Source organism: Enterobacter sp. DSM 30060 (genome assembly GCF_013375955.1).
In the GTDB taxonomy this organism is placed as follows: Bacteria; Pseudomonadota; Gammaproteobacteria; order Enterobacterales; family Enterobacteriaceae; genus Enterobacter; species Enterobacter intestinihominis.
On sequence record NZ_CP056118.1, the window covers coordinates 402,115 to 456,718 of the forward strand.

General features: G+C 56.1%; 62 protein-coding genes (2 of these 62 running past the window's edge). 18 read left to right on the forward strand and 44 right to left on the reverse strand.

Annotated elements, in window-relative coordinates; all coding sequences use genetic code 11:
* The 4 genes from HWQ15_RS01830 to HWQ15_RS01845 all read right to left on the reverse strand — a co-directional run.
* Window positions 1-183 carry the start of a terminase gene (locus tag HWQ15_RS01830; protein WP_176587367.1) on the reverse strand. Its footprint begins 1,293 nt before the window's first position, so the window shows 183 of its 1,476 coding nt (coding positions 1-183); its start codon is at window positions 181-183; its stop codon lies beyond the left edge, outside the window.
* Window positions 180-776 carry a terminase small subunit gene (locus tag HWQ15_RS01835; RefSeq protein WP_176587368.1) on the reverse strand — a complete coding sequence of 199 codons (597 nt, stop codon included), beginning with the start codon at window positions 774-776 and terminating at the stop codon, window positions 180-182. Before HWQ15_RS01835 ends, HWQ15_RS01830 begins: the two co-directional genes overlap by 4 nt.
* 60 nt (window positions 777-836) lie before the next feature.
* Window positions 837-1,166, reverse strand: coding sequence for a hypothetical protein (locus HWQ15_RS01840; RefSeq protein ID WP_032671846.1), 330 nt, complete (start codon window positions 1,164-1,166; stop codon window positions 837-839).
* Between the two features lie 77 nt (window positions 1,167-1,243).
* The gene (locus HWQ15_RS01845) at window positions 1,244-1,582 is read right to left on the reverse strand and encodes a hypothetical protein (RefSeq protein WP_063850288.1); all 339 of its coding nucleotides are present in this window, start codon (window positions 1,580-1,582) and stop codon (window positions 1,244-1,246) included.
* Window positions 1,583-1,657: 75 nt separating this feature from the next.
* Between HWQ15_RS01845 and HWQ15_RS01850 the strand changes: the two genes are divergently transcribed.
* A complete protein-coding gene (locus HWQ15_RS01850; RefSeq protein ID WP_139154059.1) occupies window positions 1,658-1,879 on the forward strand; it encodes a hypothetical protein in 222 nt (73 codons plus the stop codon).
* 80 nt (window positions 1,880-1,959) lie between these two features.
* Here the strand turns inward: HWQ15_RS01850 and HWQ15_RS01855 are convergent, their stop codons facing one another.
* The 11 genes from HWQ15_RS01855 to HWQ15_RS01905 all read right to left on the reverse strand — a co-directional run bounded on the left by HWQ15_RS01855 (window position 1,960) and on the right by HWQ15_RS01905 (window position 6,526).
* Window positions 1,960-2,166, reverse strand: coding sequence for a hypothetical protein (locus HWQ15_RS01855; protein WP_063850290.1), 207 nt, complete (start codon window positions 2,164-2,166; stop codon window positions 1,960-1,962).
* 66 nt (window positions 2,167-2,232) lie between these two features.
* Window positions 2,233-2,370: a hypothetical protein gene (locus tag HWQ15_RS01860; protein WP_169809140.1), complete on the reverse strand. Its 138-nt coding sequence runs from the start codon at window positions 2,368-2,370 to the stop codon at window positions 2,233-2,235.
* Window positions 2,367-3,539: a DUF551 domain-containing protein gene (locus tag HWQ15_RS23150; RefSeq protein WP_255319051.1), complete on the reverse strand. Its 1,173-nt coding sequence runs from the start codon at window positions 3,537-3,539 to the stop codon at window positions 2,367-2,369. Before HWQ15_RS23150 ends, HWQ15_RS01860 begins: the two co-directional genes overlap by 4 nt.
* Window positions 3,536-3,796, reverse strand: a complete 261-nt coding sequence (locus HWQ15_RS01875) for a DUF4752 family protein (RefSeq protein ID WP_045340902.1) — start codon at window positions 3,794-3,796, stop codon at window positions 3,536-3,538. The genes HWQ15_RS23150 and HWQ15_RS01875 overlap by 4 nt, the downstream gene beginning before the upstream one ends.
* Entirely contained in the window at window positions 3,793-4,221 is a 429-nt protein-coding gene (locus tag HWQ15_RS01880) for a hypothetical protein (protein ID WP_063850294.1), read from the reverse strand. Before HWQ15_RS01880 ends, HWQ15_RS01875 begins: the two co-directional genes overlap by 4 nt.
* 56 nt (window positions 4,222-4,277) lie before the next feature.
* On the reverse strand, window positions 4,278-4,742 hold the full coding sequence (locus HWQ15_RS01885) for a crossover junction endodeoxyribonuclease RuvC (RefSeq protein WP_063929179.1): 465 nt from the start codon (window positions 4,740-4,742) through the stop codon (window positions 4,278-4,280).
* 120 nt (window positions 4,743-4,862) lie between these two features.
* Window positions 4,863-5,252, reverse strand: a complete 390-nt coding sequence (locus tag HWQ15_RS23155) for a DnaT-like ssDNA-binding domain-containing protein (RefSeq protein ID WP_237765757.1) — start codon at window positions 5,250-5,252, stop codon at window positions 4,863-4,865.
* A gap of 56 nt (window positions 5,253-5,308) precedes the next feature.
* Window positions 5,309-5,449, reverse strand: coding sequence for a hypothetical protein (locus HWQ15_RS23160; protein WP_233173455.1), 141 nt, complete (start codon window positions 5,447-5,449; stop codon window positions 5,309-5,311).
* A gap of 310 nt (window positions 5,450-5,759) precedes the next feature.
* On the reverse strand, window positions 5,760-5,948 hold the full coding sequence (locus HWQ15_RS01895; protein WP_063132197.1) for a hypothetical protein: 189 nt from the start codon (window positions 5,946-5,948) through the stop codon (window positions 5,760-5,762).
* Window positions 5,945-6,148 (reverse strand): hypothetical protein, encoded by a 204-nt coding sequence (locus HWQ15_RS01900; RefSeq protein ID WP_047050345.1) that lies wholly within the window; start codon window positions 6,146-6,148, stop codon window positions 5,945-5,947. Before HWQ15_RS01900 ends, HWQ15_RS01895 begins: the two co-directional genes overlap by 4 nt.
* A 147-nt stretch (window positions 6,149-6,295) precedes the next feature.
* Window positions 6,296-6,526 carry a hypothetical protein gene (locus tag HWQ15_RS01905; RefSeq protein WP_045898034.1) on the reverse strand — a complete coding sequence of 77 codons (231 nt, stop codon included), beginning with the start codon at window positions 6,524-6,526 and terminating at the stop codon, window positions 6,296-6,298.
* A 154-nt stretch (window positions 6,527-6,680) separates the two neighbouring features.
* Between HWQ15_RS01905 and HWQ15_RS01910 the strand changes: the two genes are divergently transcribed.
* The 10 genes from HWQ15_RS01910 to HWQ15_RS01955 all read left to right on the forward strand — a co-directional run bounded on the left by HWQ15_RS01910 (window position 6,681) and on the right by HWQ15_RS01955 (window position 11,266).
* Complete coding sequence (locus HWQ15_RS01910; RefSeq protein ID WP_176587369.1) at window positions 6,681-7,271, forward strand: helix-turn-helix transcriptional regulator; 591 nt, start codon at window positions 6,681-6,683, stop codon at window positions 7,269-7,271.
* A 151-nt stretch (window positions 7,272-7,422) separates the two neighbouring features.
* Window positions 7,423-7,572 (forward strand): hypothetical protein, encoded by a 150-nt coding sequence (locus HWQ15_RS01915; protein WP_162843058.1) that lies wholly within the window; start codon window positions 7,423-7,425, stop codon window positions 7,570-7,572.
* Window positions 7,569-7,868, forward strand: a complete 300-nt coding sequence (locus HWQ15_RS01920; protein WP_063149225.1) for a hypothetical protein — start codon at window positions 7,569-7,571, stop codon at window positions 7,866-7,868. The genes HWQ15_RS01915 and HWQ15_RS01920 overlap by 4 nt, the downstream gene beginning before the upstream one ends.
* Window positions 7,865-8,686, forward strand: a complete 822-nt coding sequence (locus tag HWQ15_RS01925; RefSeq protein WP_063149224.1) for a PD-(D/E)XK nuclease-like domain-containing protein — start codon at window positions 7,865-7,867, stop codon at window positions 8,684-8,686. Before HWQ15_RS01920 ends, HWQ15_RS01925 begins: the two co-directional genes overlap by 4 nt.
* On the forward strand, window positions 8,683-9,591 hold the full coding sequence (locus tag HWQ15_RS01930) for a RecT family recombinase (RefSeq protein WP_176587370.1): 909 nt from the start codon (window positions 8,683-8,685) through the stop codon (window positions 9,589-9,591). Before HWQ15_RS01925 ends, HWQ15_RS01930 begins: the two co-directional genes overlap by 4 nt.
* Before the next feature lie 49 nt (window positions 9,592-9,640).
* A complete protein-coding gene (locus HWQ15_RS01935; RefSeq protein WP_032634922.1) occupies window positions 9,641-9,889 on the forward strand; it encodes an AlpA family transcriptional regulator in 249 nt (82 codons plus the stop codon).
* A 109-nt stretch (window positions 9,890-9,998) separates the two neighbouring features.
* Window positions 9,999-10,295 carry a PerC family transcriptional regulator gene (locus HWQ15_RS01940; protein ID WP_032634921.1) on the forward strand — a complete coding sequence of 99 codons (297 nt, stop codon included), beginning with the start codon at window positions 9,999-10,001 and terminating at the stop codon, window positions 10,293-10,295.
* The gene (locus HWQ15_RS01945; RefSeq protein WP_074144978.1) at window positions 10,288-10,446 is read left to right on the forward strand and encodes a DUF1317 family protein; all 159 of its coding nucleotides are present in this window, start codon (window positions 10,288-10,290) and stop codon (window positions 10,444-10,446) included. The genes HWQ15_RS01940 and HWQ15_RS01945 overlap by 8 nt, the downstream gene beginning before the upstream one ends.
* On the forward strand, window positions 10,443-11,090 hold the full coding sequence (locus tag HWQ15_RS01950) for an MT-A70 family methyltransferase (protein WP_176587371.1): 648 nt from the start codon (window positions 10,443-10,445) through the stop codon (window positions 11,088-11,090). Before HWQ15_RS01945 ends, HWQ15_RS01950 begins: the two co-directional genes overlap by 4 nt.
* On the forward strand, window positions 11,087-11,266 hold the full coding sequence (locus HWQ15_RS01955) for a hypothetical protein (RefSeq protein ID WP_063149221.1): 180 nt from the start codon (window positions 11,087-11,089) through the stop codon (window positions 11,264-11,266). The genes HWQ15_RS01950 and HWQ15_RS01955 overlap by 4 nt, the downstream gene beginning before the upstream one ends.
* On the opposite strand, the gene HWQ15_RS01960 is transcribed toward HWQ15_RS01955, so the two are convergent.
* The 3 genes from HWQ15_RS01960 to guaB all read right to left on the reverse strand — a co-directional run bounded on the left by HWQ15_RS01960 (window position 11,263) and on the right by guaB (window position 15,821).
* Window positions 11,263-12,516, reverse strand: coding sequence for a site-specific integrase (locus tag HWQ15_RS01960; RefSeq protein ID WP_063149220.1), 1,254 nt, complete (start codon window positions 12,514-12,516; stop codon window positions 11,263-11,265). The genes HWQ15_RS01955 and HWQ15_RS01960 overlap by 4 nt on opposite strands.
* 192 nt (window positions 12,517-12,708) lie before the next feature.
* Window positions 12,709-14,286 (reverse strand): glutamine-hydrolyzing GMP synthase, encoded by a 1,578-nt coding sequence (gene guaA, locus HWQ15_RS01965; RefSeq protein WP_006811514.1) that lies wholly within the window; start codon window positions 14,284-14,286, stop codon window positions 12,709-12,711.
* A 68-nt stretch (window positions 14,287-14,354) separates the two neighbouring features.
* Window positions 14,355-15,821 carry an IMP dehydrogenase gene (guaB, locus tag HWQ15_RS01970; RefSeq protein ID WP_003860601.1) on the reverse strand — a complete coding sequence of 489 codons (1,467 nt, stop codon included), beginning with the start codon at window positions 15,819-15,821 and terminating at the stop codon, window positions 14,355-14,357.
* Window positions 15,822-15,980: 159 nt separating this feature from the next.
* On the opposite strand from guaB, the gene xseA reads away from it, so the two are divergent.
* The 3 genes from xseA to HWQ15_RS01985 are packed head-to-tail and all read left to right on the forward strand — an operon-like array spanning window position 15,981 to window position 18,782.
* Complete coding sequence (gene xseA / locus HWQ15_RS01975) at window positions 15,981-17,354, forward strand: exodeoxyribonuclease VII large subunit (protein WP_063149219.1); 1,374 nt, start codon at window positions 15,981-15,983, stop codon at window positions 17,352-17,354.
* A 58-nt stretch (window positions 17,355-17,412) separates the two neighbouring features.
* Window positions 17,413-18,432: a M4 family metallopeptidase gene (locus tag HWQ15_RS01980; protein WP_023306696.1), complete on the forward strand. Its 1,020-nt coding sequence runs from the start codon at window positions 17,413-17,415 to the stop codon at window positions 18,430-18,432.
* Window positions 18,432-18,782, forward strand: coding sequence for a protealysin inhibitor emfourin (locus HWQ15_RS01985; RefSeq protein ID WP_063148293.1), 351 nt, complete (start codon window positions 18,432-18,434; stop codon window positions 18,780-18,782). Before HWQ15_RS01980 ends, HWQ15_RS01985 begins: the two co-directional genes overlap by 1 nt.
* On the opposite strand, the gene HWQ15_RS01990 is transcribed toward HWQ15_RS01985, so the two are convergent.
* The 16 genes from HWQ15_RS01990 to HWQ15_RS02065 form a co-directional block, all read right to left on the reverse strand.
* Window positions 18,779-19,000: a zinc ribbon domain-containing protein gene (locus HWQ15_RS01990; protein ID WP_023300707.1), complete on the reverse strand. Its 222-nt coding sequence runs from the start codon at window positions 18,998-19,000 to the stop codon at window positions 18,779-18,781. The genes HWQ15_RS01985 and HWQ15_RS01990 overlap by 4 nt on opposite strands.
* 58 nt (window positions 19,001-19,058) lie before the next feature.
* Window positions 19,059-20,600: a peptide MFS transporter gene (locus HWQ15_RS01995; RefSeq protein ID WP_023306697.1), complete on the reverse strand. Its 1,542-nt coding sequence runs from the start codon at window positions 20,598-20,600 to the stop codon at window positions 19,059-19,061.
* 298 nt (window positions 20,601-20,898) lie between these two features.
* On the reverse strand, window positions 20,899-22,371 hold the full coding sequence (gene der, locus HWQ15_RS02000; RefSeq protein ID WP_063149266.1) for a ribosome biogenesis GTPase Der: 1,473 nt from the start codon (window positions 22,369-22,371) through the stop codon (window positions 20,899-20,901).
* A gap of 112 nt (window positions 22,372-22,483) precedes the next feature.
* On the reverse strand, window positions 22,484-23,662 hold the full coding sequence (bamB, locus tag HWQ15_RS02005; protein WP_063149218.1) for an outer membrane protein assembly factor BamB: 1,179 nt from the start codon (window positions 23,660-23,662) through the stop codon (window positions 22,484-22,486).
* A 10-nt stretch (window positions 23,663-23,672) separates the two neighbouring features.
* Window positions 23,673-24,293: a YfgM family protein gene (locus HWQ15_RS02010; protein ID WP_032622338.1), complete on the reverse strand. Its 621-nt coding sequence runs from the start codon at window positions 24,291-24,293 to the stop codon at window positions 23,673-23,675.
* 13 nt (window positions 24,294-24,306) lie between these two features.
* Window positions 24,307-25,581, reverse strand: coding sequence for a histidine--tRNA ligase (gene hisS, locus HWQ15_RS02015; protein WP_022649001.1), 1,275 nt, complete (start codon window positions 25,579-25,581; stop codon window positions 24,307-24,309).
* Between the two features lie 81 nt (window positions 25,582-25,662).
* Entirely contained in the window at window positions 25,663-26,781 is a 1,119-nt protein-coding gene (ispG, locus tag HWQ15_RS02020) for a flavodoxin-dependent (E)-4-hydroxy-3-methylbut-2-enyl-diphosphate synthase (protein ID WP_003860619.1), read from the reverse strand.
* 26 nt (window positions 26,782-26,807) lie between these two features.
* Window positions 26,808-27,818, reverse strand: a complete 1,011-nt coding sequence (gene rodZ, locus HWQ15_RS02025; protein ID WP_058676985.1) for a cytoskeleton protein RodZ — start codon at window positions 27,816-27,818, stop codon at window positions 26,808-26,810.
* A gap of 291 nt (window positions 27,819-28,109) precedes the next feature.
* Window positions 28,110-29,276 carry a bifunctional tRNA (adenosine(37)-C2)-methyltransferase TrmG/ribosomal RNA large subunit methyltransferase RlmN gene (locus tag HWQ15_RS02030; RefSeq protein ID WP_003860623.1) on the reverse strand — a complete coding sequence of 389 codons (1,167 nt, stop codon included), beginning with the start codon at window positions 29,274-29,276 and terminating at the stop codon, window positions 28,110-28,112.
* A 147-nt stretch (window positions 29,277-29,423) separates the two neighbouring features.
* On the reverse strand, window positions 29,424-29,855 hold the full coding sequence (gene ndk, locus HWQ15_RS02035) for a nucleoside-diphosphate kinase (protein WP_003860625.1): 432 nt from the start codon (window positions 29,853-29,855) through the stop codon (window positions 29,424-29,426).
* A gap of 124 nt (window positions 29,856-29,979) precedes the next feature.
* Window positions 29,980-30,855, reverse strand: coding sequence for a 4Fe-4S binding protein (locus HWQ15_RS02040; protein ID WP_063216251.1), 876 nt, complete (start codon window positions 30,853-30,855; stop codon window positions 29,980-29,982).
* A complete protein-coding gene (locus HWQ15_RS02045) occupies window positions 30,855-31,634 on the reverse strand; it encodes a DmsC/YnfH family molybdoenzyme membrane anchor subunit (protein ID WP_032623777.1) in 780 nt (259 codons plus the stop codon). The genes HWQ15_RS02040 and HWQ15_RS02045 overlap by 1 nt, the downstream gene beginning before the upstream one ends.
* Window positions 31,627-32,256 carry a DMSO/selenate family reductase complex B subunit gene (locus HWQ15_RS02050; protein WP_022649006.1) on the reverse strand — a complete coding sequence of 210 codons (630 nt, stop codon included), beginning with the start codon at window positions 32,254-32,256 and terminating at the stop codon, window positions 31,627-31,629. The genes HWQ15_RS02045 and HWQ15_RS02050 overlap by 8 nt, the downstream gene beginning before the upstream one ends.
* Window positions 32,253-34,631: a DMSO/selenate family reductase complex A subunit gene (locus HWQ15_RS02055; RefSeq protein ID WP_063149216.1), complete on the reverse strand. Its 2,379-nt coding sequence runs from the start codon at window positions 34,629-34,631 to the stop codon at window positions 32,253-32,255. Before HWQ15_RS02055 ends, HWQ15_RS02050 begins: the two co-directional genes overlap by 4 nt.
* 88 nt (window positions 34,632-34,719) lie before the next feature.
* The gene (gene pbpC, locus HWQ15_RS02060; RefSeq protein ID WP_063216253.1) at window positions 34,720-37,047 is read right to left on the reverse strand and encodes a peptidoglycan glycosyltransferase PbpC; all 2,328 of its coding nucleotides are present in this window, start codon (window positions 37,045-37,047) and stop codon (window positions 34,720-34,722) included.
* A 1-nt stretch (window position 37,048) separates the two neighbouring features.
* On the reverse strand, window positions 37,049-42,001 hold the full coding sequence (locus HWQ15_RS02065) for an alpha-2-macroglobulin (RefSeq protein WP_063149214.1): 4,953 nt from the start codon (window positions 41,999-42,001) through the stop codon (window positions 37,049-37,051).
* Window positions 42,002-42,287: 286 nt separating this feature from the next.
* Here HWQ15_RS02065 and HWQ15_RS02070 point away from each other — a divergent pair, with 286 nt between their 5' ends.
* The 4 genes from HWQ15_RS02070 to HWQ15_RS02085 all read left to right on the forward strand — a co-directional run bounded on the left by HWQ15_RS02070 (window position 42,288) and on the right by HWQ15_RS02085 (window position 46,917).
* Window positions 42,288-43,832: a PTS transporter subunit EIIC gene (locus tag HWQ15_RS02070; protein ID WP_038416508.1), complete on the forward strand. Its 1,545-nt coding sequence runs from the start codon at window positions 42,288-42,290 to the stop codon at window positions 43,830-43,832.
* A 12-nt stretch (window positions 43,833-43,844) separates the two neighbouring features.
* Window positions 43,845-45,212, forward strand: coding sequence for a 6-phospho-alpha-glucosidase (locus HWQ15_RS02075; protein ID WP_058646166.1), 1,368 nt, complete (start codon window positions 43,845-43,847; stop codon window positions 45,210-45,212).
* Between the two features lie 89 nt (window positions 45,213-45,301).
* Window positions 45,302-46,147: a 3-mercaptopyruvate sulfurtransferase gene (sseA, locus tag HWQ15_RS02080; RefSeq protein WP_023300716.1), complete on the forward strand. Its 846-nt coding sequence runs from the start codon at window positions 45,302-45,304 to the stop codon at window positions 46,145-46,147.
* Entirely contained in the window at window positions 46,147-46,917 is a 771-nt protein-coding gene (locus HWQ15_RS02085; protein WP_023306706.1) for a MurR/RpiR family transcriptional regulator, read from the forward strand. The genes sseA and HWQ15_RS02085 overlap by 1 nt, the downstream gene beginning before the upstream one ends.
* A gap of 17 nt (window positions 46,918-46,934) precedes the next feature.
* On the opposite strand, the gene sseB is transcribed toward HWQ15_RS02085, so the two are convergent.
* From sseB to iscR, 10 genes are all read right to left on the reverse strand, one after another.
* Window positions 46,935-47,711, reverse strand: coding sequence for an enhanced serine sensitivity protein SseB (gene sseB, locus HWQ15_RS02090; RefSeq protein WP_176587372.1), 777 nt, complete (start codon window positions 47,709-47,711; stop codon window positions 46,935-46,937).
* 96 nt (window positions 47,712-47,807) lie between these two features.
* The gene (gene pepB / locus HWQ15_RS02095; protein WP_022649015.1) at window positions 47,808-49,094 is read right to left on the reverse strand and encodes an aminopeptidase PepB; all 1,287 of its coding nucleotides are present in this window, start codon (window positions 49,092-49,094) and stop codon (window positions 47,808-47,810) included.
* Window positions 49,095-49,147: 53 nt separating this feature from the next.
* The gene (iscX, locus tag HWQ15_RS02100; protein ID WP_003860650.1) at window positions 49,148-49,348 is read right to left on the reverse strand and encodes a Fe-S cluster assembly protein IscX; all 201 of its coding nucleotides are present in this window, start codon (window positions 49,346-49,348) and stop codon (window positions 49,148-49,150) included.
* A gap of 1 nt (window position 49,349) precedes the next feature.
* Entirely contained in the window at window positions 49,350-49,685 is a 336-nt protein-coding gene (gene fdx, locus HWQ15_RS02105) for an ISC system 2Fe-2S type ferredoxin (protein ID WP_003860652.1), read from the reverse strand.
* Window position 49,686: 1 nt separating this feature from the next.
* Entirely contained in the window at window positions 49,687-51,537 is a 1,851-nt protein-coding gene (gene hscA, locus HWQ15_RS02110; RefSeq protein WP_063149213.1) for a Fe-S protein assembly chaperone HscA, read from the reverse strand.
* Window positions 51,538-51,551: 14 nt separating this feature from the next.
* Entirely contained in the window at window positions 51,552-52,067 is a 516-nt protein-coding gene (gene hscB, locus HWQ15_RS02115) for a co-chaperone HscB (protein ID WP_063149212.1), read from the reverse strand.
* A gap of 198 nt (window positions 52,068-52,265) precedes the next feature.
* Window positions 52,266-52,589, reverse strand: a complete 324-nt coding sequence (iscA, locus tag HWQ15_RS02120; protein WP_003860659.1) for an iron-sulfur cluster assembly protein IscA — start codon at window positions 52,587-52,589, stop codon at window positions 52,266-52,268.
* A 13-nt stretch (window positions 52,590-52,602) separates the two neighbouring features.
* Window positions 52,603-52,989 (reverse strand): Fe-S cluster assembly scaffold IscU, encoded by a 387-nt coding sequence (iscU, locus tag HWQ15_RS02125; protein ID WP_003860661.1) that lies wholly within the window; start codon window positions 52,987-52,989, stop codon window positions 52,603-52,605.
* A 24-nt stretch (window positions 52,990-53,013) separates the two neighbouring features.
* Window positions 53,014-54,228 carry a cysteine desulfurase gene (gene iscS / locus HWQ15_RS02130; protein WP_006176692.1) on the reverse strand — a complete coding sequence of 405 codons (1,215 nt, stop codon included), beginning with the start codon at window positions 54,226-54,228 and terminating at the stop codon, window positions 53,014-53,016.
* A gap of 117 nt (window positions 54,229-54,345) precedes the next feature.
* A protein-coding gene (gene iscR, locus HWQ15_RS02135; RefSeq protein WP_022649018.1) for a Fe-S cluster assembly transcriptional regulator IscR crosses the window boundary here: on the reverse strand, window positions 54,346-54,604 show its 3' portion. 233 nt of this gene lie beyond the right edge of the window; the window shows 259 of its 492 coding nt (coding positions 234-492); the start codon falls outside the window, past its right edge — the gene reads right to left on this strand; the stop codon is at window positions 54,346-54,348.

The following is a 54,604-nucleotide window of genomic DNA, read 5'->3' on the forward strand; positions in this document are numbered from 1 at the left end:
AAGGTGATCGCGTATCTCGCGAAATGCGTCAGCCTGCCAATTTCTCGGACCGGTGGCGTGCGCCAGCTCTGTGCCATCCTCGCCCCACGGGAATGCATACAGAGCATAGCCCAGCGGGTCATACGTGAACGAAGCAATATCCTCGACGAGCTGCTCTTCAGGCGACACGGCTGCGGCTGTCATTCTTCACCACCAGCCTGCTCTTTGACGCGGCGGCGCGCGGCTGCCATGCGGTCAGCGATGGTGACGGTGCCTGAAACCTCCAGCCGCTCTTTGAACGCGTTGACGTCGACGTGCTTACCAATCAGTTCGAGGTTCTTCACCTTGTTCGGCCATTTGATTTTTTTGAGGATGGTCTCTATCGAATCCTCGTTCATGTTCATGATGGTTGAGGACAGGTCGAACCCGCTGAGCGTGGTACGCCAGATTTTCGGCCACTCGCGGATCGGTTTCAGGCTGCCGTCGTCGTTCAGGATATCCAGCACATCCATCTGGTCGATTTCCACCAGGCGCATGAGGACGTAGTCAGCACTGACACGGTTTCGCTTGTTGCGCTCCTCCATCAGCTCAGCGATTCGTTTCTGGATTCTTTCGTCTCGCATCATCACGCTGGCTTTGACGGCTGCCGTATTAGGCGAAAATCCTGCGTCAATCGCCGCCTGAGACTGGTTTTCGGGTGTCTTAATGTAGGACTGGCAGTAAGCCTCCTGCATCGCTGTAAGAGGCTTATATTGCGTTGATTTGCGTTTGTGGGTTTTTGGTGTCGCGGGCATCATTACCACCTGAGTAATTTTATTACCATGAAGGTAATACTATCACGCCCGCGCAGATAGATGTTACATGACTGGTATCGGATCGTCTTCCTGGCTGCCGGCACGGTTGAGGAAATGTGTAACCACTCCCAGCACCGTTGTGTCGTCCAGCGCCTCACCTTCGATGGACTCACCCTCCGGAACAATAAGCGCCCGCCCCTGCACGATGGCGAACTCCGTGCGGCCGCAATAGGAAATCAGCACTGTATCACCCGGATGTGGTTTATTTGCGACATTGATGATTGCGTATCCAGCCGACGTCTCAACGGTGCGGCAGTTGCCGTCGTAGCCGCACATGCTGGTGATGGTAAGGCGGGATTCTGCGTAGTCTGTTGCCGGAGATGGAAAGCCCATAATGGAACCTCACATAAAAATACTGTACATTTAAACAGTATAATCATGTGAGGATTTAGTCAATACGCCGTGACAGGTCACACCGCAAGTTTCGTTTCGTGCCAACCCTGCGTTACCCAGCAAGCCGAATCACCGGTGCATGGGCATGACTTCACCGGCAGGCTGTCGCCGCACTTTCCGCACTGGTTGGCGCTGATGGCCTTGATGCGGCTGCGCACCCGCGCATCATCCTGGCGGATAAGCAGTGCGATGTACTCGCTCAGTTCGTATGGGTCGCGGCCCGGGCGACGCTCCGCGCAGTTCCGCGCCAGCATCTCCATTTCCTGCTCGTCGAGCACCAGCTCAAGCTTGCGCTCACCAGCTTCCGCCTGGCGGGCGCGCTGCGCTGCTTTGCGTTCTGCTGCGGTCTTAGCCATCAGTGAACCTCGCGAATATAAGTAATCGCATCCATTTTTCTGTATGCCTCAGACACAACCACCAGAGCTGAAACCATGACTACCATGATTCCGAAGATCAACCCACCCGCATCTCCGCTGGCAGGGTCTGATGCTGACATCAAAACAACACCAATAAAGCACATTATGAAATTAAACCTCACCATTGATCACCTTCCCGCAGCGCTTACAATAAATACCGTGATACGTCTCTGGCCTGGTGCTGTTGATCAGCTCGATTACTGCGCTGCTACTTCCCTCAACTTCTCCAATTTTTAAAGAAGATGGCGCACCCCTTGTAATGGCTGGGCGATATGAGTGCCCGAACAATTTTCCAAAAATACCCTGACACTTATCCATCACCCCACCTCTCTCAATTTCAGTTCATCGGCCACGGATTCTGGCACCACAACCGGCATCGGCACGCGGATAACCAGCCTGCGGAGTTCGGCTATTTCGTCGGCCTGCTCCATGACACGGGCGTGCAGGTCGTTGGCCTCGGCCCGCCACCATTCCACGTCGGCTTTAAGGCGGCGCAGGCGCCGCTGTTTAAGTTTGCTCACCATGGCAGCCACCCCATTTGCTGAAGTGCGCCGATTGCCAGCAGCACGAACATTACTGCGTCGAATGGGTTAGACATGGTTAAACACCCCTTTCACCGCACCCCAGGCAATCTCAAGCATGGATGCCCATGCCAAGTAAAGGTGAATCCCTGCGGCCACACCAAAGCCAATTATCATTGCGTATTTCAGCGCTTCGGATTTACTCACGGCTTCACCTCCTGCTGCGGTGCTGCTGGCAGTGGCATCCAGTGGGTGACCCTTACCGGATAATATTCAATGCCGTAATTTTGCTCGTATACCTGCGCGTACCAGCCAGCATCTCTTTTATCGAATTTTCCGTACTGAGCAACATGCAACTCGACACCAAAATCGGGACGAGGCCAGATATAAACGAAGTCATCGTCTTCAGGCATCCGCTCACTGCAAGCCACCCAACCATCCGGAATCACCGGAGAGTTGAGAACATCGCGCTCTGCAAATATTTTATCGGCATCGATTGCTATACCGGAGCTGCGAATGGTTTCCACCGCATCGCGCAACTTGTAAGCCGTCGTTACAGGTTCAACCATATTGTTGGAGTCACCGGAATGGTCAACCATAGCGAGCTTATCCTCGGTATGGTTGGTTATCGCTTCCTGATACCGTTCCAGCGTCACGTACTCCTGACATAACCAACCGCCATCAATGAAATCGCGAGCTTCAACAGCGTCGAAAGTGAATGATGTTTCGCCACCAGTTGGTGAGGTTAAGCCGTACAGGTCTGCTACCGGCTTAAATTGCGTGACTGGTATGGTACCTTCATTGGTGAGGGTACCATCGGCACCCTGAAGCATGGCGGCGCGGATGTTAACGTGAAGTTCGCTGAAAGCTGCGACGTGAGAGATAACCCACTCGTACATGTCGTCCTTTTGATTGTCGCCCAACTCATATTTTGCCTGCATACGGAGGAACTCAGCGCGGCGCATTTCAGACCACTTAAGCAGGCTTTCTAAATCCACTACACCCGCATGCTTCATGAATGCATCAATCGGCTGGCCAGCAATAATTTCTGCCGCAGATAACATACCGGCATTTTTCATGCGAGTGTCTATATCATCAGGCACAGATACCGGCGCTGGCTGGGCGGTGACATTAGCGAATGCAGCACGCAACCCAGCCTTAATTTCTTCAACTTCGTCAGAGCCTAATGATGAATCTGATATCGCATGATGGAATGCATAAGCCATATCGTCGTTGACTGACACCGCCTCCGCTTCGAGCGATGCCAGTGCGATACGCGCCAGCTCGTTCAGGATTGCCACATCAGCGTGACCGAGGGTGTAACCAGCTTTCAAATCGGCAACTGCTTGGACGGCATGTTTGTCGATGTTGCTCATTGGGCGGCTCCTTCTGTGCGATACATCATGATTGTCAGATCGCCTTTAGTCGCCAGGCGCACCGTTGTTCCTGGTTCGATGCTGGACAGGTCAAACGCATCGTAAAATTCGTTTACTGCCTTCTGTCTACGAGATAGCTTTCTACGCTTATCCCACTGCTTTAGCGCAATGGAGATAAACCACTGGCCTGTTTTGAACATGATGAATAACCACCCCATCAGAGCGAGGCCAGTGTTTAGAATGTTCAGAATGCTCATGACTGCACTCCTTTGCGAAGCTGGTCTGCGAAGTGTTCGGCAGAAGATACGACGCTATCTGCATACAGCATTCCAGTACACTTCTTGAATTGAGTGTTTAGCATCTCCACACCATGCGCCAGAACTTCAGCCAGGAAAGCGTCTGTTGCCGGCGTTTTAACGTCGACCAGCATTCGAACGCTTTCGACATTCTCCGGATCGGTTGATTGCTGCCATCCGATAGTTGCGTCAATCGCTGACTTCAGCCCCGCATTCTCCGCAGCCAGCGCCGCGCACTTGGCTTCAAGTGCGTTACCGCGCTCATACTGCACATCCAGAGCTGAGGACAGTTCGACGAGTAGCTTTGCCACCGCAGGCTCATCCGCTGCAATCTCCTTGCTCATGCCATGACCGATATTCACCAACTGCTTAGTTATAGATTCCATCTTTACCCCCGCTTACCCGTATAAGTTATTGATTAGGTTGATATCTAAAAAGATCGTTATTTAACGCCGATCCCGAACCTTGCGATTAACAGCGCATCCGCGATTGCCTGGCCTTTCGCTTTGGCATCCAGCGCCCTGAGTTCCGGGTAAAGCTGAATGGCCCTGCTGCGCGCTGCGTCCTTGTCGCTTCCGATAAGCCCGGCTGACTTCTTCCAGGCCTGAGGCGTTACCAGCGTGTACGGAATGTTGAGTCCCTGGAGGATCCCCTCCGCTACGCCAGCTGCATGCCCGAACGTAAACATGCTCGCCGTTCCCTGTCCTGGCATGGCTCCGACCTGCTCAAGGTACGCATGAGTGATTCCGTACTGCCGAACCCATGCAGCTACCGCTGCGCCGTTCACCCTGGACTTTGTGCCGACCTTGATGGTTGGCATTGCCAGATGGTCGATGTAGCCGCCCTGCTCAGTGACGAGAACCAGCGCCCCGCTGCATCCCGGGTCAATCCCTAAAATTGCTGTCATGACTTACCTCTCAGGTAATTTAAATCCACATTAGAGTTAAAATCAATAGCTATGCGCATATTTTGTTACCTGCAAGGTAATTATACAGGCGTAAAAAAATGCGCTGCCGCGCTGGTGCCGCTATGAGGGCTGATATCCCCTGAATCCCTGCGGTATGGCTTTGTCCGGCTCCGGAACGTCGTTGATATCCCTTCGCTGCTGCTGGGCGACTGGCCTTGCCCTGGACTGCTGCACGCTTCTCGCCAGCTTCTGCTGCCACTGGTCGTGGTGGAATGCTTTGCCCTCCGCTTTCCAGTACGTGATGAATTCTGCCAGTTCGAATGGCGAGATGTCTGTCTTCAGGGTTATGCCCAATAGCGCAGCGCGCTGTATGAACTGCGGATCCGGCTTCCAGTTGTCGCGCATCTGGAATTTTCCAAACTCACCCATTCCGCCAGGCGCAACGTAGCCATTCAGCATCGCGTTGTTCGCATCCGGATCTGGTTCACCGCCACCAGCAGAGTTATCCACAGGTGAATTTTGCTCGCCCCCTGTGTGGGGTTTATCTTTTATATCTTCTCTTCTCTTTATCTCTTCTTTATCTGTCGTGACATTTCGTGACTTGTCGTGACATTGCCGTGACTCATTGCTTTCTTGTTGCCGCATCCGCTGCCTTTCACGCTGCTCTCTTTTTCTCTGAGTTGCTGATTTTGCTCCTGTTTCATCATTGCCGCGGTCCTCCTTTTTAGGCTGTCTCCGCTCCCACCCTGTAAGGTATGTTCCATCCAAAACTCGGCCCTGCATGGCGTTAATAACAGCGTCTATGTCACACTCAGTCACGTCAAAATGTGACGCTAAGTCCTCGTTCGTGACATCAGCGTGACCTCTCGTGACATTTTGTGACCCGCTAACAAGAAGGTGGACATAAACGGCCTGAACGAGAGCTATCGGTTGACCGGATATTCTCGCTATGGTTCTCCACTTCGGGTCATTAGGCATATCATGCCAAAGACGTAGCCATTGATTAGCCATATGAACCTACTCTTTCTCGAGATCAGTGATTCCACAAAGGCGCAACCCAGCGAAGCAACCAGTATCAACCATGTCGCAGTACATTGTCTGATCTGAAATGTTCAGCCGGTGCCACATAATGAGCATCGCCTTTTCTTCTTCTGACTCTGCTTCAATGCATAATTGAGCACTGGAACCGGAGAAAAAAATCTTCATGCTGCCTCCCGCGCCTTTCTGGCTGCCTTTAATTTATCTGAACGCAACTGTTGCTGGCGTCGAGCCCGCTCGTTGTTGCACTTAACGCATTCACCACTGAGGGTGTAGCGCTCACTGTCATGCCCGTGAATGCACTTCTTGCCGGTGTAGAACCTGGCGAGGCCCATTTCGAGAGCTTCACGCTGAGTTAATCGCTTCATTTGCACCTCTCTTTGAAATTTATCTTTGGTAATTTTGTGCGATGACCGAAAAAAGATCAACCATATTCGGATCATTATTACCTGGGAGGACTGAATAGATATGAAAAGACCGCCAGAAGGCGGCCTGATGGGGGTTTGAAGGAGGTTTTATTCGTAGAAGAAGATAGCCAGTTCCGGCTTAGTCCTGACCCAACCGCGTTGCTTACATGCCTTAAAAAGCCCATTCATCAATGTCTTACCGGGCATTTTACGGCGGCCTGTCAGATGCGTCTGGATGTAGTGGCTGGTCGTTCCGGCCTCGGCAGCAAAGGCATTTCGCTCATCAGGAGTGAGTTGCAACCAGTGTTTTTTGAAGTCGAATTTTTCGTTCTCGCTCATAGCTATTGCCTGATATTAATTTCAGATAACAAATATTCACCCAGAAGGTAATAAAAATCAAGGTTTGTTACCTGTGAGGTGCATTTACCTGTGAGGTAAATTCGCTTTTAATTGAACCACTAACTAATTCATATATGAGGCGATTCACCAGAGCATGAAAAGTATTCAGGATATCCGCAGGCAGAATATTAACGATATCATCGACCGTGACTTCAACGGGGTGCAGACTCGTCTGGCGGAAAAACTGGGAACTCAGGCAAACCTGGTGAACCGCTGGGCCCGCGGGCAGAAGGTGGTCGGCGACACGGTGGCGCGCAAGATTGAGAAGGCAGCAAACAAGCCGTCGAACTGGCTGGACGTCGACCACTCATTATCTGCTGTTGCCATCCCCCAGGAGGAGATCACCCCTTCCGATATCGGCCAGCTGGCGGCGCATAACCTCGAAGTGTGGATGCAGAACAACCGCGACCTGTCATCTCAGGGAAAGGTGTCGAAAGCGTCCGGCGTTGCCCAGGCTACAATCCAGCGCATGCTGAACAATGAAGTCAGCGTTTCTATCTCCACCCTGGAGGCGATCGCCAGCGCGTTCGGGCGCCGGGGCTATGAACTGCTCATCCATCCTCGCGACCCGGCGACCATCCATTACGACCGGGCCCGCTACGCATTGTTACCTGAGAGCGAGAAAAGCAAGATTGAGAGTTACGTCGATTTCGTGATTGTTCAGAACGGTAAAACGCAAGAATAACTTTTTAAATTTCAGATACTAAGCCGCCACAGAGCGGCTTTTTTATTGCCCCAAAGATTACCTCACGGGTAATTTTTTATAATCATATCTATTGACATCAAACCACATAAGGATAATTATTACCTCAACGGTAACACTGAGGTAACGAATTATGCAGTGGAAAATCATCAACGGTTGGTACTGCGTTACGGCGTGCGGGCTGATGAGCACCAAGTGCCGCACTCTGCATGAGGCCATCAACTGGGCATTTGTCACCAAGATGGCAGTAAAAACTGAAATGGATATGGGGGTGAGCAAGTGAACATCCAGCAGATTAATAACCTGAAAAAAATCATGACCAGCATCGACAGCGACTACCAGCTGAGTCAGCTGCACTACGAGCGCCAGGTGGAGCTGATCGACGCTATCAAGTTCCACCAGCTGCAAAAGCCTTTCTATGAGCTGGAACGCAAAGGCGTGCGCACCGAGATTCTTGAAGAACTGATGATGAGCACGGAATTCGAAGAGGCGCTCGCAGCTTACCAGGCCGCGATGACGAGCATCATCGCGAAGTGGGATCTGGCTGACCAGCTGGACACGGCGAGGACTGCGGCATGAAGCCAGGAATTTACTTCGACATCAGCAACGAGGATTACCACGCTGGCGACGGCGTGAGTAAGTCGCAGTTGGATATGGTGGCGTTGAGCCCAGCCCTGTTGCAGTGGCAGAAATCCGCGCCGGTCGACACCGAAAAGCTTAAGGCGCTGGACATGGGTACCGCCCTGCACTGCCTGCTGCTGGAGCCGGATGAATTCGATAAGCGTTTCATCGTGGCGCCGCAGTTCAACCGTCGCACAGCCTCCGGAAAAGAGGATGAAGCTGCGTTTCTTAATGATGTTGCAGGAATGGGCATGACGGTTATGGATGCTGAGCAGGGCCGGAAGCTGCAACTGATGCGCGACAGCGCGATGGCCCACCCGGCGGCGCGCTGGCTGCTTGAGGCGGAAGGATTCTGCGAAGTATCGCATTACTGGACGGATCCGGAGACTGGCGAACTGTGCCGCATTCGCCCGGACAAGCGCCTGAAGCATCACCCGGTGCTGCTGGACGTGAAGAAGGTTGCCGATATGGAGCGGTTCGCCCGCCACATCGAGGAATTCAGGTACCACGTGCAGGATGCCATGTACCGCGAAGGCGCGCAGCAGACCACCGGAGAACCTCACGGATTCTTCTTCCTGGCAGTGAGCGAAACCATCGACTGCGGGCGCTACCCGGTGCGCGTGTTTGAACTGGATACGCCGGACGTAGATGCCGGGCACGCACTTTTCCGCCGGGATCTGAATACCTACCACCAGTGCCGGGAGTCTGGCGAATGGGGTGGATTTGAAATTATTAAACGCCCTGAATGGGCACGCAAACAGGATATGTACGTATGAGCAACGACATCACAATCACATCGCAGCCTGGCGCTACCGTTGGCACCGCTGCGGCAATATTCAGTCCTGAGGGTATGGACCGCCTGGTGCGTTTCGCAACCCTGATGGCTGACAGTAAGGCCACCGTTCCGGCGCATCTTGCAGGAAAGCCTGCTGACTGCCTGGCCGTGACCATGCAGGCGGCACAGTGGGGCATGAACCCGTTCGCCGTGGCGCAGAAAACACATGTGGTTAACGGCACGCTGGGTTATGAAGCGCAGCTGGTAAACGCGGTTGTGTCATCCTCCAATCTGCTGGCCACACGTCTGAATTATCGCTGGGATGGTGACTGGTCGAAAGTAAACGGAAAATCCGACAAATCGCCGAGCCTGACCGTTACCGTATGGGCAACCCTCAAAGGAGAATCAGAGCCGCGCGAGCTGACGATCAGCATGGCCCAGGCCGGTGTGCGCAACTCCCCTCTGTGGGAGCAGGATCCTCGACAGCAGCTCGCATATCTGTGCGTTAAACGCTGGGCTCGCCTGAATGCTCCTGATGTCCTGCTTGGCGTGTACACCCCTGACGAATTGCAGGAGACGGCGCCACGCGTTGAGCGCGATATCACGCCTACGCCAGCTACCGCGTCCGGCATGAACAAGCTGATCAACTCCAAGCCTGAGCAGCACCAGGAAGAGAAACCAAAGAGCAGCGATGACCGAGATCCAGATGAGATGTTGATGTCTTTCACTTATGCGGCTGGCAAAGCGGAGAGTGTAGAAAAGCTGGATTTGATCTTCAACGGCGGGGTATGGCCTGACGGGAAAAAGCGCCCTGGTGCCAAAGATGCGCTATCTGGCAAATGGCTTGAAATGGCAGAAGACGTTTATAACGTCCGCCGCAATGAACTGAACGAAGTCCCTATGTAATCACCACCGTGGCGCCACGGCGCCACACCTGCAACCAAGAGAGGTATTTATGAAAGGTGCATTTGGTAAGAAGGAACTCCTGGCGGTGGTGCCACTGTCATGGAGCACGATTGACCGCCTGGAACAGGCTGGCGAATTCCCGTCCCGTTTCTGGATAACCGATCGCCGCTGCGCGTGGGACCAGAGCGAAGTTGAAGCATGGCTGGATAAACGTAAGGCGGCAAGTCCGGCGACGTTCACCGGAAAAAAGCCGCCGGTTGACCGCCGCGTGTATCGCCCGGTGAGTGCGGCAGCATGACGGCGCTGAAGAAGCATATCGGCAGATGGTCAGATGTGTACCTGTATCTGGCCGTGGTCGCCTACCTGATGTGGCTGGCGGCGGTAATCAGTTGAGAGGTCAGGATCAGATGAAAAAGACGAAGCTTGAGCGCTATCACGAAGACTACGTGTCGCAGCGCCGTGTTGAAAGAGTGGTGGCAGTAACGCCGGAAGCAATGGAGATCGAAAGCCGGGCCATCGAGCGCGAGCGCCGCGGGCACTACCGAATCGCAGCCCGTCTCTGGCTCCAGTGCCTGGATGCGGCTGTCGGTGAAGTAGAGCGCGCCCGCATCGCGGTGCGCCGCCAGCAGTGCATCACCAAAGGTAACCGCACCCCGCATCTGGACTACAGCGGGATCGGATGTCGCGGGGTGGTGTATGACTAATCCGCACGACGGGATCACCGTGGGCAGTGTCACGCCGCCCTATTCCATTAATCGCCGTGGATGGGTAGCACCGAGCGGCGACGTTATCAGAAACCCATTGAAGGCTCAGCGCCTGGCTGAGCTGATGAACAGTAAGAAGGTGGCGGCATGACCGGAAAATACACTCTCATTTACGCAGACCCGCCTTGGGTATACCGTGACAAAGCAGCCGACGGCGAGCGCGGCGCCGGCTTCAAGTATCCGGTTATGAACGTGCTGGACATCTGCCGCCTGCCTGTGTGGGATCTGGCTGCCGAAGATTGCCTGCTGGCTATGTGGTGGGTACCGACGCAGCAGGTTGAAGCGCTGAAGGTTATCGAAGCGTGGGGATTCCGCCTGATGACGATGAAGGGATTCACCTGGCATAAGACGAACAAGCACAAAGGCAACAGCGCGATCGGAATGGGCCATATGACCCGGGCGAACAGTGAAGACTGCCTGTTTGCGGTGCGTGGGAAGCTGCCGGCGCGCATGGATGCCTCGATCTGCCAGCATGTCACGGCGCCGCGCATGGAGAACTCGCGCAAACCTGACGTGATCAGGGAGAAACTTGTGCAGCTGCTGGGAGATGTGCCACGCATTGAGCTTTTCGCCCGCCAGTCGTCGCATGGCTTTGACGCATGGGGCAACCAGTGCGATGGCCCGGCGGTGCAGCTGCACCCTGGTTACGCGCTGGATATAACTGGATTGACGCGGGCATTCGGAAATGCACCGCTTTCACCAACAGACAACCAGGGCCGGGAGCGTGCAGCATGACCATATCTGACCATGCGGATTTAATCCGTCAACTCGAAGAGTGCCGCGCCGTGATACATCAAAAAACAGCACAGGTGAAATGGTTACAAACTGAAAATAGCCATTTGCATAAGAAGTGTGAAGAGTTGCAAATGGCTGTAGAAATACAGAGGGAGTTTATTAGATCGCGAAATTAACAGCTCTGGTTCATCCACCTCTCAAATTTAGACGGGGAGAACGGCACCAGATCGGTGTGCTCCCCATTAATCCAGGCATCAACCATATCCGCCCACTGCTGCAACATATAGGCTCGCTGCCGGGCATACTCCGCTTTGTTGTACACCGCGCGCACGCCTTTCTGCTCATGTGCCTGTGCCTTCTCGATCCAGTCTGACGGGTAATCCGCTTCGTGCAGCAGCGTGCTGGCCGTGCGGCGCAGGTCATGCACCGTGAAAGCCTGTATCTTCTCACCGTCTTTGTTTATGGCATCAACGGTCCTGTCTATAAGGGAGTTCAGCGCGGCATTCGATAATGGCTTGCGGAAGTTGTAGCGCCCGGGAACCAGGTATTCGCTGCCACCAGCACACATCTGCAGGCCAACCAGCAGATCCTGCGCCTGCTTCGGCAGATAAATCACATGCGCGCGCCTGGCCTTCATTCGGTCAGCTGGTATCGTCCATGTCAAGTTCCTGAAATCAATCTCCTGCCATGTCGCGTAAGTGAATTCGCTTTTTCGAACCAGCGTCAGCAGCACCAGCTTCAGCGCCATCTTCATGGTGCCCATAGCACCGACGTCATCCAGCGCGCGGAAGAATATGCCAATCTCCTCAGGCGACAGCGTGCGCTCGCGAGGCTTAAACATGGCAATGGATGATGGCTTAATGTCGGCTGCCGGATTGAACAGACCATGCCCGCGGTCATTGGCGTACCGGTATACGCTGCTGATTATCTCCCTGACCTGAATCGCCGTCGCCCGGCCGCCACGCTCAACGATACGATCGCAAAGGTCGCGCACCACTCTGGTGGTTATCTCAGTCATCATCTTGTTGCCGAGCGCCGGGAGGATATCCCTGTCGATCACTGCCTGCTTCATGGCGCGGGTGCTGTCGGCCAGGGTGACGTGTTTCATGTAGGTGTCGGTATATACCGCGAATGTTTCGGCTCCGGCGATCTGCCTGATACCGTCACGTTTCGCCGCAGCAGGCGACCGGCCTGACTTCAGCAGTTTTTTGGCGGCAATGAGTTCCTCGCGAGCTTCCGCCAGGCTGATACCGTCACGGCCGTACTGGCCGATCACCAGCGTTTCCCGGCGGCCGTTAATGCGGTAGTCGTAGCGGAACGAGACAGAGCCTGAAGTAAGCACGGCAACATACAGCCCGTCACGGTCTGTAACCTTGTACAGTTTCTCCTGCGGCTTGAGGTTTTTCAGTTTGGTATCGGTAAGCACGATTCACCCGTAATGCATCCATGTTTTTATCGGTATGAGAGTATACCTTTCGGGTAATACCGTCACCTGTACCGTCGAAAAATGTGGTGTAGAGTGAATAGATATGAGTAGATATAAACAAAAACCCTCTGCAATTACAGAGGGTTATAGAGGATATTGAATAGATATGATGTGCTATGACCTAGCTATACATCATTCCCACTCGATCGTCGCCGGTGGCTTGCCGCTGATGTCATACACCACGCGGGAAATGCCGTTCACTTCGTTGATGATGCGGTTAGACACGCGGCCTAAGAAGTCATACGGCAGGTGCGCCCAGTGCGCGGTCATGAAGTCGATGGTTTCAACCGCACGCAGGGAGACAACCCAGTCGTACTTGCGGCCATCGCCCATCACGCCGACGGAGCGAACCGGCAGGAACACGGTGAACGCCTGGCTAACCTTGTTGTACAGGTCAGCCTTGTGCAGCTCTTCAATGAAGATCGCGTCCGCGCGACGCAGCAGGTCGCAGTACTCTTTCTTCACTTCGCCCAGCACGCGTACGCCGAGGCCCGGGCCCGGGAATGGGTGACGGTAGAGCATGTCGTACGGCAGACCCAGTTCCAGACCAATCTTGCGCACTTCGTCTTTGAACAGCTCGCGCAGCGGCTCAACCAGGCCCATCTTCATCTCTTTCGGCAGGCCGCCCACGTTGTGGTGAGATTTGATGACGTGTGCTTTACCGGTTGCGGAGGCGGCGGATTCGATCACGTCAGGGTAGATAGTGCCCTGCGCCAGCCATTTCACGTCTTCCAGCTTCAGCGCTTCTTCGTCGAACACTTCCACGAATACGCGGCCGATGATTTTACGTTTCGCTTCCGGATCGTTCTCGCCTTTCAGCGCGTCCAGGAAGCGCTGTTCGCCTTCCACGTGAACGATGTTCAGACCGAAGTGGTCGCCGAACATGTCCATGACCTGCTGGGCTTCGTTCAGACGCAGCAGGCCGTTGTCCACGAAGACGCAGGTCAGGTTTTTGCCGATGGCGCGGTGCAGCAGCATCGCGGTCACGGAGGAATCCACGCCGCCGGAGAGGCCGAGGATCACTTTGTCATCACCAACCTGCTGGCGGATACGCTCCACGGCGTCGTCGATGATTTTTGCCGGGGTCCACAGGGCTTCACACTGGCAGATATCACGCACGAAGCGCTCCAGCATGCGCATACCCTGACGGGTGTGAGTCACTTCCGGGTGGAACTGCACGCCGTAGAAGCGTTTTTCTTCGTTCGCCATAATCGCGAACGGGCAGCTTTCGGTGCTGGCTACGGTCACGAAGTCCGACGGGATAGCGGTGACTTTGTCGCCGTGGCTCATCCATACGTCCAGCAGCGGTTTGCCGTCTGCGGTCAGGGAGTCTTCGATACCGCGCACCAGCGCGCTGTCGGTGACGACTTCAACCTGCGCGTAGCCGAACTCACGCTCGTTAGAGCCTTCTACGTGGCCGCCCAGCTGCATCGCCATAGTCTGCATGCCGTAGCACACGCCGAACACCGGTACGCCCGCTTCGAATACGTACTGTGGCGCGCGCGGGCTGTTCTCTTCGGTGGTGCTCTCCGGGCCGCCGGACAGGATGATGCCGCTTGGATTGAACTCGCGAATCTGTGCTTCCGTGACATCCCACGCCCACAGTTCACAGTAAACGCCCAGCTCACGCACGCGACGCGCCACCAGTTGAGTGTACTGAGAACCAAAATCGAGGATGAGGATGCGATGTTTATGAATGTTTTCCGTCATTGACGCTAATTCCGAGGCAAGTGAAACAGATTAAATAAATCGCCCGACACGAGGTCGGGCGAAGAAAATCATGATCCCAGACGGTAGTTCGGGGACTCTTTGGTGATCGTCACGTCGTGCACGTGGCTCTCCTGGATACCCGCACCGCTGATGCGTACGAATTCCGCTTTGGTACGCAGCAGGTCAATGGTACCACAGCCGGTCAGACCCATACAGGAACGCAGGCCGCCCATCTGCTGGTGGATGATCTCTTTCAGACGGCCTTTATAGGCCACGCGGCCTTCGATGCCTTCCGGTACCAGTTTGTCAGCGGCGTTATCGGTCTGGAAGTAACGGTCGGAGGAACCTTTGGACATCGCGCCCAGGGAGCCCATACCGCGGTAGGATTTGTAAGAACGGCCCTGGTAGAGTTCGATTTCGCCCGGGGATTCTTCGGTACCGGCCAGCATGGAGCCCACCATCACGGCTGCGGCACCTGCGGCGATCGCTTTGGCGATGTCGCCAGAGAAGCGGATACCGCCGTCCGCGATAACCGGAATACCGGTGCCTTCCAGCGCTTCAACCGCGTCAGACACCGCGGTGATCTGCGGAACGCCCACGCCGGTGACGATACGGGTAGTACAGATAGAGCCAGGGCCGATACCCACTTTCACCGCGCTGCAACCGGCTTCCGCCAGTGCGCGAGCACCTGCGCCCGTAGCCACGTTACCGCCAATGATCTGGAGATCCGGGTATTTAGCACGGGTTTCACGAATACGTTGCAGAACGCCTTCGGAGTGGCCGTGTGAGGAGTCAATCAGCAGCACGTCAACGCCCGCGGCAACCAGCGCGTCAACGCGCTCTTCGTTACCTGCGCCCGCGCCAACCGCAGCGCCGACGCGCAGACGGCCATGCTCGTCTTTACAGGCGTTCGGTTTACGTTCTGCTTTCTGGAAATCTTTAACGGTGATCATGCCACGCAGGTGGAAGTTCGCATCCACAACCAGCGCTTTCTCAACGCGTTTTTCGTGCATTTTCGCCAGCACCACGTCGCGGGTTTCGCCTTCGCGAACGGTCACCAGGCGCTCTTTTGGTGTCATATAGACGCTGACAGGCTGGTTCAGGTCAGTCACGAAACGCACATCACGACCGGTGATGATGCCCACCAGCTCGTTGTCTTCGGTCACAACCGGGTAACCTGCAAAGCCGTTACGCTCGGTTAGCGCTTTCACTTCATGCAGGGTGGTGGTTGGCAGAACGGTCTGAGGATCGGACACGATACCGGATTCATGTTTCTTCACGCGGCGAACTTCTTCCGCCTGACGCTCGATAGACATGTTTTTGTGGATAAAGCCAATGCCGCCTTCCTGTGCCAAAGCGATAGCCAGACGCGCTTCAGTCACGGTGTCCATTGCTGCGGAGAGCATAGGAATGTTCAGACGAATGGTTTTCGTCAACTGCGTGCTGAGGTCGGCAGTATTCGGCAGAACGGTGGAATGAGCGGGAACGAGGAGGACGTCGTCAAACGTCAGTGCTTCTTTAGCGATACGTAGCATGGGCAATATCTCTGACCTGGGTGGTTAAATATTGCCGTGGCATTATACAGAGCGTAACCGATTGCATCTACACTTTTTTGAAAAAAATGCTTGCGATCGCCTCTCAGCAGGTTACTATCGACTGAATAACTTGCTGATTTAGAATTTGATCCCGCTCACATGTTATCCTCTCAATCCCCCTCAATTTATACTGTCAGCCGCCTTAATCAGACGGTGCGTTTGCTGCTTGAGCAGGAAATGGGACAGGTCTGGATCAGCGGTGAAATCTCTAACTTCACGCAGCCTGCTTCCGGTCACTGGTACTTTACGCTAAAAGACGACACCGCTCAGGTGCGCTGCGCGATGTTCCGCAACAGCAATCGTCGCGTGACGTTCCGCCCTCAGCATGGCCAGCAGGTTCTGGTTCGCGCCAACATTACCCTGTATGAGCCGCGCGGCGATTATCAGATTATCGTCGAGAGCATGCAGCCCGCCGGTGAAGGCTTGTTGCAGCAGAAGTACGAGCAGTTAAAAGCCATGCTTTCGGCTGAGGGATTGTTTGACCAGCAGTTTAAAAAGCCCCTGCCCTCACCTGCCCACTGTGTTGGAGTTATCACCTCGAAAACCGGCGCGGCGCTGCACGATATTTTGCACGTCCTGAAGCGCCGTGACCCTTCCCTGCCCGTCATTATCTACCCAACTGCCGTTCAGGGTGACGATGCGCCGGGGCAGATCGTGCGCGCGATTGAGCTGGCGAATGCGCGTCAGGAGTGCGATATCCTGATCGTCGGGCGCGGCGGCGGCTCGCTGGAAGACCTGTGGAGCTTTAACGACGAGCGCGTGGCGCGGGCAATCTTTGCCAGCCTTATCCCTGTGGTGAGCGCCGTCGGCCATGAAACGGATGTGACGATAGCCGATTTTGTCGCGGATTTACGCGCGCCCACGCCGTCCGCGGCGGCAGAGGTGGTCAGCCGTAATCAGCAGGAGCTGCTGCGCCAGATCCAGAACGGGCAGCAGCGCCTGGAGATGGCGATGGACTACTTCCTCGCCAACCGTACCCGCCGCTTTACCCAGCTTCATCATCGTCTGCAACAGCAGCATCCGCAATTGCGTCTGGCGCGTCAGCAAACCGTACTGGAGCGTCTGCGTCAGCGGATGAACTTCGCGCTGGATAACCAGCTTAAGAGAGCGATATCACGCCAGCAGCGCACGACTCAGCGTCTGAACCAGCAGAATCCGCAGCCAAAGATTTATCGCGCACAAACGCGGATCCAGCAGCTTGAGTTCCGCCTCGCGGAAAATATCCGCTCACGCCTGAGCGCCACCCGCGAGCGTTTTGGCAATGCGGTCACCCATCTGGAAGCCGTCAGCCCACTCTCCACGCTGGCCCGCGGCTATAGCGTGACCACCGCGAAGGACGGCAAAGTGCTGAAGCAGACGAAGCAGGTTAAAGCAGGGGATGTGCTCACCACCCGGCTTTCTGACGGCTGGGTCGAGAGTGAAGTGAAAGAGATCAAACCGGTGAAAAAAACGCGTCAGCGTAAAAGCGGATAAATCTTCGCCGGTTACAAACTATACTGCTGCTATTGCCTTTTTTAATAAGGAGAGCAGCATGCCCCATCTACATAGCGTCATCCCTCCGTATATTCTTCGCCGTATTATCGAAAGCGGTTCTGAGCCGCAGCAGCGCTGCGCCCGTCAGACCTTAACCCACGTCCAGACGCTGATGGCCCATATGCCGGGCAAACCCGCCGCGCCGCATGTGAATAAAGCCGGTCAGCTTGAGCGTGACATCTACGATGCGAAACAGACCCAGGAGCTGCCGGGTACCCAGGTACGCTATGAAGGCCAGCCCTCCAACGGAGATGTGGCGGTGGATGAAGCGTACGATTATCTGGGTATTACCCATGATTTCTTCTGGAAAGAATATCAGCGCGATTCGCTCGATAACAAAGGGCTGATCCTCACCGGCACCGTGCACTATGGCCGTGAGTATCAAAACGCTTTCTGGAACGGCCAGCAGATGGTCTTTGGCGATGGCGACGGGGAAATCTTCAACCGCTTTACCATTGCCATCGACGTGGTAGCGCATGAGCTTAGCCACGGCGTGACGGAGACCGAAGCCGGACTCATCTACTTTGAACAATCGGGCGCGCTGAATGAGTCGTTATCCGACGTGTTCGGTTCGCTGGTGAAGCAATACCATCTTAAGCAAACCGCCGATAAAGCAGACTGGCTGATTGGTGAAGGGCTGCTGGCGGAGGGCATCAACGGGAAAGGGCTTCGCTCCATGTCTGAACCCGGCACGGCCTATAACGATCCGCTGCTCGGTAAAGATCCGCAGCCCGGGCATATGAAAGATTTCATCAAAACGCGCGAGGATAACGGCGGCGTACACCTTAACTCCGGTATCCCCAACCGCGCGTTTTACCTGGCCGCAACGGCGATCGGTGGCTACGCCTGGGAAAAAGCGGGTTATGCCTGGTACGACACGGTTTGCGATCGCAACCTGGCGCAGGATGCGGATTTTGATGCCTTTGCAAAACTGACGATAGCGCACGGCGAGAAACGCTCCGGTAGCGACGTTGGGGCGGCTATAAAACAAGCCTGGGAACAGGTAGGAGTGCTGTAATGCAGGTTCCGGAACTGACGGATGACGCCGTGGTTGAGCTGGCCCGGGAAGGCGGCGTCGCTTTTATCCCTAAGCTGAGCAGCCAGCGCACCATTGCGCTCTCCTCGCTTAATGAGGCCCAGCGCCAGCGCCTGGTGAGCATTCTGGAGCAGGCTTTCCCGCGCGGCCAGCCGCCCGGGCAAGCCTCTTCCCCCGGCAGCGGTGACCAGCGCTATTTCCGCATCCAGATTATCTGGACCGGCCAAAATCAGGCGCACTACGCCGATATCATCGTGCTGGTACCCGAGCAGGAAGCACCCGAGTCGCTGGTGGAACTGTGGCAGAAAGGTGAAGGCTGCGTGTGCGATTAACCTTCAGCCCGAACAAACTCCACGCGTTTTTTAGAGATAAGACCGTGGCCGTTCTGGCAAAAGTAATCCACCGCACCGCAGGCCTTGAGTACCTGAAGCGGTTGATGGCAATCAGGGCAGCGCGCTTCGAGGGGAATATCGTTATTGCAGCTGTCGCAGTGCGCGATACCGTTTTGCGGCTCGAGCGCTGCGTGGCAATCCGGACAGGTTATCGACATGCTCTCTCCTGTTGAGGTGGGCCGGGGCTGGATAACTGCCCCGGCAGGCTGAATAGTATCAGGCTTCGGTAGCCGGTTTTGTCTGCACATTTTCCAGCATGCGACGCACCGGAACAATGAGGACGATCAGCACCGCAGCACAAATCAACAGCGCGATGGAGCAACGGGCAAAGAGGTCCGGCAGCATATCCAGCTGGTCGGCCTTCACGTGACCACCAATCAGGCCCGCAGCCAGGTTACCCAGCGCACTGGCGCAGAACCACAGGCCCATCATCTGACCGCGCATTCTTTCCGGCGCCAGCAGGGTCATGGTTGCCAGACCAATCGGACTCAGGCACAGTTCCCCGAGCGTCAGCATCAGGATACTGCCCACCAGCCAGAACGGAGAAACCCCTGCTCCACCATTGCTCAGCACGTTCTGTGCCGCCAGCATCATCAGGCCGAAGCCCGCCGCCGCGCACAAAATACCGATCACGAACTTGGTGATACTGCTCGGGCGAATATTATTGCTCGCCAGCTTCGGCCATGCCCAGCTAAATACCGGTGCCAGCAGAATGATGAACAGGGCATTAATCGACTGGAACCACACCGCCGGGATCTCAAAATCACCGATCATGCGGTTAGTGTAGTCGTTGGCGAACAGGTTGAAGGAGGTTGGCTTCTGCTCGAACGCGGACCAGAAGAACGCGGCGGAGACCAGCAGAATAAAGCATACCAGCAGCCTTGCGCGCTCTTTGCGATTCAGCCCGGCGAAGATGAACAGGTAGATGAAGTAGAGCGCGACGGAGGCGGCAATCACATATACCAGCACGCTGGCCACTGCGACCGGATTAATCACAATCACGCCCTGGGCAATCAACGTGACGATGATTGCAACACCCACAGCCAGCGCCAGCAGCCAGGCACCCACGCCGTTACGTTTCACTACTGGACTGTTCCAGGTGGAGTCCAGACCGACTTCGCTGTCGTAGCGCTTCATGGCCGGAACGGCAAACACGCGGAAGATAATCAGGGCGACCAGCATCCCGATACCGCCGATACCAAAGCCCCAGTGCCAGCCGTGGGTTTTAATCAGCCAGCCGGAAATCAGAGGGGCAATGAACGAGCCCATGTTGATGCCCATATAGAACAGCGAGAAACCGCCGTCACGACGCGCATCGCCCTTTTTGTAGAGGGTACCGACCATGACCGAGATACAGGTCTTGAACAGGCCGGAGCCGAGCACGATGAACATCAGGCCGATGAAGAACAGGTTGTCGCCCATAATGGCCGACAGGGCAATCGACAGGTGCCCAAGCGCAATCAAAATCGAACCGTACCAGACGGCCCGCTGCTGGCCGAGCCAGTTATCCGCCAGCCAGCCGCCCGGCAGTGCGGCGAGGTACATGGTGCCCGCGAAGATGCCGACAATCGCCGAGGCGTTTTCACGCGCCAGGCCCATCCCCCCGTCGTACACGGTGGCGGCCATAAACAGGATCAATAGCGGGCGAATACCGTAAAACGAGAAACGCTCCCACATCTCGGTGAAGAACAGCGAACCGAGCGGATAAGGATGGCCGAAGAAGGTTCGGCTCTCTTTTTGATTAACAGAGGATTGCATAATTCTCCCGAAAGGTATGTGTCGTGCTTGTAAACACCAGCATGTACGCCGAACGGTTACGTATCCGATCGATTTTTTACATGCGGCGAAATGTTGGTTAACCATTTGATAACCAGGCGCTAGTTTTGTCTAGTACCGAACCCTGGACTTTAAGATGAAAATTCGACGATTGTCTACTTTCTTAGATATAAACATGGTTAAAAGCGAATAGTGATTGACATCACACAGGGAAGGCAGACCTTTTGAATGAGCGAAAAAAACCCGCGACAGGCGCGGGTTTTAGTGAGTTCGGTAAGAATTATTTGCTTTTCTTAATGTGCTTAATCAAACGCTTACGCTTACGCATCTGGTTCGGCGTCAGGGTATTACGTTTATTCGCAAACGGGTTTTCCCCTTCCTTGAACTGAATACGGATAGGCGTACCCATCACGTCCAGCGACTTACGGAAGTAGTTCATCAGGTAGCGTTTGTAGGAGTCCGGCAGGTCTTTCACCTGGTTACCGTGGATCACCACGATAGGCGGGTTATACCCCCCGGCGTGGGCATATTTCAGCTTCACGCGACGGCCACGCACCAGCGGCGGCTGGTGATCTTCTGCTGCCATGTTCATGATACGGGTCAGCATCGCCGTGCTCTGGCGGCGGGTAGAGCTGTCATAGGCTTCACGAACGGATTCGAACAGGTTGCCTACGCCGCTGCCGTGCAGGGCAGAGATGAAGTGAACGCGGGCAAAGTCGATAAAGCCCAGACGGAAGTCCAGCGTCTCTTTCACCTGTTCGCGTACTTCATTGCTCAGGCCATCCCACTTGTTGACGACGATAACCAGTGAGCGCCCACTATTAAGGATAAAGCCGAGCAGAGAGAGATCCTGATCGGAGATACCTTCACGTGCGTCAATAACCAGCAGCACCACATTGGCGTCTTCAATCGCCTGAAGGGTTTTGATCACCGAGAATTTTTCCACTACATCGGTGATTTTCCCGCGCTTACGCACCCCTGCAGTGTCGATAAGTACGTACTCACGTTCATCGCGCTGCATTGGAATGTAAATGCTGTCACGCGTTGTGCCTGGCATGTCGTAAACCACCACGCGCTCTTCGCCCAGAATACGGTTAGTAAGCGTAGACTTACCTACGTTTGGGCGACCAACGATAGCCAGCTTAATCGCCAGATCCTGCGGGTTGAAGTCATCTTCCGGCTCTTCCTCGCCTTCCTCTCCGGCTTCAAACTGTGCCCAGTATTCGGCGTCTTCGTCCACCTCTTCCGGCGGGTTTACTTCATCAACCCACGGCAGCAGAACGGTTTCCAGCAGGCTGGTGACGCCACGGCCATGCGAGGCCGCGATAGGATAAATATCACCCAGACCTAAAGACCAGAAATCCGCAACGGCCTGATCGGCATCGATACCGTCAGTTTTGTTCGCCACCAGGAAGGTTGGCTTTTCGCGTGAACGCAGATGTTTAGCGATAGCGGAGTCCGCGGGCATCAGGCCAGCGCGCGCATCCACCATAAACAGAACCACATCCGCTTCTTCGATAGCCAGCAGAGATTGCTCTGCCATGCGGGTTTCTACGCCGTCTTCCGTACCGTCAATACCCCCGGTATCGATACAGATGAACTCGCGTCCTTCCACCTCTGCACGACCGTACTTACGGTCACGCGTCAGCCCCGGGAAATCCGCAACCAGCGCATCACGGGTGCGTGTTAAACGGTTAAAAAGAGTGGATTTTCCAACGTTAGGGCGCCCGACAAGCGCGACCACAGGTACCATGTTTGAAGCCTCATAAAATTCAAAATAACGTCGCTTTCGCAGCGTTTTTAAAAATGTCAAAACGGCTCCTGAGTGAACAGGAGCCGTTTAGTATACTACAACCGCCGTGTAATTAACGCGTGATCGCGTACAGCGTGCCGTCTTTTGCCTGAATCAGCAGTTTGCCGTCAGCCACAACCGGGTCGGTCAGGAAGCCTGAGCCGTCCACTTTCTGCTGCGCCACGAAGCGGCCATTCTCTGGATCGATCCAGTGCATATAGCCTTCGCTGTCGCCCACCACCAGGCTGCCGTTATACAGTGCCGGTGCGGTCAGCAGACGGTGAAGCAGATCGCTCTGCGTCCACAGCGTCACGCCACCTTCGGTGCTCAGCGCCAGCAGACGGTCGTTCTGATCCACCATATAAATACGGTTGCCGTCGACAATGAAATCGTTCACGGAACCCAGCTCACGTTTCCACATGATCTGACCGCTACGCAGGTCCAGCGCCGTCAGGTTGCCGTTATACGCCAGCGCGTAAACCACACCGTCAACGATGACCGGCGTGGTGTCCACGTCACTCAGACGGTCGATTTCAGTTGAACCGGTCGCCTGGGAAATACGCTGCTGCCAGATCATCTGGCCCTGCTGCATCAGTACTGCGCTGACACGACCGTTGTCACCACCCACAATGGCGGCGCCAAATGCAGTCGCCGGAGCAGATTCACCACGCAGAGACAGCGCTGGCATATCCAGGTTAACCGTCCATTTTACCAGACCATCGGCTTCGTTCAGCGCCTGCAACTGGCCGTTGCTGGTATGGATCAACACCAGGCCGTCGCTGACAACCGGACGTGACAAGGATTCACCGGCAACGCTGGTCTGCCATGCAACCGAACCGTCGCTGGCATTCAGCGCGTAAACCTGCGCTTTTTCGCTGCCCACATACACGTGACCGCCGGCAACGGTCAGGCCGCCAGAAAGCAGCGCAGGTTTACGGGAGAACCAGCCGTCTTTTTCCGCCAGGTTAATGGACCACACTTCTTTTCCGTCATCAGCGTTCAGCGCTTTAACGGTGCCTTTGCGATCGGCCGCATAGACCACGCCGTCAGCAAATGCCGGGCGCAGGTTGGAATAAAAATCGCCAATACCATCACCCACGGAGGTGTCCCAGGCGGTGGACGGAGTGAACTGGTTTTCAACCGTCGGTAGCGGGGACATTTTGACAACGTCTTCTTCGCCACTGAACAGTGAACAACCACTCAATAACGTAACAGAAAGCAGTCCTGGCAGAAGTAATTTACGCAATTGCATTGGGTCCCTCTCAGACGGACAAATTATTTATTTTCATCTGCATCATTTCGCTCAGCGCAGGTGAAGCTTTACTATCCACGCCAGCTTGCCACGCTTTACGCGCGCCCGCTTTATCACCCTTACTCAGCAGTGCTTCACCGCGAAGATCGGCGACAATAGCGGCAAAGCCATCACCTTTGATGGTATCAAGCGTTTTCAGCGCGTCGTCGGCTTTTTTCTGCTGAACCTGAATACGTGCCAGGCGCAGATTGATCACCGCTTTCAGATTTTCGTCACTGGCAGCAGCAAGCCCCTGAGACAGTTGCGCAGCGGCTTTGTCCAGTTCGTTTTTATCAACATACTGCTGAGCCACTTCCAGCGCAGCCAGCGCACCGTAGGTGTTTTTGTTGTCAGCGGCAAATTTCTCCGCAGCCGTCAGCGTTTGCGGCTGATCGGCACGGATTGCGCTAACGGTGTTTTCGTAGTTCAGGGATGAACCGCGAGCAGAGTCAGCCTGATGATTGTTCCAGTAACGCCAGCCAACCAGCGCACCAACACCTAAAATAACCCCTACAACCAGTGCCTTGCCGTTTTCAGCAAAGAAGCGTTTAACCGCATCAACCTGGTCGTGTTCGTTCTCGTACATTTCCACGCAGTCCTTCTCCTTAGCCCAATAGAGTGCGCAAGTGCGCCGCAACGCCATCCTGCGTTACCGTAGTTTGCTCACCAGAGCGCAGGTCTTTAACCACCACTTCGCCGTTGGCCACTTCGGACTCACCCAGCACCAGTGCAATACTTGCGCCCCACTTATCGGCACGAGCAAACTGTTTTTTAAAGTTGCCGCCGCCGTGGTTGGTCATCAGCTTTACGTCCGGCAGCGCATCGCGCACGCGTTCGGCAAGCTGCATCGCCGCAGACTGCGTATCCGCACCTGAGGCCACCAGGTATATATCGACAACAGGATCGGCTTTAAATTCCGGATTAACTGCCTGAACCAGCAAAACAAGTCGCTCAAGGCCCATCGCGAAGCCTACAGCCGGTGCTGCGCGACCACCCAGTTGCTCGACCAGTCCGTCATAACGACCGCCAGCACAGACGGTGCCCTGCGAACCGAGGCTGGTGGTGACCCACTCAAATACGGTGCGGTTGTAGTAGTCCAGACCGCGCACCAGACGCTGGTTAACGGTATAAGCAATGCCCGCCGCTTCAAGCAGCTTGCACAGGCCAGCAAAGTGTTCGCGGGAATCCTCATCCAGGTAGTCACCCAGCGCTGGCGCATCGTTCAGCAGCGCCTGTACGTCAGGATTTTTGGAATCGAGTACGCGCAGCGGGTTGCTGTACATACGACGTTTACAGTCTTCGTCGAGCTTCTCTTTGTGTTGTTCCAGGAACGCCACCAGCGCATCGCGATAGTTCGCACGCGCTTCCAGAGAACCGATAGAGTTCAGCTCCAGGGAAACGTGCTCAGAAATACCGAGCGCACGCCACCAGCGGGCAGTCAGCATAATCAGTTCGGCATCGATATCTGGTCCTTGCAGACCAAACACTTCCACGCCAAGCTGGTTGAACTGACGGTAGCGCCCTTTTTGCGGACGTTCGTGGCGGAACATCGGGCCGATATACCACAGGCGCTGCTCCTGATTGTACAGGAGACCATGTTCGATGCCGGCGCGTACGCAACCCGCCGTCCCCTCAGGACGCAGGGTCAGGCTGTCGCCGTTGCGGTCCTCAAAGGTATACATCTCTTTTTCAACCACGTCGGTTACTTCGCCGATCGCGCGTTTGAATAACGGGGTCTGCTCTACAATCGGCAAACGAATTTCGCTGTAACCGTAGCTGCCGAGCACCTGCTTCAGTGTGCCTTCAATGCGCTGCCAGATGGCGGTTTCGCCAGGCAGATAATCGTTCATGCCGCGGATGGCTTGAATGTTTTTTGCCACGTTTATTCTCTTTCTATATACAAAAAAGAACCCAAAGAATGGGTTCAATCATACATGGGAAGCAGCCTGCTTCCCATCACGTTATTTTTCAACCTGCTGAACGCTGATGCGCTGCGCTTCGTCCATCATCGTCGCTTTTGCGCGAATGCGGGCTTCAAGCTGGTCGATCATATCACTATTATCCAGACGATCTTTACGAACGCCATCTTCATAGAGACCACTTTTCTTGTTACCGCCGGTAACGCCCAGCGTGGACACCAGCGCTTCACCCGGACCGTTCACCACGCAGCCGATGATGGAGACGTCCATCGGGGTGATAATGTCTTCCAGACGCTGCTCCAGGGCATTGACGGTGCCGATCACGTCAAACTCCTGACGTGAACAGGTTGGGCAGGCAATGAAGTTGATCCCACGCGCGCGGATACGCAGTGATTTCAGGATGTCGAAACCGACTTTGATCTCTTCCACCGGATCGGCGGCCAGGGAGACGCGTAACGTGTCACCGATGCCTTCAGAGAGCAGCAGGCCGAGACCAATTGCCGATTTTACCGAACCGCTGCGCAGACCGCCCGCCTCGGTGATGCCAAGGTGCAGCGGCTGATCGATCTGTTTTGCCAGCAGACGATACGATTCAACGGCCAGGAAAACGTCAGACGCTTTCACGCTCACTTTGAACTGATCGAAGTTAAGGCGATCCAGATGATCGACGTGACGCATGGCGGATTCGAGCAGCGCCTGCGGCGTCGGCTCACCGTACTTTTCCTGGAGATCTTTTTCCAGAGAGCCAGCGTTTACGCCGATACGGATTGGAATGTTTTTGTCGCGGGCGCAGTCAACCACCATGCGAATGCGCTCTTCGTTGCCGATGTTGCCTGGGTTAATACGCAGACAATCGACACCGTATTCAGCGACTTTCAGCGCGATACGGTAATCGAAGTGAATATCGGCAACCAGCGGAACGCTCACCTGCTGCTTGATCAGTTTGAACGCCTCAGCGGCGTCCATGGTCGGCACTGAGACGCGAACAATGTCCGCGCCGACGCGTTCTAATGCTTTGATTTGATTAACCGTCGCTTCTACATCCGTAGTACGCGTATTGGTCATCGACTGGACGGCGATAGGCGCCCCATCGCCGATTGGCACGTTCCCAACGTAAATCCGTTTCGATTTTCTACGTTGAATAGGAGCCTGGTTATGCATGTAAAATCTCCCGCATTGCCCGTCTGTTACTGTGCTGCTGATTGTTCGGCATTAACGGTAAGACGCGCAACCTGGTTAGTTCTGATAAAGCGGCTCAGATCGACAGGTTTTCCTTGATACTGGATCTGTACCGCTGCCGGTGCGCCGATTTTAAGCTTGTATGGTGCCTGGCCCGTTAGATTTAACGTGCCATCTTTACGTTGCAGGCCGCTGAACAGCTTTTTACCTGTCGCGTCAGTCACTTCCAGCCAGCAATCAGCCGTGAAATTCATCACCAGCGCATTCGGGTCAACGGCAGGTGCCGCCGTACCCGCCGGGTCAGTTGGCAGTGACGCCGCGGTGTTATCTGCCGGTGCCGTTGCCGCAGGGGCGGTATCAACATTGGCCTGAGAAGGTGATACGACCGCGTTCTGATCCTGGGCCTGGGTAGCCGGTGCGGTATTCGCCGTCGATTCTGGCGTCGCCGCTGGCTCGGTTGCAGGCGTGCTGCTTGCTGCCGCCTGAGGTTCGCTCGAGGTCGCAGCCCCTTCGGTGCTCAGCGGCACGCTTTGCGCGCCGTTAGTACCAGACTGATTAAGCTCAGCGGAGGACTGATCGGCCATGGTAGTGATCTCTTCCTGTTGCGCTTTGTGGTTTTGCCACCACCATGCGCCCGTCAGGCCGACAACCACGAACAGGACCAGCCAGGTAAAGCTCATCAGCCAGCCATCGCGTTTTTTACGACGTTTACCCAAAGAGAAGCTTTGCATCGGCGCAACTTTTGCCGCACGCACAGGCGCCTGCTTCTCCATCATCGGCAGTAATTCGTCTTCAGGGATATGAACCAGTTTGGCGTAAGAACGGATATAACCGCGCAGAAACGTTGAAGCCAGATCGGCGGGTGCCTTATCTTCTTCAATGTCGCGAACGGTGGAAACCTTCAGGCACAGGCGTTCTGCAACGGCTTGCTGGCTGAGTCCGAGTTGTTCACGGGCGTTGCGAAGACGAACGCCAGTGGAGAGTGCTGCATTTTGATCGTGAGTGGCTTCAGTATTCATTCGCTACAACTACTGGTACGTGAAAATAAGGGTTCAGGTGCCGGTGAGTCACAATGCCACCCGCACCGCGAAACTTTAGGTCAGTTAACCTGGAACAAACAGTATAAGACTGTCGGGCCGCAGATGACAGCGCTGGCAGGCCTTCACGCTAAACTGTTGTTACGTCGTTACATACTGCCCGAAAGTCGTATGAAACGCACCGTAATTATTAATCAGTCGTGATGATTGTGGCTGGTTATTCAGTAAATTAATGCTTCACGGCGCAAAAAATGCGCCGTGTCTGCATAATAATCAAACGGTTTTAACCGCGATTGACTCACCCTGCATACGCTTACGCAGCGTACGTTTCGTGCGGTCAATAACGTCACCCGCCAGCTGACCACAGGCTGCGTCGATATCGTCGCCACGCGTTTTACGTACGATGGTGGTGAAACCATACTCCATCAGCACTTTTGAGAAGCGATCGATACGGCTGTTCGAGCTACGGCCATACGGCGCGCCCGGGAACGGGTTCCATGGGATCAGGTTGATCTTACATGGCGTATCTTTCAGCAGTTCAGCCAGCTCATGTGCATGCTCGGTACCGTCGTTAACATGATCCAGCATCACGTATTCAATGGTCACGCGGCCCTGGTTAGCATTCGATTTCTCCAGGTAACGGCGCACGCCAGCCAGGAAGGTTTCGATATTGTACTTTTTGTTGATCGGAACAATTTCGTCACGGATGGCGTCGTTTGGCGCGTGAAGGGAGATGGCCAGCGCAACGTCAATCATGTCGCCCAGTTTGTCCAGCGCAGGCACAACGCCGGAAGTAGAGAGCGTAACGCGGCGCTTGGACAGACCAAAGCCGAAATCGTCGAGCATGATTTCCATCGCCGGAACGACGTTGGTCAGGTTGAGCAGCGGTTCACCCATCCCCATCATCACCACGTTGGTGATTGGACGTGTACCGGTGACTTTCGCCGCGCCCACAATTTTCGCCGCACGCCAGACCTGGCCGATAATTTCCGACACGCGCAGGTTACGGTTAAAGCCCTGCTGCGCCGTAGAGCAGAATTTGCACTCCAGCGCACAGCCCACCTGAGAAGAGACGCACAGCGTGGCGCGATCGTCTTCCGGGATATACACGGTTTCAACGCGCTGATCGCCAACGGCAATGGCCCACTTGATAGTGCCATCTGAAGAGCGCTGCTCTTCCACCACTTCCGGTGCGCGGATTTCCGCCACTTCTTTAAGCTTATTGCGCAGCACTTTGTTGATGTCCGTCATGTCATCAAAGTTGTCGCTGCAATAGTGGTACATCCATTTCATGACCTGATCGGCACGAAACGGCTTCTCGCCCATCTCTTTAAAGAACTCGCGCATCTGCTGACGGTTCAGGTCCAGCAGGTTAATTTTTCCATTTTTATTGGGAACCGCAGGAATGGCGACTTCGGAGGTATTCACTAATTCAGACATAATTTTTTCCGGCCTCGTTGTTACACGTTGTGGCCCTTGGTGGGTTGAAAAGAAACGCCCCGGTAAGCAGTCTGCTCGTCCGGGGCGTTGCATTGTACAAAGTCTGGCGCAGGGATGCCACGTTTGCACGCGGCATTTACGAAATTATTAGCGAGTGCGCGGGCACACTTCGCCTTCTGCAAAGAAGAATGCGATTTCGCGAGCAGCAGATTCAACAGAGTCGGAACCGTGGGTGCCGTTCTCGGTGAAGCTGTCTGCGTAGTCAGCGCGCAGAGTACCTGCCAGCGCGTTGTCCGGGTTGGTTGCACCCAGCAGATCGCGGTGACGCTGTACCGCGTTTTCGCCTTCCAGTACGGATACCACGATTGGGCCAGAAGTCATGAACTCGACCAGACCGTCAAAGAATGGGCGACCTTCGTGCTCAGCGTAGAAACCGCGAGCCTGTTCAACGGTCAGGTGCAGCATTTTGGTGCCAACGATCTTAAACCCTGCTGATTCAAAGCGAGCGAAGATGCTGCCAATAACGTTTTTTGCCACCGCGTTTGGTTTGATGATGGAAAAAGTACGTTCAATAGCCATTGATAACCTCTGTAAAATGTTCTGTTGTTTTTGCATACCTGAGTATGGTGTGGCGCGGATTATAAAGAGCAATAGCGCCATTGCCTATGGTTATGCATAACATTTTTTTAAAATGAGACGAAGATTAGCAACAGCTCGTATTTCGCATGCCGTACTGATGGTGAAAACAGAGCGGACACTGCTTTTCATCAGAACTAAATGACCAGAAATGACGGTGGCACGTCAAACAAACGGCTTCATATGCCGGTATGGTCACGCTTTTCGCTGTCCCGTCTGTTTGCGTCACGTTTATCGCCGCATGCTGGCATACCGCTTCGCAGCCGCCACACCCCGTACAGCGTCCGGTTTCCACGACCAGTTCAGCGTTCTCAAACCGAATCGCGTTTTCCGTACAACTCCGCCAGCACGCGCCGCAGAGTACGCAGGATTCGGTATCGAGAGTTATCTCTGCCTCGCTAAACGCAGAAAACGCCCTGCGCAGCTCACGCTGACCGGGCACGACGCAACAGACCCGGACATCCTCACGGGGAACGTGCATCAGCGCACGCCGGGCGGTATTTACCTCGTTGACGGGTATATGTTTAAACGCCCACGCTGCTTCACCACGTCGACGAAGCGCCAGATTCAGCCGGGCAATCGCCAGCAACCAGTCAGGATTCTGCTCCGCGTCGATACTGATAAAACGAACGTGGTGCTGCGCGTGCCACAGCAGAAGCTCATTCACCCCTGGCGCACGGTCAGTAAAAGGCCCAACAAGCGTATCGCCACACAGAAAACGTTTTCGCGGCGTGATGCCGGTGATGGCTTCAGCGGGGCAGACAAACAGGCAGTCACCGCATTCAATACAGCGGCTGTCATCAACCGAGACGCCGGTGTCGGTAAAAGAAAAAGCCTGTACGGGACAGACGTCCGCGCAGGCGCAGCAGGAAGAGTGGCGAAAACGGCGACGGACGCACGCATGCGTCACGTCCATCGCCGGGGCAAAGGTTAATCCGCCCATCAGCCAATACTGAAGAAAACAAAGCGCAGCATCAGCTCACCCACAATTAGCAAGGCACTGCCCAACAGCATTGTGCCTCGCGCCGCTTTTAAGCCGCCCGCAGCAAAGCACAGCATACCCGCAACGGAAACGCACCAGCTCAGCAGATGCACGGTTCGCAGTTGCTCCAGCATTTGTAACGGTGCGTGTGGGAACGTCACAACGGTGTTGTCCATAGCCGTAATATCTGCCAGCCAGACGGGCTGCATCACCAGACGTGCAATCACCAGCAGCGTGATAATGACAATCGCCGTTCGCACGCGAGTCTGGGAACGTGCCCCAACGGCCATGCAGGCTGAACCGATAATTCCCACCGAACCGATAAACAGCACCAGGGTATTAATGTGATGCCACGTCACCACGGATGCATGCATGTAGATCTGCGCCATGCAGAACACATCCACCAGCCCGACAAGACCTGCCACAACCAACAGCGGCTTCCAGCCTGGTTTTTTGACAAACATCAGCAGCGTTGCGAGGCCAAGTGCCGCAAGATAAAGACTGGCAAAGATAATCTCACGGCTCAGCCAGGAGCTGGATACGTGACGCAGCGCGTTGAACGCATTAAGTGGATAGCCCATGTGCAACGCGGAGGCGAGCAGACCGAGGCTGGCCAGCACAAACGCTCCGGCAGCCGGCAGCAGCACGCTGCGTTGCGTGCTTCCGAAGGCCAGCCACAGCGTAACGCCAACCGATCCTTGCAGGAACAGCGTAAAAATCAGCAGCGGTAACTCATGCATGACGTTTCCCCTCTTTCTCTGCGCCCTGATGCGCTTTGATCACCAGGTTCGGTTTGGTGATGGAGGAATCAGGCAAGCCTTTCACATCACAGACCGCACCATACTTCGCCCGCAGTTCATCAATCGGCCCGAATTTAATCGCTTCGAGAGGACAGGTTGCCACACAGACAGGCTGTTCCCCCTTCGCCTGTAGATCCACGCAGAAATCACATTTGGACATCTGCCCGGTCTGCTCGTTGAGCTGTGGCGCGCCGTAAGGGCATGACCACGCGCAGTAGCCGCAGCCGACGCACTTATCAGTATCTACGCGCACAATACCGTCCCCCGGACGCTTATGCATCGCGGTGGTCGGACAGTTTTTGGTGCAGATTGGGTCGGCACAGTGGTTACAGGAGATAGAGAGCGTGTAGGCAAAAACGTTATTGCTGACGCCGCCCTGCCCGGTCGGGATAAAGCTCCCGCCATTAACTTCGTACACGCGACGGAAACGACGTCCGACCTCAAGGTTGTTTTTATCTTTGCACGCTACCTGACATGCTTTGCAGCCCGAGCAGCGAGAAGAGTCGATATAAAAACCCAGCTGTTTGTCGCTTACCGGTGCGTAATGTTTAAACTGACTCATGCTTTAGCTACCTCCACCAGCATGGTTTGATGGGAATTCCCTTTCGCAAGCGCGGTAATACGTGCGGAACTGAGCACGTTCGCGCAGCCGCCCTTATCAATACCCTGCTCGTCCGGCTGCCACCAGGCACCTGCCTGCATGGCCACAACGCCTGGAATGATGCGCGGCGTGACCTCCGCCGGGATCTCGCAAATGCCGCGCGCGTTATGAATACGCACGGTATCTCCCTGCGCAATGCCGCGATTTTGCGCATCCTGCGGGTTGATCCACAGCTTTTGCTGCTGCGCCTCAATTAACCACGGGTTGGCGTACTGGGTGGAGTTAGCGCGGTTTTTTCCTTTCCATGTAATCAGCTGGAGCGGGAAGCGTTTCGCCAGCGCGTCTTCCGGCCCTTCATGGGCAGGCACGTAGTGCGACAGCGCCGGAATTTCCGGGTGATGCATGTCGTACAGACGCTTCGAGAAGATCTCAATTTTTCCGGACGGCGTCGGGAACGGATGATTCTGCGGATCGCGAATGTTGTCTTCAAAGGCGACGAACGGCGCGCTTTTGAAAAGGTGCTGACGCGTCTTCTGTAGCGTCGCGAAGTCCGGCAGGTTTTCGTTAGGCATGGAAAGACGCGTCTGCTCCCAGATGTGCTCAATCCACGCTTTTTCGTCACGCCCTTCACTGAACGCGGGTTCGACGCCAAGCTTAGCGGCGACCTCCCGCAGCCAGTCGTAGTCTGAACGGCGTTCAAATTCAGGTTCAATGAGCTTTTCTGACAGGATCAGATAGCTTGCCGTGCCCCAGGTTTCGCCGATATTCCAGCGTTCCATAAAGCTGGTTTCCGGCAAAAGAAGGTCGGCGTATCGGGCGCTCGGCGTCATAAACAGATCGCTTGCGACGATAAACTCGATTTTCGACTCGTCTTCCAGGACACGGGTTGCCTGATGAAGATCCGGGTTCTGGTTAGCCAGATAATTTCCCGCCAGCGAGAACAGGATGCGGATATTGCTGTCCAGCTTTTCGGCATCCTTCAGGCCGACGTCCGCGGTGACCTGAGAGGCATCGTCGGCGGCCTGCACCCAGTTCATCACCGATATTTTGGCTTTGACCGGGTTGTCCGGCATCTCTGGCCCGGCGGCAAATTTCCGGTTTGCGCAGCCGCCATAGCCTGCTGCCCAACCGCCTTTCACCCCGACGTTACCCGTGAGCGTAGCCAGCAACGTCGAGCCGCGCGCGGTGCGCTCGCCGCAGTTATGACGCTGCGGTCCCCAGCCCTGGATCAGCGCAGCGGGTTTGGTGGTTGCGTACTCGCGCGCCAGTTGCCGAATTGTTTGTGCAGGCACGTGGGTGATTTTCTCTGCCCACTCGGGCGTTTTCGCCACGCCATCTTTTGCGCCGCTCAGGTAAGCCATCAGGGATTCATTGGCCGGAACGCCTTCTGGCATAGTGTCTTCGTCAAAGCCCAGGGTGTAGCGCTGAATAAAGTCGCGATCGTGCAGGTTCTCCGTGACGATCACATACATCATCGCGTCCATCAGGGCGTTGTCCGTGGTGGGAAGCAGCGGGATCCACTGATCGGCCAGGGAGGAAACCGTATCGGAATAGCGAGGGTCGACAACAATAAAGCGAGTGCCGTTTTGCTTCATCTTCTGGTAGAAGTGGTTGCTGTGACCAAAGATCGTTTCCGTCGGGTTATGTCCCCAGAGGATGACCAGTTTGGTGTCCAGCAGCGTGTCAAGAGAGCTGCCGCTGGCAGCGGTGCCATAGGTATACGGCGTTGCTGCCGCCGTGTTACCCATACTGACCGAGTGATAGCTTTCGAGATAGCCGCCAGTTAAGTTGAGCAGACGACGAACCATTTTATCGCCGGAAAAAGTCCCGCCGGACACAGCGGTGCCCACATGAACATAGCGTGAAGCCGCACCGTATTTTTGCGTAATAGTTTTTAATTGATTCGCAATAAGGGTGGTGGCTTCATCCCAGGTAATACGCTCGAATTTTCCTTCGCCACGTTTCCCTACACGTTTCATTGGGTATTTCAGCCGATCGGGATGGTAAACAAATTTCCGATAAGCCCGGCCACGCACGCAGGCGCGCATTACGGGCATTTGCGGATCCAACGCGTTATCCGGACGCGTAGAAATTCGGGTCACAACGCCCTCACTGACGTGAGCACGAATATCACACTTGCCGCCGCAGTCAAACGTACTACAGGTTTGCACCACTTTTTCTTCAGGCGTAGTGTCTGAAACCGCCGCGCCCTGTGCCTGTACTTTGCCGGTTTTGACGACAAAAGGCAGAGCGGCGAGCGCCGATCCTGCCTGAATAAACTGACGCCGGGATATGGCGGGAATAGTCCCCTCTCCCTGATGTTTATTTTTTTCCATTGCTCGTTCCTTAAAATAAAAACGCATTCTCGTTTTTTTTCAGGAACGGATATTGATAATTATCAAGCTAACTCTTGAGGAGTAACACTTAGCGATCTAACTCAAAATTGACCGTCGCCGTTTGTCCGGTTTCATCTAATACAACTAACTGATATTTACCCGGTAAATATAATTGCAATGAATAATTCTTCTGATGTCCGTCCAGCGGTTCTCCATTCAAAAACCACCATCGTTGCCCCTCCCCGCCGCTGGTTGAAACGAACAGGGTCATGTTTTTCTCACCCGGAAGACGTTTAATTACCGCCCCTTCTCTGACGCCTGACAACATCAGCGGCGCCGCATTATGGTTATCCAGCGGAGGGCAAATCGCTGAACGGGCGGGGAGACGAGCAGCCCGTTTTTCGGCAGCAGGCAGCCAGGGCTCCAGCGGCAGCGGCCAGACATCCAGCACTTTTTCTGTCGCATCAGGACAATCCGCTGCGACGCGTTTGCCTTCTTTATCCAGCCAGACCGGGAAACGGATCCCGCGAATACCCTCTTGTTCCGGCAGCAGCAGCGTAGGCGGTTCACTGCCTTCCAGCAGCCAGGTTGACAGCCGACGCCGACAGTTTTCGTTCCCTTCAGGCAGGGACTGGCCCCCCGGCCAGCAAATCACGCCCCGTCCTACGCTTGCAGGACGCGGATCGCGCCGCAGACGGGCTTCATCCACCATCGAGCGGGACTGAAGCATGTTATTGACCTGATTCAGGAGCGGAACTGCGCTGGCGAAACCAAACTGCCCGGCAACGGGCGTGCCGTCCGGACGTCCGGTCCAGATTCCAATGACATACCGGGCGTTCAGCCCGATGGCCCAGGCATCCCGGTAGCCATAGCTGGTGCCCGTTTTCCACGCCAGCGGCGCAACCTGGGGCAGCGCACTGTCCGGCAGGGGCTGTGCTTCACTGGCGAGAATGCGACGAATGATCCACGCCGCCCCCTGCGACAGCAGCGGACGTTCGATCAGCGGATCGCCCGGCTGTAAACGCAACCGGCCCGCCTGCCCCTGCCGCGCAAAGGCACTGTAGGCGGCAGCGATATCAGCCAGGCGTGCCCCTGCGCCCCCCAGGATCAGGGAGAGGTTGGGCTGCGCACCCGCAGGGAGTATGAGCGGTAATCCCGCGTTGCTCAGCATGCCTGCAAAACGTTTTGGGCCGTACGCTTCCAGCACCTGCACCGCAGGCAGGTTGAGGGAACGCACCAGGGCTTCGCTCATGCTGACCGGCCCATGGAAACCGCTGTCAAAGTTGCCGGGGCGATAATCCCCCGTTTTTCTTGGAACATCCTGTAATAACGAAGCGGGATGGATCAGGCCATCGTCCAGCGCCATGCCATAGATGAATGGCTTGAGGACCGATCCCGGCGATCGGATCGCATTGACCATATCCACGTGACTAAAGCGACTGTCATCATTGATATCTACCGAGCCTACCCAGCCACGCACTTTCATGGATGTATGATCCACGACGATCATCGCCAGTGAACTGCGGGCAGGCAGGCGCGATTTCCAGTTCATTGCCAGCTCTTCAAGCTGTCGTTGCAAAGCTGCATCCAGCGTGGTGACTATTTTTGTGTCGCGGCTTTTACTCAACATCATGCGGGAAAAGAGCGGCGCCAGCTGCGGCATCTGCCGGGGGGCCAGCCAGACCGGCTCTTCACGGGACTCTTTCACCTGCTTCTCAGACCAGACGCCCTGAGTCAGCATGCGGTCGAGCACTTTGTTCCGCGCCGCTTCGGCACGTTCCGGCCAGCGGTCGGGGCGCAGACGGCTGGGTGCCTGGGGCAGTACAGCCAGCAACGCCGCGTCGGAATAGCTCAGCTGAGACGGCGGTTTGCCAAGATAAGTCCAGCTTGCCGCGCCCACGCCCTGCAACGTGCCGCCAAACGGGGCACGGTTGAGATACAGCGTCAGGATTTCACGCTTGGAGAGATGCCACTCCAGCTGCATCGCCCGCCACAGCTGACGAATTTTACCGCCAAAGGTACGCGGATGCGGATCCAGCAGGCGTGCCACCTGCATGGTAAGCGTGCTCCCGCCAGAAACCACTCTCCCGGCGGTGAGATCCTGCCAGGCGGCACGCAGTACAGAAAGCGGATTGACGCCAGGGTGATCCCAGAACCAGCGATCTTCATACTGGATCAGCGCCTCAAGATAGCGTGGGGAAACCTCTTCAATGGTAACCGGATAGCGCCAGATGCCTTCGCTGTCGGCAAAACGCCACAACGGAACACCCTGCTCATCCACCACCACTCGCGCAGGGTTGACCTCTTTCAGGGGCAACGGCCACACGCGGTCAGCGGCGACAATCAGCCCCCCTAAAAAGAGAAGCGCTCCCGCAAGCCACAGCCAGCGGGAGCGAATCAGGCGTGCTATCTGCATCTTACGGAACAACGATCAGCGGGCCACTGGCCGACCCCGTTGCTCGCCACTGCGGAACGTACATGGACTCGACCATCGGAACAGGCACCTGATAGGTTCCTGGCGTAACGGCGCGGGCCAGGTAAACCAGCGTGACCGGCTGACCTTCATTGACCGGCACGGCGGCCACAAAGCGATCGTCGCGGAATTCCATGTGCTGAATATCAGACTGTTGCATCTGATTCAGCAGGTTTTGCACTTCACTGCCGCTGTCCTGCAAGCTGGCGCTGCTGCTCGCCAGATTCTGGTTTTCCAGCTCCAGACCTGCCGGGAGCAGATCCACCACCAGCGCATCCGGTACGTTCTGGCTTGCCTTCACTTCCAGCCACACCAGAACCAGCTCACCGCTCTTAAGTGAAGAGAGCGACTTGCTGCTGCCGTCTGTCGCCAGGATATGACGTTCAATCTGCAAGACGTGAGAAGATGGCTGGGGCGCATACTCCGGATAGCCAGTAGTGTCCAGTCGTACCCACAGCGGCGTCGTGCCGGTATTCGTCACCTGCAAGGCACCAGGCTGGTCGCCGTTCAGGTTTTCTACCTGCGCTTTATCACTGCTCTGGGTCTGTTCAGAGAGGGTGGTCGTTGCCTGCCACGCGCCTGACAAGGTTTGCAGTGAACGTCCAGCCAGGAACAGCGCATTGCTCTCCTGGGTTGACAGCCAGCGCTGGCTGAACGCGTCTTCAGATAACGCGTTCAACAGCCTGTTTTGCGCATCCGGCAGCAGCTTGTACTCTTCCAGCAGGGAGAGCATCAGGGCATTATCACGCAGCTGGCTGCCGTAATCCGCCATCCAGTTTCGGCTGTCGTTACGGGGTGTTTTGAGAGCCAGATCCAGCGCCTGCTGGCTGCGCGGTGTATCCCCCATCAGTTTGAGTGCCATGCCCAGCTGCATCAACGGAAGCCCGGAAGCGGCCTGAGCGTGACGCTCCCAGATTTCACGCAGTGCACCGAGCGGCGCTTTTTGCTGACGAGCCAGCACCAGCGAAGCATACGCCTGGACAGCAAATTTGCTGGCCTGGGTGTCGTCGCTGTAGCGGATGGACATCATCCCCGGATCCTGTAAATAGCGCAGCAGTCGGCTGTTGGCGTTATTCACCGCCTCGGCAGGCACGCTGTAACCCTGCTCCCCTGCCCGCACCAGGAAGTCCGTGACGTATGCGGTAAGCCAGTACTCTTCCGGGCCGTTTTTATCCCACAAGGCAAAACCGCCATCGTCACGCTGCATTTGCAGCAGACGGGAGATGCCGATATCAATGGCCGCACGGCGTTTATCGTCGGTGTCGCCTTTAATGCCCAACGCCGTAAGCTGTGCCGCGTTGGTGTAGAGGGACGGGAACAGGCCGCTGGTGGTCTGCTCAAGACATCCGTATGGATAGGCCTGAAGTTCACGAATGTAGCGCGCCAGGTTCAAAGGTGGTTTACCGCTGAGCAACAGCTGTCCCTGTAGCGTGGCAGGCGAGAAACCGTCGATATGCTGTGCTGGCGCGCTCCAGGATTCGCCAGGGTTCAGCATCGTGCCCGTATTCACCGTTTGCGCCGGGAATGCGGGGCGTACACCAATTTTCCAGCTCTTCTGCTGCGGCGCAAACGTCTCACCAGGGAGCTGAAGCCCCGTCACCTGAGCAGTTACTTCACCATCGCCATAGCCTTCCAGCGCGCGCACCGGAATAAACAGAGTGCTACGTGCGCCAGGCGGCAGCTTAACCGGCTCTGGCTGAGCACCTTCGAGCGACACCTTACCGGTTGCGGTTAACGCAATGTTCAGGGTTTGCGGCTGGTCAGTAAGGTTGGTCAGGTCCAGCGTCAGGCGAGAGGTATCGCCACTTGCGAGGAATCGCGGCGTGTTAAGCTCGGTGATAATCGGAGCCGCCACAATGATTTTGCTTTCGCTGCTGCCGAAATCATCTTCCGTCCAGGCCTGCGCCATCAGACGCAGTTCGCCGTTAAAATCGCCAATCGGCAGCGTGATGGTGCCTTCACCGTTGGCATCAAGCCTAACCGGCTGCGCCTGCTGAGCAATAATGGTGACATGGTTCACCGGTGGCTTACCGCCGCGTTTCAGTTCATCGCCGTCTCCGCCAAAGCGCAGTGCGGCCAAACGTCCCTGACCTTCAATCACCTGGCCGTAAACATCATAGATGTCCGCGCCATAGCGCTTCTGACCGAAGAAAGCTTCCCACGGATCCGGCGTGACGTAGTCGGTAATGTTCAGCACGCCGCTATCAACAGCCGAGACCAGCACGTTCACCTTCTGTGGCACAGCCCCCTCTTTTACGCTGGCTTTCACTTTCACAGAAAGCGTCTGGTTCGGACGCATTTTTTGTGGGTTATCAAGTGCGATGCTCAGGCGACGATTTTCGTCCCCCATTGGCAGATGCAGCAGACCAACCGCGCGTTTTGGCGTGGCGGACTTAGATTTATCGCCAGGACGAACCACCAGCGTGCTGAGGTAGAGATCGTGACGTTTCCAGGCCTTATCCACCGGAATGGCGAGATCCAGACCGTTAACCGGTACGTCGATCTCTTTCCACCACAGTGGCCCTTCGCTGGATTCGATCATTGCATAGCCCTTGCCTGCGGCCGGCGCTGCAATATGCAGGTTGATGGTATCGCCTGGCTGATAGGATGGCTTGTCCAGTTTCAGCGTCACACGATCCGGGCGTGCAGCACCCGTGCCATCGCTGTTATCCTGCCAGCTGTACCCCGCCCAGAAGCGCACGCTGCTGACCATGCTATCAGGGGCTTTCACTTCCAGACGGTATGAGCCCCACTCCACCGGGAAGGTGACTTTACCGGTTTCATCGGCCTTGAGGTTAAGTTCCTGCTCGCCCTCAACCAGATCTTTTTGATCAAACTGAGACTGCCAGCCCTCGCTCTCGGACCAGTTCCAGAAGTAGTCGCGACGCTCACGGACCAGACGCACCTGCAGACCAGATACCGCTTTTTTCGCCCCGCTGGCATCGGCATAGACGATGTCAAAGCTGGCGTTGCCGTTCTCGTCGACAATCGGCTGGTTGACGGTGGTATCGGTGCGGTAGTCGTACACGGCCTTGCTGGCGAACTGTGGGCGGATCCCCGGAAGTTCAGCCGCAGGCCAGATAGCCTGCTCGGCGCGTCGCGTTACCGGACGCCCGCCTGATTCCAGCAGGCTGGCCTGCAAAATCAGTTGCAGCGGCGAGTGCACCTCTTTCCACTGGCTTTCGGTGGTAACCTGTCCGCGCCCCTGTTCGTCCAGCGTAAGCTGCACTTCATCCAGGCTGCGGCTCAGGTTCTCCTCGGCAATATCACCGAACTGGAAGCCAGGCAGTGCAGGCACCGCGTCACGTAGCGGACGCAGGAAAAGCTGGCCTTGCAGAGAATTACCGTTAGCCGGCGCGCCATACAGGTAATAGCCCACAACGTTAAAGTCCACATCCTCCTGCGGGGAAATCGGCGTTTTTTGCCCGGTCAGATTCAGCGCCATACGCTCAGGCATAAAATCTTCGACGTGGAAATCCCACATGCGCTGCTGGTTATCCCCCGTATTCGCGCGAATATGCCACATGCCGGTCTGGGCGCCGCTATCAAGCGAATAGTTGAAGCGATAAAGGCCGTTCTCAGGTTGCACAACGACCGTACGCGCTACCTGGCCGTCCGGACGCAGCACGTCAAGTTTTACCGGCTGCTCGGGAAGCGGTTTGCCATCGCTGTCGCGAAGCAGGCCGTTAAGGATCACCGTTTCACCCGGACGATAGAGATCGCGCGGGCCAAACATAAAGAACTGTTTGCTGTAACCCGGGTTACCGGCGATATCAAACTCCGCCAGATCCAGCGCCGGAAGTTTGAGGTCAAGAAGCGTGGTCTGGCCATCTTTACTGGCCAGGATCAGCGCGGCTTCTTTATCGGTTTCCAGTTTCGCATGACCATCGGCGTCGCTGTTCGCCTCGGCCAGGGTCTGTCCTTTATCGTTCAGAAGGGTAATGGTCACGCCTGACTGCGCCGCACCGTTTTCAAGACTCTGGGTGAAGATGTCCAGGCGGTTATGATAACGGTGAGCGGACAGCCCAATATCACTTAAGGTAAAGAGCGTCGCGGCGTTACTGTAGTTATAGTGACCAGCCTGATTCATCACGGCGATATAGACGCCAGACTGCTGGAGCGGCTTAATATCTTTGAGCGGCAGGAGCAGTTTTTCACGCGTGTTGCGCGCCGGGTTGAGGTCGAAACGGCCGGTGTAGACCAGTTCCGCCATCTTCAGCAGGTTGTCAGATTCCCAGTTGGTCAGCGAGTTACGGTACTCCCACTGGCTGACAAACGAGGCCAGCGACTCCGGCTTAACGCGGTAGAAGTTCACGTCCACATTGTTGACGTTGAGCGCCATCACCGGCAACCCTTCCACCACTTTACCCGGCAGCAGCGATCCGCGGCTGGCGAATCCGACCGTCGGTTCAACATCCCGGGTGGTGATCGCTTTTTCATAGTCAATGCCGAATGTCGCTTTGTTCAGCGCCAGCAAATTACGCTCGACGGTGACGACCAGATTACGATTCGGCTCCAGATGGCGCAGGCGCAGCTCTTTCAGATTGGGGGCCAGTTCCCAGGCGCCGTCCACTTTGCCACTTTTTTTATCCACCACATGCACCGTTTTCGCAAAATCCTGGCTGGGATCCAGCGGTACAGAGAAGGTCAGAACCAGTGTCGCAGCACCGTCGAGTTGCACTTCAGAGGCATCCAGCAGCGTCAACGCCTTACCCTGACTCTGCGCGGCCAGCTCAGCCAGCTTTTCAGGATCCGGTTTTGCCGGGGTTTTCTGTTCTGATGTGGTAGACGCTGCGGGGGCAGCGGCCTGAGGTTTGTCATCGCTGTTATCACAGCCGGCAAGCGTAAAGGTGGTGAGCAGCGCGAGAGAGATCGCAGCTAAGCGAAACGGTTTCATCCTATGTCCCTGGCCTGAGGGGCCTGTTGGTCGTCGTCCGGATAAGTATTATCCGCAAGTTTCGTTAATACAAAAAGTCCAATTTTATAATCTGGAAAGCGCCTCGCAGAATGGCATCGCGCTCGCATGCGAGGGTGGAACCGCGATCACACAGCGTAACGTAACATGTTACCTTTCGCGTCATTTGTTTTTAAAACAAGAAGATAGCTGGATAAGCTCGCATCATGCCTGCTAGTTTTAAGACCATGACGCACCCCGAGTGCGCGGTTCAATAAGAGAGAAAGCCATGAAACGAGCCGTGAACGCCTTACAAAATTTCGGAAAATCACTTTACGGACCTGTACTTATCTTACCCATCGTCGGTCTGTTTATCGCTTTTGGGAATGTGCTGGGTAACGGCAATCTGGCCGAGTACCTGCCGTTTCTCGGCCATCCGCTGATCCAGAGTGTCGGCCAGCTGATCGCCAAATCTGCCGTGTCGGTGCTGGTCAACCTGGCGCTGGTGTTTGCCGTCGGGATCCCCATTGGCCTGGCAACCCGAGACAAAGGCTACGCGGCGCTGATTGGGCTGGTGACTTTTATCGTGTTTATCAATGCCATGAACGTGACGTTACAGCTTCAGGGAGAACTGGCCCCTGCAGAGCAGATGAAAGCCGCCGGACAAAGCATGGTTCTGGGCGTACAGGTGCTGGAGATGGGCGTTTTCGCCGGGATCCTGACCGGGGCGCTCTCCGGTTATCTGTACAACAAATATTCCGGTGTCCAGTTTAACGGCGCGATGGCGATATACTCCGGCCACTGCTTTGTCGCGATTGTGATGTTGCCAGTCTCTATGCTGCTCGGCGTGGTCATGAGCGAACTCTGGCCGTACGCACAGCATGGAATAAGCGCCCTGGCGCTGGCGATCAAAGGGTCCGGTCCGTTTGGGGTGGCGATCTACGGTTTCCTTGAACGCATTCTGGTGCCGACGGGCCTGCATCATCTGGTCTATACGCCGTTCCTGTATACCGAACTGGGCGGTACGCAGGAGGTGTGCGGTACGGCTTACCAGGGCGCGCGCAATATCTACTTCGCCGAGATGGCCTGCCCGGACGTGAAGCAGCTCAGCAGCACCGTGGTGTGGGATGCTCGCGGCATCAGCAAGATGTTCGGCCTTCCCGCCGCCGCGCTGGCGATGTACATGACCGCGAAGCCAGAGCGTAAAGCGATTGCGAAAGCCATTCTGATCCCGGCGGCGCTGACCTCGCTGCTGGTCGGCGTAACCGAGCCGATCGAGTTCTCTTTCCTGTTTGTCGCCCCGCTGTTGTTCGTGGTGCATGCGGTGCTGACCGGCATTGGCATGATGCTGTTCACCCTGTTTGGCGTTCACGCCATCGGCGCCAACGGAATTATCGATTTTATCCTCTACAACCTGCCGCTCGGCACGGAAAAGTCCAACTGGCCCATGTACATCGTGGTCGGGCTGATCATGTTCGCCCTTTATTTCGTGGTGTTCCGCTTCCTGATCCTGCGTTTCAACATGAAAACGCCCGGTCGTGAAGATGACGATCGGGAGACGCGCCTCTACAGCAAACAGGAATACCAGGCGAAGGGAAATAACGACGGTCTGGGCGAATCGATCGTCGTCGGTCTGGGCGGTCGGGAAAACATTCAGGTGGTTGATAACTGCTACACCCGCTTACGCGTCACGGTGAAGGACGTCGCCATCATCGACGAACCGCGCCTGAAAGCGACCGGCGCGAAAGGGATTATCAAACAAGGTAACAACGTTCAGGTGGTCTACGGGCTGCATGTCAAAAAAATGCGAGAAGCCGTTGAGACGTTTCTCTGAAAGGAGCTAAAGATGTTAACACCCCCATTCATTCTGTCGATTGCCGGCGGCGGCAGCACCTACACGCCAGGTATAGTGAAAAGCCTGATGGTACGCCTGCACGATTTCCCCCTGGCAGAGATTCGCCTGTATGACATCGACGAGGCGCGCCAGAACACCATTGCGCCCGTGGTGGAAAAGGTCATTCGCGACCACAGCCAGAGCATCAAATTCACCGTCACCAGCGATCCGGAGGTGGCCTTTAGCGGCGCGCATTTTGTTTTTGCTCAGATGCGCGTCGGACAGTACAAAATGCGCGAGCAGGATGAAAAAATTCCGCTGCGCCACGGAGTGGTCGGTCAGGAAACCTGCGGACCCGGCGGGCTGGCATATGGCCTGCGTACGATCCTGCCGATGGTAGAGCTGATCGATCGGGTGGAACGCTACGCGCACGAGAAAGCGTGGATCGTGAACTACTCCAACCCGGCGGCGATCGTCGCTGAGGGCGTGCGTCGCCTGCGCCCCAACGCACGCGTGCTGAACATCTGTGATATGCCTGTCGCCGCGATGCGCAATATGGGCGCCATTCTGGGCGTGGACCGTCATAAACTGGAGGTGGACTATTTTGGCCTCAACCACTTCGGCTGGTTTACCCGCGTGCTGGTGGACGGCGAGGACAAGCTGCCGGAGCTGCGTAAACATATCGCGAAGTTTGGCCTGCTGACGGAAGACGCGGCCAAAACCGACCCGCAGCACTCGGATCCGTCATGGGTGAAAACCTGGCGCAACATCAAGCCGATTATGGATAACTTCCCGGAGTACCTGCCGAACCCGTATCTACAGTACTACCTGATGCCGAACCAGATTGTGGAGCATCAGAACCCGGACTATACCCGTGCCAACGAAGTGATGAACGGACGTGAGAAAAAGCTGTTTGCCGCCGCCGAAGAGTACCAGCGCAGCGGGATCTTACCGGACGCCTTCCACGTAGGTGTTCACGGCGAATTTATCGTCGATGTCGCCTGCTCGCTGGCATTCAACCTGCGCCAACGTCATCTGGTGATGGTGGAAAACCGCGGGGCGATTACCAATCTGCCGTACGATGCGGTGGTGGAAGTACCTGCCTATATCACCTCCGAAGGGCCGGAGCCTGTCCGCGTGGGTCAGGTGCCGTTGTTCCACCAGACGCTCCTGCAACAGCAGCTCGCTTCTGAACAGCTGCTGGTGGAGGCAACCATCGAAGGCAGCTACGAGAAAGCGTTGCAGGCGTTTACCCTGAACCGCACCGTGCCGACCATGGAGCACGCGAAAGCGATTCTGGATGAGATGATCGAAGCCAACCGCGACTACTGGCCAGCGCTGCAAAAGGCATGGCAGGACGGTGAAACGGTGAAAAAATAGGGGCTTGCTCGCGAGTTGAACGTGGTTAACTTGTCGGTGTCAGAAAAAACACCGACAATCCTTTTTTACGGAAAAGAATGGAGGCAACCATGTCCACCTCATATTTTGTCGCCGCCGACTGGCTGATTGAGCACGGCGACGACCCGGAAGTTCAGATTATCGACGCGCGCATGGCCCCTCCGGGCCAGGAGCATCGTGACGTTCCCGCTGAATATCGCGCAGGGCACCTGCCTGGCGCGGTTTTTTTCGATATCGAAGCCCTCTCCGATCACACCTCTCCCCTGCCGCACATGCTGCCTCGTCCGGAAGCGTTTTCCGTGGCGATGCGCGAGCTCGGCATCAGCAAAGACAAACACCTCGTTGTTTACGATGAGGGTAACCTCTTCTCCGCCCCGCGGGCGTGGTGGATGCTCAAAAACTTCGGCGTGGAAAAAGTGTCGATTCTGGCGGGCGGGCTTGCGGGCTGGAAGCGCGACGAGCTGCCGCTTCAGCAGGGCGACGTGACGCTGCCGGAAGGCGAATTCGATGCCACGTTCGACGCACACGTGGTGAAACGCCTGACCGACGTTCTGGTGGTGAGCCACGAAAACACGGCCCAAATCGTCGATGCCCGTCCCGCTCCACGCTTCAACGCTGAAGCGGATGAACCGCGTCCGGGGCTGAAGCGCGGACATATCCCGGGGGCGCTGAACGTGCCGTGGGGCGATCTGGTGTTTGAAGGCGAGCTGAAAACCACCGATGAATTGCGTGCCATTTTTGAACGTCAGGGCGTGGATTTGCATCGTCCGGTTATTGCCAGCTGCGGCTCCGGCGTGACGGCCTGCGTGGTGATCCTGGCGCTGGCAACCCTTGGCGCGAATGACGTGACGCTGTATGACGGCGCCTGGAGTGAATGGGGTGCACGGGACGATCTGCCGGTAGAACCGGCGAAATAATGGATAACCGCCTGGCAACGCTGTTAACACGCGGGTCGTCACTGACCCGCGCGGAGTATCGCGTCCTCGCCCACCTCACTGAGCATCCGCTGCTGGTGGGCAATATCACGGTGCGCGAGCTGGCGCTGGCGACATTTGTTTCCACCGCGACGATTATGCGGCTGTGCCAGAAGCTGGGCTTCAGCGGATTTAGCGAGTTTATCTGGCACTGCAAGCAGCTGCTTTCTGACACGCCGCATATCACCGTACAGTCTGCGCAACATGCAGAAATGCCCGCGCTTTTTGCCCGGTTTATTGCCAACTATCAGCAGACCTTCCAGTGGGTTACCCAGGACAAACGCCAGCAGTTTGCCAGCCTGCTGCGCCAGAAAGAGAGCTTCTTTCTCTACGGTGCCGGGTTTTCATATCTTTTTGCCGAGTACCTGACCAAGAAGTTGCAGGTGCTGGGAAAAACCGCGTTCATCTCCGGACCGGGGGACAGCCGGAATATTTTTCTCAGCAACGCCGCACGCTATCAGGTATTTATTGCCGTTTCGCGCAGCGGCGAAACGGAGCAGGTGCTGGATAAAGCGCGGATCGCCAAAAACGTCGGCATGACGATTGTCGCGTTTACCCGCGCGTCGGCCAATACGCTGGCAGGTATGGCCGACGTGCATTTTGCCCTCTATGACGAAGCGGTACATTTCGCCGCCGAAGCCGCAGGGGTGACGTCGTTTGAGTCGAATCTGGTGCTGCTGATGGATTTACTGTTGCTGGAAGCAACGGGGTGAAGGTCACCCCGCCGTAATCAGATAATGCGGTTGGTCTTGTGATCGCGCAGGAAGCCGCCCCAGCGACGCTCGTAGAACGGGGTGATGTGCTCGGTAATAAAGTGGCTGATGCCCTGCTCACCTTTCTTCACCTGACAGATATCAATCGGCTCATCGCCCGGCAGGGTGTCGGTCGCCACGCTTCCCGCCGCCTGGATGATCTCGTCGATATCGCCATCGGCCTCAATTCCAATCAGCAGAACAGGCTTTTCGTCAGCGCTCTCTTTGATGGAGCAGAGGAACGCGCGTTTTACCGGCTTGATGGTTTTAAACAGCGTGGTCAGGGAGTCAATCATCTGCGCGGGCGGCTCGGCCACTTCAGACAGTAGCAGCGTTTCGCCCCCTTCCAGCACCTCCTGGGTGCTGAGCGGGTTGCCCTCGTCACCAATCAGATGGCTGATTTCACGTGGAGTGAACTCTTTCCCGGTCGGCAGTTTGGCGTTGAGGAACAGCGTCTGCCCCAGGGTCATTTCGAACAGCGTGCGCACCGGCATCACCACGAACGCCTGTTCGTCTTCTACCGCTTCCTGCAAAGCCTCGAGCGAGGTAAAGAACGGGATCACCGACGTGCCGTCGTCTTTCTCCCAGTGCAGCAGATCCAGGGCGCTGTCTTCGACAACCTGCTCCCCTTCCGCGGCGGTGCCCGGCACCCAGACGGTGGATTCCAGCAGCGTGCGGAAAAAGGCCGGACGGTGGGCGGGCTCGGTCGCCGCCTGCTCCAGCAGGGTTTCTAATTCGTTTTTGGTTTCTGACATAGTTTGGCTACTTCACAATTGCCCGGCGGCGCTACGCTTGCACGGGCCTACGGGTTTTGTAGGCCGGGTAAGCGTAGCGCCACCCGGCAAAAAAGATCACTCAGCCGTCAGCAGGTTCGCCACGGTACGCACACCCAGACCGGTTGCGCCTGCTGACCACTGCTCAACCGCCGCTTTACGGTAGGTTGCGGAGCAGTCAATGTGCAGCCAGCCTTCATGGTAGTTCTCAACGAAGTGAGACAGGAAGCCTGCTGCTGTGCTGGCTCCCGCCGGGTACGCCGCGCTCGCGGTGTTGTTCAGCTCGGCGAAGTTAGACGGCAGCTGGCTGCGGTGGAACTCGGCCAGCGGCAGACGCCAGAACGGCTCGTTTTCCGCCGCCGCGCTGGCCAGCAGGCGAGCGGCCAGCTTGTCGTCGAAGCTGAACAGCGCATGGTAATCGTTGCCAAGGGCAGTTTTCGCCGCGCCGGTCAGGGTCGCCATGTCGATAATCAGCTCCGGCTTCTGCGCAGAGGCGTCGATCAGGCCATCGGCCAGCACCAGACGGCCTTCGGCATCGGTGTTCATCACCTCAACATTTTTACCGTTGCGGTAGCGAATGATGTCGCCCAGCTTGAAGGCGTTGCCACTCACCATGTTATCCGCGCAGCACAGGTAGAGCTTCACGCGCTTGTTCAGACCACGGGTGATGGCGAACGCCAGCGCGCCGGTAATGGTCGCCGCGCCGCCCATGTCGGACTTCATGGAATCCATGAACGCGCTCTGCTTCAGGCTGTAACCGCCGGTATCGAAGGTGATACCTTTCCCGACCAGACAGGCAAAGACCGGCGCTTCTTTATCGCCGGTTGGGTTGTAATCCAGCGCCAGCAGGACCGGAGGACGCTCGGAGCCACGACCCACGGTGTGGATACCCATGTAATTTTGTTCGCGCAGGTCTTCACCTTTGGTGATGCGGTAGGACATCTTGTCGTCCGCCACGCCGCACAGCAGGTCAACCGCGCGCTGCGCCAGCTGCTCAGGCCCCAACTCTTCCGCCGGGGCGTTGATGGTGTCGCGCACCCAGTCGATAATTTTCAGGCGGCTTTCCAGCTCTTTCTGACCGGCTTCATCGAGGTTCGCCCACTCAATTTTACGGGTGCCTTTCGGGCCTTTGTAACCCGCCCAGAAAGCCCAGCTGCGGTCTGTGTCCCAGCCTTCGCCAGCCAGAGTGACATGCTTAATGCCCAGGCCGTCAATTTTACGCGCGGCGCGCTGGATCAGGCCCAAATCATCGTTACCCGTCAGGTGCAGGGTAATACCGTCGTTATTGATGCTCCAGGTGGCTTTCTCGCCCCAGCGTGCGTCGGCTGGCTGCGTGGAGAGCGTAATCTTCATCGCTTCGGTCATTTTATTTGTCCTTATTAGCAAACGGGCCGCCTGAAGGCAGCCCGTTAAGTGATTTACTCTGCTTCATCTAACCAGACTAACAGAATCGCCTCCAGAATTTTTTCATTGGATGCGTTTGGATCGTCGTCAAAATCCTCTAAATCGCAGATCCACTGATGCATGTCGGTGAATCGTACGGTCTTCGGATCGAGATCCGGGTTCGCGTCGTAGAGCGCTTCGCCGATTTCACGGCTGTCTGTCCACTTCAGTCCCATATTAATGCTCGCGTGCGTGGTTGATGGTGTAGCGTGGGAATTCCACGACCAGATCTTCATCGGTCACCGCGGCCTGGCAGCTTAAGCGGCTGTCTGGCTCCAGACCCCATGCTTTGTCCAGCATGTCGTCTTCGTCTTCGGTGCTCTCGGCGAGAGAATCAAAACCTTCACGCACGATGCAGTGGCAGGTGGTGCAGGCACAGGATTTTTCACAGGCGTGTTCCACTTCGATACCTGCACGCAGGGCTACATCGAGAATGGTTTCACCGGTCTTCGCTTCCAGAACAGCGCCATCCGGACAGAGGTCCGCATGAGGCAAAATAACAATCTTTGGCATATTAAACCTCGTCCACGGACTGGCCTTTCAGCGCGACGCGGACAGATTTGTCCATGCGGCGAGCAGCGAAGTCCTGGGTTTGTTTATCAACGTTTTTAATGGCTTCTTCTATTGCGTCAGCGTCATTGCCTTCGGCCACGGCGCTTAAGCGCGCAGCAGCCTCGTCAATCACCTGGCGCTCAGCGGCGCTTAACAGCGCGGCATCGGCAGCAAGCGCGCCGTTCAGGCTCTCCAGCACGCGTGCGGCTTCCACTTTTTGTTCCGCCAGCATACGCGCCTTCACATCCTGCTCGGCGTAGCTCATTGAGTCCTGAATCATGGAGGCGATTTCGCCATCAGTCAGGCCGTAGGACGGCTTCACCTGGATAGACGATTCCACGCCGGTGGATTTTTCCATCGCCGTCACGCTCAGCAGACCGTCCGCATCTACCTGGAAGGTGACGCGAATATGCGCCCCGCCCGCCGGCAGCGCCGGAATTCCTCGCAGCGCAAAGCGCGCCAGAGAGCGGCAGTCCTGCACCAGCTCGCGCTCGCCCTGCATCACGTGGATGGACATCGCGGTCTGGCCGTCTTTGAAGGTCGTAAACTCCTGCGCGCGCGCCACCGGAATGGTGGTGTTACGGGGAATAACTTTCTCCACCAGGCCGCCCATGGTTTCTAAACCCAGAGACAGCGGGATGACGTCCAGCAGCAGCATTTCGCTGTCCGGCTTGTTGCCGACCAGGATATCGGCCTGGATAGCGGCACCCACGGCAACCACTTTGTCCGGGTCGATAGAGGTTAGCGGCGCGCGGCCAAAGAATTCCCCTACGCGCTCACGTACCAGCGGCACGCGGGTTGAGCCGCCAACCATGACCACTTCCAGCACCTCGTTAGCCTCAACGCCCGCATCTTTCAATGCGCGACGGCAGGCCAGTAGGGTACGCTTAACCAGAGGCGCAATCAGTTCGCTGAACTGGTCGCGGGTGATCTCACCCTGCCAGCCTGCGACGTTCACGCTGACGGACTGCGCATCGCTCAGGGCGATTTTGGCGTCGATGGCCGCATCCAGCAGTTCACGCTGGACGCGCGCATCGCTGCGATCGCTGATGCCCGCCTGCTCGCGGATGTAGTCCGCCAGCAGATGGTCGAAGTCATCGCCGCCGAGCGCGGAATCCCCGCCGGTGGCCAGCACTTCGAACACACCGCGGCTTAAGCGCAGGATAGAGATATCAAACGTCCCGCCGCCGAGATCGTAAACCGCAATCACCCCTTCCTGACCGGAATCGAGGCCGTAGGCAATGGCTGCCGCTGTCGGTTCGTTCAGCAGACGCAGCACGTGCAGGCCCGCCAGACGCGCGGCGTCTTTGGTGCCCTGACGCTGTGCATCGTCAAAGTAGGCCGGAACGGTGATTACCACGCCGTCCAGATCGCCACCGAGCGTCGCCGTCGCGCGCGCCGCCAGCGCTTTGAGGATGTCAGCAGAAACACGAATCGGGTTCAGCAGACCGGCAGATGTCGCAATCATCGGCAGGCCGTTTTCGCTGGCCTGTAACTGGTACGGCAGATGCGGATAACGGGTCTGGATATCCGCCAGCGAGCGGCCCATCATGCGCTTAACCGAGCTGATGGTGTTAGCCGGATCGCGCGCGGCATTGGCGCGGGCATCAAAGCCGACAGCGTGACCCTGCTGCTGGTAGTGGACCACGGAAGGCAGCAGATGGCGGCCCTGCTCGTCAGCCAGCGTTTCCGCCTGGCCGCTACGCACGGTCGCCACGAGAGAATTGGTGGTGCCCAGGTCAATACCGACCGCCAGACGACGCTGGTGCGGTGCGGCGCTTAAGCCTGGCTCACTAATTTGTAATAAGGCCATAATTGCTTCCGAAATTAAAAATCGAGCAGCTTTTCTTCGAGTTGTTCAGCACTGCTTCGCAGTTTATCGAGAAAACGGAGTTTGCGCACAGTGTCTGCCGCCACGTCCCAGGTCTCGTTGTTCAGTTGCTCAACCATCTGCTGATGGCGGGTATCGAACATGCCCTTTACGCGCTGGAGAAAACGTTCCAGACGCGCTTCGTCTTTAGCCTGTTCAATTTCATCCAGCTCTTCGCGAAGCTCCAGCTGCTCCATCAGAAACGCGGTGTCGCGCACGGTATGCTGTTCGCTCGCCAGATCAAAACCGTGGAGCGAGAGCAGATATTCTGCACGCGCCAGCGGATGACGCAGCGTTTGCCAGGCCTGGTTGATGGTTGCGGAGTGTGATACCGCAGCCAGCTGCTCTGCCTGCGACCCGCTGGCGAATTTATCCGGATGGTACTGACGCTGGAGATCCTGAAAACGGATCGTCAGCGCCTGGAGATCAATCGGGTATTGAGCGGGTAGTCCGAAGAGAGTGAAGTAATCCATAACAATCTCAGGGGTAGCCTGTTAGAACAAACCCCACGCGTAGCACAGCCACGGTGGGGTTATACCTTCTTACTTCGCGCTGCAGATGCGTTGTCTGCGCTCGTTCACCCCAGTCACTTACTTAAGTAAGCTCCCGGGGATTCACTCGCTTGCCGCCTTTCTGCAACACGAATTAATCGGTATAACAGCGGAACGCGGTTAAACGTGGAAGCTTTCGCCGCAACCACACTCGTCTTTGACGTTCGGGTTCGTAAATTTGAACCCTTCGTTCAGGCCTTCTTTTACAAAGTCCAGCTGAGTGCCGTTGAGAAATTGCAGGCTTTTGCCATCGACCACCACCTTCACGCCCTTGTCTTCAAACACGGTGTCATCAGACGCCGGTTCGTCAACAAACTCCAGTACGTAAGCCATACCAGAACAGCCGGAGGTACGTACGCCCAGTCGCAGGCCAAAGCCTTTACCACGGTTCGCCAGAAAAGAGCTTACTCGCGCGGCAGCGCTGTCGCTAAGGGTAATCGACATACTCAAACCTCAATTATTTTGCTTCACGTTTGCTTTTGTAATCCGCAATGGCGGCTTTGATCGCGTCTTCTGCCAGAATTGAACAGTGAATTTTCACCGGCGGCAGTTCGAGTTCTTCAGCAATGTCCGTGTTTTTGATTGCCTGTGCTTCGTCCAGAGACTTGCCCTTCACCCACTCGGTGACCAGGGAGCTGGAGGCGATAGCAGAACCGCAGCCGTAGGTCTTGAAGCGCGCGTCTTCAATGATACCTTCATTGTTGACTTTAATCTGCAACTTCATCACGTCGCCACACGCTGGCGCGCCAACCATACCGCTACCGACAGATTCGTCGCTGTTGTCAAAAGAGCCAACGTTGCGCGGGTTCTCGTAATGATCGATAACTTTTTCGCTGTATGCCATGATTGAATTCTCCTTATGTACCGATTAGTGATGTGACCATTCAATGCTGTTCAGATCCACGCCCTGCTTGAACATTTCCCACAGTGGAGAAAGGTCGCGCAGACGGCCGATGGAGTTACGAACCAGTTTGATGGTGTAGTCAATCTCTTCTTCGGTAGTGAAACGACCTAAAGAGAAACGGATAGAGCTGTGCGCCAGCTCGTCAGTCATGCCCAGCGCACGCAGCACGTAGGATGGCTCCAGGCTTGCAGACGTACAGGCAGAACCGGAAGAAACGGCCAGGTCTTTCAGCGCCATGATCAGCGACTCGCCTTCAACATAGTTGAAGCTGACGTTGAGGATGTTCGGCGCGCCCTGCTCGAGATCGCCGTTCAGATAGACTTCTTCCATATCCTTCACGCCGTCCCAAAGACGGTTACGCAGCGTACGCAGGCGTGCCATCTCGCTTTCCATCTCTTCTTTCGCGATGCGATACGCTTCGCCCATCCCCACGATCTGGTGAACAGGCAAAGTACCGGAACGCATGCCGCGCTCGTGACCGCCGCCGTGCATCTGTGCTTCGATGCGGATACGTGGCTTGCGACGAACGTACAGCGCGCCGATGCCTTTCGGGCCATAGATTTTGTGACCGGAGAAGGACATCAGGTCCACTTTCAGCTGGCTCAGGTCGATAGGCAGTTTGCCCACGCTCTGGGTCGCATCCACGTGGTAGATGATGCCGCGCGCACGGCACATTTCGCCGATGGTGGCGATGTCCTGCACAACACCGATTTCGTTGTTGACGTGCATGATGGAAACCAGAATGGTGTCATCACGCATCGCCGCTTCGAGCTCTTTCAGGTCGATGATCCCGTTGCTTTGCGGCGCCAGGTAAGTCACTTCGAACCCTTCACGCTCCAGCTGACGGCAGGTGTCCAGCACGGCTTTGTGTTCGGTTTTGCTGGTGATGATGTGCTTGCCTTTTTTCTGATAAAAGTTGGCTGCACCTTTGATCGCCAGGTTGTCGGATTCGGTCGCACCGGAGGTGAAAACAATTTCACGCGGGTCGGCACCGACCAGGTCAGCAATCTGATTACGGGCGATATCAACCGCCTCTTCAGCATGCCAGCCAAAACGGTGTGAACGGGAAGCTGGGTTACCAAAGTTTCCGTCCAGGGTCAGACACTGCATCATTTTCTCGGCAACACGCGGGTCCACCGGCGTGGTTGCGGAGTAGTCGAGATAAATCGGTAATTTCATTGCTCTATAAACTCCGTACATCGCTTCAATGCAAGGAATCAGGCAACCGGCTGGATGTACGACCGAGTACGCGGGGTGTGACCACCCCGGCCTGATTCTGAATACTTATCTTTTTAATTACGCGCGCAGTTTAACGTCGATGGCGTCCTGCGAGCGGGTGCTGCGTTGTGAATCCTGACTGTGCTGACGACCAGAAACATCCAGAACTTCCTGGTTATTAACCAGCTCACCCAGGGTGATGTTATTCAGGAAGCCGGTCAGACGGTCGCTCAGATCGCGCCACAGCGCGTGGGTCAGGCATTTATCGCCGCCCTGACAGCCGCCTTTGCCCTGGCAACGGGTCGCGTCAACGGATTCGTCAACTGCGCTAATCACT

Excerpts from the sequence above, each read along its gene's own strand:
- rodZ (WP_058676985.1), bottom strand. The coding sequence starts at position 27,818 with ATGAATACTGAAGCCACTCACGATCAAAATGCAGCACTCTCCACTGGC.
- ispG (WP_003860619.1), bottom strand. The coding sequence starts at position 26,781 with ATGCATAACCAGGCTCCTATTCAACGTAGAAAATCGAAACGGATTTAC.
- HWQ15_RS01900 (WP_047050345.1), bottom strand. The coding sequence starts at position 6,148 with ATGAAGCGATTAACTCAGCGTGAAGCTCTCGAAATGGGCCTCGCCAGG.
- pepB (WP_022649015.1), bottom strand. The coding sequence starts at position 49,094 with ATGACCGAAGCGATGAAGATTACGCTCTCCACGCAGCCAGCCGACGCA.
- HWQ15_RS02075 (WP_058646166.1), top strand. The coding sequence starts at position 43,845 with ATGTTAACACCCCCATTCATTCTGTCGATTGCCGGCGGCGGCAGCACC.
- HWQ15_RS23150 (WP_255319051.1), bottom strand. The coding sequence starts at position 3,539 with ATGAGCAACATCGACAAACATGCCGTCCAAGCAGTTGCCGATTTGAAA.
- HWQ15_RS01945 (WP_074144978.1), top strand. The coding sequence starts at position 10,288 with ATGACTAATCCGCACGACGGGATCACCGTGGGCAGTGTCACGCCGCCC.
- pbpC (WP_063216253.1), bottom strand. The coding sequence starts at position 37,047 with ATGCAGATAGCACGCCTGATTCGCTCCCGCTGGCTGTGGCTTGCGGGA.
- HWQ15_RS02045 (WP_032623777.1), bottom strand. The coding sequence starts at position 31,634 with ATGCATGAGTTACCGCTGCTGATTTTTACGCTGTTCCTGCAAGGATCG.
- sseB (WP_176587372.1), bottom strand. The coding sequence starts at position 47,711 with ATGTCAGAAACCAAAAACGAATTAGAAACCCTGCTGGAGCAGGCGGCG.
- HWQ15_RS01940 (WP_032634921.1), top strand. The coding sequence starts at position 9,999 with ATGAAAAAGACGAAGCTTGAGCGCTATCACGAAGACTACGTGTCGCAG.
- HWQ15_RS01835 (WP_176587368.1), bottom strand. The coding sequence starts at position 776 with ATGATGCCCGCGACACCAAAAACCCACAAACGCAAATCAACGCAATAT.
- HWQ15_RS01995 (WP_023306697.1), bottom strand. The coding sequence starts at position 20,600 with ATGCAATCCTCTGTTAATCAAAAAGAGAGCCGAACCTTCTTCGGCCAT.
- HWQ15_RS01925 (WP_063149224.1), top strand. The coding sequence starts at position 7,865 with ATGAAGCCAGGAATTTACTTCGACATCAGCAACGAGGATTACCACGCT.
- HWQ15_RS01910 (WP_176587369.1), top strand. The coding sequence starts at position 6,681 with ATGAAAAGTATTCAGGATATCCGCAGGCAGAATATTAACGATATCATC.
- xseA (WP_063149219.1), top strand. The coding sequence starts at position 15,981 with ATGTTATCCTCTCAATCCCCCTCAATTTATACTGTCAGCCGCCTTAAT.
- HWQ15_RS02030 (WP_003860623.1), bottom strand. The coding sequence starts at position 29,276 with ATGTCTGAATTAGTGAATACCTCCGAAGTCGCCATTCCTGCGGTTCCC.
- hscA (WP_063149213.1), bottom strand. The coding sequence starts at position 51,537 with ATGGCCTTATTACAAATTAGTGAGCCAGGCTTAAGCGCCGCACCGCAC.
- ndk (WP_003860625.1), bottom strand. The coding sequence starts at position 29,855 with ATGGCTATTGAACGTACTTTTTCCATCATCAAACCAAACGCGGTGGCA.
- HWQ15_RS01875 (WP_045340902.1), bottom strand. The coding sequence starts at position 3,796 with ATGAGCATTCTGAACATTCTAAACACTGGCCTCGCTCTGATGGGGTGG.
- iscU (WP_003860661.1), bottom strand. The coding sequence starts at position 52,989 with ATGGCATACAGCGAAAAAGTTATCGATCATTACGAGAACCCGCGCAAC.
- HWQ15_RS02070 (WP_038416508.1), top strand. The coding sequence starts at position 42,288 with ATGAAACGAGCCGTGAACGCCTTACAAAATTTCGGAAAATCACTTTAC.
- guaA (WP_006811514.1), bottom strand. The coding sequence starts at position 14,286 with ATGACGGAAAACATTCATAAACATCGCATCCTCATCCTCGATTTTGGT.
- iscA (WP_003860659.1), bottom strand. The coding sequence starts at position 52,589 with ATGTCGATTACCCTTAGCGACAGCGCTGCCGCGCGAGTAAGCTCTTTT.
- hscB (WP_063149212.1), bottom strand. The coding sequence starts at position 52,067 with ATGGATTACTTCACTCTCTTCGGACTACCCGCTCAATACCCGATTGAT.
- HWQ15_RS01840 (WP_032671846.1), bottom strand. The coding sequence starts at position 1,166 with ATGGGCTTTCCATCTCCGGCAACAGACTACGCAGAATCCCGCCTTACC.
- HWQ15_RS01880 (WP_063850294.1), bottom strand. The coding sequence starts at position 4,221 with ATGGAATCTATAACTAAGCAGTTGGTGAATATCGGTCATGGCATGAGC.
- der (WP_063149266.1), bottom strand. The coding sequence starts at position 22,371 with ATGGTACCTGTGGTCGCGCTTGTCGGGCGCCCTAACGTTGGAAAATCC.
- HWQ15_RS01980 (WP_023306696.1), top strand. The coding sequence starts at position 17,413 with ATGCCCCATCTACATAGCGTCATCCCTCCGTATATTCTTCGCCGTATT.
- HWQ15_RS02085 (WP_023306706.1), top strand. The coding sequence starts at position 46,147 with ATGGATAACCGCCTGGCAACGCTGTTAACACGCGGGTCGTCACTGACC.
- HWQ15_RS02055 (WP_063149216.1), bottom strand. The coding sequence starts at position 34,631 with ATGGAAAAAAATAAACATCAGGGAGAGGGGACTATTCCCGCCATATCC.
- HWQ15_RS01850 (WP_139154059.1), top strand. The coding sequence starts at position 1,658 with ATGACTACCATGATTCCGAAGATCAACCCACCCGCATCTCCGCTGGCA.
- HWQ15_RS01930 (WP_176587370.1), top strand. The coding sequence starts at position 8,683 with ATGAGCAACGACATCACAATCACATCGCAGCCTGGCGCTACCGTTGGC.
- HWQ15_RS01950 (WP_176587371.1), top strand. The coding sequence starts at position 10,443 with ATGACCGGAAAATACACTCTCATTTACGCAGACCCGCCTTGGGTATAC.
- HWQ15_RS01915 (WP_162843058.1), top strand. The coding sequence starts at position 7,423 with ATGCAGTGGAAAATCATCAACGGTTGGTACTGCGTTACGGCGTGCGGG.
- bamB (WP_063149218.1), bottom strand. The coding sequence starts at position 23,662 with ATGCAATTGCGTAAATTACTTCTGCCAGGACTGCTTTCTGTTACGTTA.
- sseA (WP_023300716.1), top strand. The coding sequence starts at position 45,302 with ATGTCCACCTCATATTTTGTCGCCGCCGACTGGCTGATTGAGCACGGC.
- guaB (WP_003860601.1), bottom strand. The coding sequence starts at position 15,821 with ATGCTACGTATCGCTAAAGAAGCACTGACGTTTGACGACGTCCTCCTC.
- HWQ15_RS01955 (WP_063149221.1), top strand. The coding sequence starts at position 11,087 with ATGACCATATCTGACCATGCGGATTTAATCCGTCAACTCGAAGAGTGC.
- fdx (WP_003860652.1), bottom strand. The coding sequence starts at position 49,685 with ATGCCAAAGATTGTTATTTTGCCTCATGCGGACCTCTGTCCGGATGGC.
- HWQ15_RS02040 (WP_063216251.1), bottom strand. The coding sequence starts at position 30,855 with ATGGGCGGATTAACCTTTGCCCCGGCGATGGACGTGACGCATGCGTGC.
- HWQ15_RS01905 (WP_045898034.1), bottom strand. The coding sequence starts at position 6,526 with ATGAGCGAGAACGAAAAATTCGACTTCAAAAAACACTGGTTGCAACTC.
- HWQ15_RS02065 (WP_063149214.1), bottom strand. The coding sequence starts at position 42,001 with ATGAAACCGTTTCGCTTAGCTGCGATCTCTCTCGCGCTGCTCACCACC.
- iscX (WP_003860650.1), bottom strand. The coding sequence starts at position 49,348 with ATGGGACTGAAGTGGACAGACAGCCGTGAAATCGGCGAAGCGCTCTAC.
- HWQ15_RS01845 (WP_063850288.1), bottom strand. The coding sequence starts at position 1,582 with ATGGCTAAGACCGCAGCAGAACGCAAAGCAGCGCAGCGCGCCCGCCAG.
- HWQ15_RS01885 (WP_063929179.1), bottom strand. The coding sequence starts at position 4,742 with ATGACAGCAATTTTAGGGATTGACCCGGGATGCAGCGGGGCGCTGGTT.
- HWQ15_RS01990 (WP_023300707.1), bottom strand. The coding sequence starts at position 19,000 with ATGTCGATAACCTGTCCGGATTGCCACGCAGCGCTCGAGCCGCAAAAC.
- HWQ15_RS01895 (WP_063132197.1), bottom strand. The coding sequence starts at position 5,948 with ATGAAGATTTTTTTCTCCGGTTCCAGTGCTCAATTATGCATTGAAGCA.
- HWQ15_RS01985 (WP_063148293.1), top strand. The coding sequence starts at position 18,432 with ATGCAGGTTCCGGAACTGACGGATGACGCCGTGGTTGAGCTGGCCCGG.
- HWQ15_RS01935 (WP_032634922.1), top strand. The coding sequence starts at position 9,641 with ATGAAAGGTGCATTTGGTAAGAAGGAACTCCTGGCGGTGGTGCCACTG.
- HWQ15_RS01855 (WP_063850290.1), bottom strand. The coding sequence starts at position 2,166 with ATGGTGAGCAAACTTAAACAGCGGCGCCTGCGCCGCCTTAAAGCCGAC.
- iscS (WP_006176692.1), bottom strand. The coding sequence starts at position 54,228 with ATGAAATTACCGATTTATCTCGACTACTCCGCAACCACGCCGGTGGAC.
- HWQ15_RS23160 (WP_233173455.1), bottom strand. The coding sequence starts at position 5,449 with ATGATGAAACAGGAGCAAAATCAGCAACTCAGAGAAAAAGAGAGCAGC.
- HWQ15_RS02050 (WP_022649006.1), bottom strand. The coding sequence starts at position 32,256 with ATGAGTCAGTTTAAACATTACGCACCGGTAAGCGACAAACAGCTGGGT.